This is a genomic window from Microbacterium sp. PI-1 (assembly GCF_004337555.1).
Classification (GTDB): Bacteria; Actinomycetota; Actinomycetes; order Actinomycetales; family Microbacteriaceae; genus Microbacterium; species Microbacterium aurugineum.
This window is the reverse complement of record NZ_SJYZ01000013.1, coordinates 57,672-114,220: the sequence shown is the minus strand read 5'-3', so window position 1 is coordinate 114,220 and position 56,549 is coordinate 57,672. Positions and strand designations below refer to the sequence as shown.

Annotated in this window: 54 protein-coding genes (2 of these 54 cut by a window edge); 31 read left to right on the top strand and 23 right to left on the bottom strand. The window is 68.4% G+C overall.

Annotated features, from left to right (window positions below; genetic code table 11):
* Positions 1 to 694, top strand: partial view of an NAD(P)/FAD-dependent oxidoreductase gene (locus tag E0W80_RS12455; RefSeq protein WP_276320539.1) — the end only. The gene continues 731 nt to the left of window position 1, outside the view; only the last 694 of its 1,425 coding nucleotides appear in the window; its start codon lies beyond the left edge, outside the window; it ends in the stop codon at positions 692 to 694.
* Positions 695 to 760: 66 nt separating this feature from the next.
* Here E0W80_RS12455 and E0W80_RS12450 read toward each other — a convergent pair whose 3' ends face one another.
* Both E0W80_RS12450 and E0W80_RS12445 read right to left on the bottom strand, forming a co-directional pair.
* On the bottom strand, positions 761 to 1,462 hold the full coding sequence (locus E0W80_RS12450; RefSeq protein ID WP_131492905.1) for a Pr6Pr family membrane protein: 702 nt from the start codon (positions 1,460 to 1,462) through the stop codon (positions 761 to 763).
* A gap of 48 nt (positions 1,463 to 1,510) precedes the next feature.
* Entirely contained in the window at positions 1,511 to 2,443 is a 933-nt protein-coding gene (locus E0W80_RS12445) for a DMT family transporter (RefSeq protein WP_131492904.1), read from the bottom strand.
* A gap of 226 nt (positions 2,444 to 2,669) precedes the next feature.
* Between E0W80_RS12445 and E0W80_RS12440 the strand changes: the two genes are divergently transcribed.
* The 10 genes from E0W80_RS12440 to E0W80_RS12395 all read left to right on the top strand — a co-directional run bounded on the left by E0W80_RS12440 (position 2,670) and on the right by E0W80_RS12395 (position 12,781).
* The gene (locus E0W80_RS12440; protein ID WP_047521732.1) at positions 2,670 to 3,956 is read left to right on the top strand and encodes an adenylosuccinate synthase; all 1,287 of its coding nucleotides are present in this window, start codon (positions 2,670 to 2,672) and stop codon (positions 3,954 to 3,956) included.
* A gap of 11 nt (positions 3,957 to 3,967) precedes the next feature.
* Positions 3,968 to 5,134 carry a beta-propeller fold lactonase family protein gene (locus E0W80_RS12435; RefSeq protein WP_131492902.1) on the top strand — a complete coding sequence of 389 codons (1,167 nt, stop codon included), beginning with the start codon at positions 3,968 to 3,970 and terminating at the stop codon, positions 5,132 to 5,134.
* Between the two features lie 180 nt (positions 5,135 to 5,314).
* Positions 5,315 to 6,715 carry an MFS transporter gene (locus tag E0W80_RS12430; protein WP_131492900.1) on the top strand — a complete coding sequence of 467 codons (1,401 nt, stop codon included), beginning with the start codon at positions 5,315 to 5,317 and terminating at the stop codon, positions 6,713 to 6,715.
* A gap of 164 nt (positions 6,716 to 6,879) precedes the next feature.
* Entirely contained in the window at positions 6,880 to 7,461 is a 582-nt protein-coding gene (locus E0W80_RS12425; protein WP_131492898.1) for a biotin transporter BioY, read from the top strand.
* 117 nt (positions 7,462 to 7,578) lie between these two features.
* Entirely contained in the window at positions 7,579 to 9,015 is a 1,437-nt protein-coding gene (locus E0W80_RS12420; protein ID WP_131492897.1) for an NAD(P)/FAD-dependent oxidoreductase, read from the top strand.
* A 148-nt stretch (positions 9,016 to 9,163) separates the two neighbouring features.
* Entirely contained in the window at positions 9,164 to 9,466 is a 303-nt protein-coding gene (locus tag E0W80_RS12415) for a DUF427 domain-containing protein (protein WP_046748074.1), read from the top strand.
* A gap of 60 nt (positions 9,467 to 9,526) precedes the next feature.
* Positions 9,527 to 10,399, top strand: coding sequence for an ATP-binding cassette domain-containing protein (locus tag E0W80_RS12410; protein ID WP_047521744.1), 873 nt, complete (start codon positions 9,527 to 9,529; stop codon positions 10,397 to 10,399).
* The gene (locus tag E0W80_RS12405; RefSeq protein WP_131492895.1) at positions 10,396 to 11,079 is read left to right on the top strand and encodes an ABC transporter permease subunit; all 684 of its coding nucleotides are present in this window, start codon (positions 10,396 to 10,398) and stop codon (positions 11,077 to 11,079) included. Before E0W80_RS12410 ends, E0W80_RS12405 begins: the two co-directional genes overlap by 4 nt.
* Positions 11,076 to 11,801 (top strand): ABC transporter permease, encoded by a 726-nt coding sequence (locus E0W80_RS12400; protein WP_131492893.1) that lies wholly within the window; start codon positions 11,076 to 11,078, stop codon positions 11,799 to 11,801. The genes E0W80_RS12405 and E0W80_RS12400 overlap by 4 nt, the downstream gene beginning before the upstream one ends.
* Positions 11,802 to 11,866: 65 nt before the next feature.
* Complete coding sequence (locus E0W80_RS12395; protein WP_131492892.1) at positions 11,867 to 12,781, top strand: ABC transporter substrate-binding protein; 915 nt, start codon at positions 11,867 to 11,869, stop codon at positions 12,779 to 12,781.
* A gap of 61 nt (positions 12,782 to 12,842) precedes the next feature.
* On the opposite strand, the gene E0W80_RS12390 is transcribed toward E0W80_RS12395, so the two are convergent.
* Positions 12,843 to 14,063, bottom strand: coding sequence for an AI-2E family transporter (locus E0W80_RS12390; protein ID WP_131492891.1), 1,221 nt, complete (start codon positions 14,061 to 14,063; stop codon positions 12,843 to 12,845).
* 62 nt (positions 14,064 to 14,125) lie between these two features.
* Here E0W80_RS12390 and E0W80_RS12385 point away from each other — a divergent pair, with 62 nt between their 5' ends.
* Positions 14,126 to 14,425 (top strand): chorismate mutase, encoded by a 300-nt coding sequence (locus tag E0W80_RS12385; protein ID WP_047521753.1) that lies wholly within the window; start codon positions 14,126 to 14,128, stop codon positions 14,423 to 14,425.
* 163 nt (positions 14,426 to 14,588) lie between these two features.
* Positions 14,589 to 15,755, top strand: coding sequence for an ROK family protein (locus E0W80_RS12380; RefSeq protein WP_131492889.1), 1,167 nt, complete (start codon positions 14,589 to 14,591; stop codon positions 15,753 to 15,755).
* 13 nt (positions 15,756 to 15,768) lie between these two features.
* Here the strand turns inward: E0W80_RS12380 and E0W80_RS12375 are convergent, their stop codons facing one another.
* The 5 genes from E0W80_RS12375 to E0W80_RS12355 all read right to left on the bottom strand — a co-directional run bounded on the left by E0W80_RS12375 (position 15,769) and on the right by E0W80_RS12355 (position 20,355).
* The gene (locus E0W80_RS12375; protein WP_131492888.1) at positions 15,769 to 16,203 is read right to left on the bottom strand and encodes a DUF3995 domain-containing protein; all 435 of its coding nucleotides are present in this window, start codon (positions 16,201 to 16,203) and stop codon (positions 15,769 to 15,771) included.
* Positions 16,204 to 16,237: 34 nt separating this feature from the next.
* Entirely contained in the window at positions 16,238 to 16,996 is a 759-nt protein-coding gene (locus E0W80_RS12370; protein WP_131492886.1) for a hypothetical protein, read from the bottom strand.
* Between the two features lie 188 nt (positions 16,997 to 17,184).
* Positions 17,185 to 18,105 carry a carbohydrate ABC transporter permease gene (locus E0W80_RS12365; protein ID WP_194239318.1) on the bottom strand — a complete coding sequence of 307 codons (921 nt, stop codon included), beginning with the start codon at positions 18,103 to 18,105 and terminating at the stop codon, positions 17,185 to 17,187.
* A gap of 2 nt (positions 18,106 to 18,107) precedes the next feature.
* A complete protein-coding gene (locus E0W80_RS12360) occupies positions 18,108 to 19,079 on the bottom strand; it encodes a sugar ABC transporter permease (protein WP_131492884.1) in 972 nt (323 codons plus the stop codon).
* 31 nt (positions 19,080 to 19,110) lie between these two features.
* A complete protein-coding gene (locus tag E0W80_RS12355) occupies positions 19,111 to 20,355 on the bottom strand; it encodes an extracellular solute-binding protein (protein WP_047521759.1) in 1,245 nt (414 codons plus the stop codon).
* 322 nt (positions 20,356 to 20,677) lie between these two features.
* Between E0W80_RS12355 and E0W80_RS12350 the strand changes: the two genes are divergently transcribed.
* Genes E0W80_RS12350 through E0W80_RS12330 form a run of 5 tightly spaced genes read left to right on the top strand, consistent with a single transcriptional unit; the run spans position 20,678 to position 25,156 of the window.
* Positions 20,678 to 21,574 (top strand): sugar isomerase, encoded by an 897-nt coding sequence (locus E0W80_RS12350; RefSeq protein WP_131492883.1) that lies wholly within the window; start codon positions 20,678 to 20,680, stop codon positions 21,572 to 21,574.
* A 21-nt stretch (positions 21,575 to 21,595) separates the two neighbouring features.
* Complete coding sequence (locus E0W80_RS12345) at positions 21,596 to 22,588, top strand: ROK family protein (RefSeq protein ID WP_240740521.1); 993 nt, start codon at positions 21,596 to 21,598, stop codon at positions 22,586 to 22,588.
* Positions 22,585 to 23,529, top strand: coding sequence for a 1-phosphofructokinase family hexose kinase (locus E0W80_RS12340; RefSeq protein ID WP_131492880.1), 945 nt, complete (start codon positions 22,585 to 22,587; stop codon positions 23,527 to 23,529). Before E0W80_RS12345 ends, E0W80_RS12340 begins: the two co-directional genes overlap by 4 nt.
* Complete coding sequence (locus E0W80_RS12335; protein WP_131492878.1) at positions 23,526 to 24,380, top strand: class II fructose-bisphosphate aldolase; 855 nt, start codon at positions 23,526 to 23,528, stop codon at positions 24,378 to 24,380. Before E0W80_RS12340 ends, E0W80_RS12335 begins: the two co-directional genes overlap by 4 nt.
* Positions 24,380 to 25,156, top strand: a complete 777-nt coding sequence (locus E0W80_RS12330; protein ID WP_131492876.1) for a DeoR/GlpR family DNA-binding transcription regulator — start codon at positions 24,380 to 24,382, stop codon at positions 25,154 to 25,156. Before E0W80_RS12335 ends, E0W80_RS12330 begins: the two co-directional genes overlap by 1 nt.
* Positions 25,157 to 25,405: 249 nt before the next feature.
* Here E0W80_RS12330 and E0W80_RS12325 read toward each other — a convergent pair whose 3' ends face one another.
* From E0W80_RS12325 to E0W80_RS12310, 4 genes are all read right to left on the bottom strand, one after another.
* Complete coding sequence (locus E0W80_RS12325) at positions 25,406 to 27,856, bottom strand: CHAT domain-containing protein (protein WP_131492874.1); 2,451 nt, start codon at positions 27,854 to 27,856, stop codon at positions 25,406 to 25,408.
* A 189-nt stretch (positions 27,857 to 28,045) separates the two neighbouring features.
* Entirely contained in the window at positions 28,046 to 29,614 is a 1,569-nt protein-coding gene (locus E0W80_RS12320) for a S8/S53 family peptidase (protein ID WP_131492872.1), read from the bottom strand.
* 56 nt (positions 29,615 to 29,670) lie between these two features.
* Positions 29,671 to 30,126, bottom strand: a complete 456-nt coding sequence (locus E0W80_RS12315) for a hypothetical protein (protein WP_047523872.1) — start codon at positions 30,124 to 30,126, stop codon at positions 29,671 to 29,673.
* Positions 30,123 to 30,803, bottom strand: coding sequence for a sigma-70 family RNA polymerase sigma factor (locus E0W80_RS12310; protein WP_240740520.1), 681 nt, complete (start codon positions 30,801 to 30,803; stop codon positions 30,123 to 30,125). Before E0W80_RS12310 ends, E0W80_RS12315 begins: the two co-directional genes overlap by 4 nt.
* A 67-nt stretch (positions 30,804 to 30,870) precedes the next feature.
* Between E0W80_RS12310 and E0W80_RS12305 the strand changes: the two genes are divergently transcribed.
* Positions 30,871 to 31,089 (top strand): hypothetical protein, encoded by a 219-nt coding sequence (locus E0W80_RS12305; protein WP_131492870.1) that lies wholly within the window; start codon positions 30,871 to 30,873, stop codon positions 31,087 to 31,089.
* 29 nt (positions 31,090 to 31,118) lie between these two features.
* Here the strand turns inward: E0W80_RS12305 and E0W80_RS12300 are convergent, their stop codons facing one another.
* Complete coding sequence (locus E0W80_RS12300; RefSeq protein WP_131492868.1) at positions 31,119 to 32,417, bottom strand: MFS transporter; 1,299 nt, start codon at positions 32,415 to 32,417, stop codon at positions 31,119 to 31,121.
* 74 nt (positions 32,418 to 32,491) lie between these two features.
* On the opposite strand from E0W80_RS12300, the gene E0W80_RS12295 reads away from it, so the two are divergent.
* Positions 32,492 to 33,085, top strand: coding sequence for a helix-turn-helix domain-containing protein (locus E0W80_RS12295; protein ID WP_131492866.1), 594 nt, complete (start codon positions 32,492 to 32,494; stop codon positions 33,083 to 33,085).
* 5 nt (positions 33,086 to 33,090) lie between these two features.
* Here the strand turns inward: E0W80_RS12295 and E0W80_RS12290 are convergent, their stop codons facing one another.
* From E0W80_RS12290 to E0W80_RS12275, 4 genes are all read right to left on the bottom strand, one after another.
* The gene (locus tag E0W80_RS12290; RefSeq protein WP_131492864.1) at positions 33,091 to 34,200 is read right to left on the bottom strand and encodes an aromatic acid exporter family protein; all 1,110 of its coding nucleotides are present in this window, start codon (positions 34,198 to 34,200) and stop codon (positions 33,091 to 33,093) included.
* A gap of 148 nt (positions 34,201 to 34,348) precedes the next feature.
* Complete coding sequence (locus E0W80_RS12285) at positions 34,349 to 35,035, bottom strand: hypothetical protein (protein WP_131492862.1); 687 nt, start codon at positions 35,033 to 35,035, stop codon at positions 34,349 to 34,351.
* Complete coding sequence (locus E0W80_RS12280) at positions 35,035 to 35,949, bottom strand: ABC transporter ATP-binding protein (RefSeq protein ID WP_131492860.1); 915 nt, start codon at positions 35,947 to 35,949, stop codon at positions 35,035 to 35,037. Before E0W80_RS12280 ends, E0W80_RS12285 begins: the two co-directional genes overlap by 1 nt.
* Positions 35,946 to 36,335, bottom strand: coding sequence for a GntR family transcriptional regulator (locus E0W80_RS12275; protein ID WP_131492858.1), 390 nt, complete (start codon positions 36,333 to 36,335; stop codon positions 35,946 to 35,948). Before E0W80_RS12275 ends, E0W80_RS12280 begins: the two co-directional genes overlap by 4 nt.
* 104 nt (positions 36,336 to 36,439) lie before the next feature.
* Between E0W80_RS12275 and E0W80_RS12270 the strand changes: the two genes are divergently transcribed.
* The 4 genes from E0W80_RS12270 (at position 36,440) to E0W80_RS12255 (ending at position 41,262) form a co-directional block, all read left to right on the top strand.
* The gene (locus E0W80_RS12270; protein WP_131492856.1) at positions 36,440 to 37,639 is read left to right on the top strand and encodes a methyltransferase; all 1,200 of its coding nucleotides are present in this window, start codon (positions 36,440 to 36,442) and stop codon (positions 37,637 to 37,639) included.
* A gap of 353 nt (positions 37,640 to 37,992) precedes the next feature.
* Positions 37,993 to 39,294 (top strand): glycine betaine/L-proline ABC transporter ATP-binding protein, encoded by a 1,302-nt coding sequence (locus E0W80_RS12265; RefSeq protein WP_047523880.1) that lies wholly within the window; start codon positions 37,993 to 37,995, stop codon positions 39,292 to 39,294.
* Positions 39,294 to 40,298 carry a proline/glycine betaine ABC transporter permease gene (locus E0W80_RS12260; protein WP_047523881.1) on the top strand — a complete coding sequence of 335 codons (1,005 nt, stop codon included), beginning with the start codon at positions 39,294 to 39,296 and terminating at the stop codon, positions 40,296 to 40,298. Before E0W80_RS12265 ends, E0W80_RS12260 begins: the two co-directional genes overlap by 1 nt.
* 58 nt (positions 40,299 to 40,356) lie before the next feature.
* On the top strand, positions 40,357 to 41,262 hold the full coding sequence (locus E0W80_RS12255; protein ID WP_047523882.1) for a glycine betaine ABC transporter substrate-binding protein: 906 nt from the start codon (positions 40,357 to 40,359) through the stop codon (positions 41,260 to 41,262).
* A gap of 113 nt (positions 41,263 to 41,375) precedes the next feature.
* Here E0W80_RS12255 and E0W80_RS12250 read toward each other — a convergent pair whose 3' ends face one another.
* Positions 41,376 to 42,263: a MurR/RpiR family transcriptional regulator gene (locus E0W80_RS12250; protein ID WP_131492854.1), complete on the bottom strand. Its 888-nt coding sequence runs from the start codon at positions 42,261 to 42,263 to the stop codon at positions 41,376 to 41,378.
* A 103-nt stretch (positions 42,264 to 42,366) separates the two neighbouring features.
* On the opposite strand from E0W80_RS12250, the gene E0W80_RS12245 reads away from it, so the two are divergent.
* From E0W80_RS12245 to E0W80_RS12220, 6 genes are read left to right on the top strand one after another with little or no spacing between them, the layout of a single operon-like run.
* A complete protein-coding gene (locus E0W80_RS12245) occupies positions 42,367 to 43,530 on the top strand; it encodes a C45 family peptidase (RefSeq protein WP_131492852.1) in 1,164 nt (387 codons plus the stop codon).
* 29 nt (positions 43,531 to 43,559) lie between these two features.
* A complete protein-coding gene (locus tag E0W80_RS12240) occupies positions 43,560 to 45,206 on the top strand; it encodes an ABC transporter substrate-binding protein (RefSeq protein ID WP_131492850.1) in 1,647 nt (548 codons plus the stop codon).
* A gap of 2 nt (positions 45,207 to 45,208) precedes the next feature.
* Positions 45,209 to 46,162, top strand: coding sequence for an ABC transporter permease (locus E0W80_RS12235; protein WP_131492848.1), 954 nt, complete (start codon positions 45,209 to 45,211; stop codon positions 46,160 to 46,162).
* A complete protein-coding gene (locus E0W80_RS12230) occupies positions 46,159 to 47,007 on the top strand; it encodes an ABC transporter permease (RefSeq protein ID WP_131492847.1) in 849 nt (282 codons plus the stop codon). Before E0W80_RS12235 ends, E0W80_RS12230 begins: the two co-directional genes overlap by 4 nt.
* Before the next feature lie 3 nt (positions 47,008 to 47,010).
* On the top strand, positions 47,011 to 47,805 hold the full coding sequence (locus E0W80_RS12225) for an ABC transporter ATP-binding protein (protein WP_131492845.1): 795 nt from the start codon (positions 47,011 to 47,013) through the stop codon (positions 47,803 to 47,805).
* On the top strand, positions 47,802 to 48,656 hold the full coding sequence (locus tag E0W80_RS12220) for an ATP-binding cassette domain-containing protein (protein WP_131492843.1): 855 nt from the start codon (positions 47,802 to 47,804) through the stop codon (positions 48,654 to 48,656). Before E0W80_RS12225 ends, E0W80_RS12220 begins: the two co-directional genes overlap by 4 nt.
* A gap of 146 nt (positions 48,657 to 48,802) precedes the next feature.
* Here the strand turns inward: E0W80_RS12220 and E0W80_RS12215 are convergent, their stop codons facing one another.
* The 5 genes from E0W80_RS12215 to E0W80_RS12195 form a co-directional block, all read right to left on the bottom strand.
* Positions 48,803 to 49,570: an ABC transporter permease gene (locus E0W80_RS12215; protein WP_131492841.1), complete on the bottom strand. Its 768-nt coding sequence runs from the start codon at positions 49,568 to 49,570 to the stop codon at positions 48,803 to 48,805.
* Positions 49,567 to 50,343, bottom strand: a complete 777-nt coding sequence (locus tag E0W80_RS12210; RefSeq protein WP_131492839.1) for an ATP-binding cassette domain-containing protein — start codon at positions 50,341 to 50,343, stop codon at positions 49,567 to 49,569. The genes E0W80_RS12215 and E0W80_RS12210 overlap by 4 nt, the downstream gene beginning before the upstream one ends.
* Positions 50,340 to 50,711, bottom strand: a complete 372-nt coding sequence (locus E0W80_RS12205; protein WP_131492837.1) for a DUF1048 domain-containing protein — start codon at positions 50,709 to 50,711, stop codon at positions 50,340 to 50,342. The genes E0W80_RS12210 and E0W80_RS12205 overlap by 4 nt, the downstream gene beginning before the upstream one ends.
* Before the next feature lie 2 nt (positions 50,712 to 50,713).
* Positions 50,714 to 51,049 (bottom strand): PadR family transcriptional regulator, encoded by a 336-nt coding sequence (locus E0W80_RS12200; protein ID WP_131492835.1) that lies wholly within the window; start codon positions 51,047 to 51,049, stop codon positions 50,714 to 50,716.
* Between the two features lie 171 nt (positions 51,050 to 51,220).
* Entirely contained in the window at positions 51,221 to 51,982 is a 762-nt protein-coding gene (locus E0W80_RS12195; RefSeq protein WP_131492833.1) for a LysM domain-containing protein, read from the bottom strand.
* Positions 51,983 to 52,229: 247 nt separating this feature from the next.
* Here E0W80_RS12195 and E0W80_RS12190 point away from each other — a divergent pair, with 247 nt between their 5' ends.
* Positions 52,230 to 56,549 carry the 5' portion of a DUF11 domain-containing protein gene (locus E0W80_RS12190; protein ID WP_131492831.1) on the top strand. Its footprint extends 879 nt past the window's final position, so the window shows 4,320 of its 5,199 coding nt (coding positions 1-4,320); its start codon is at positions 52,230 to 52,232; its stop codon lies beyond the right edge, outside the window.

Sequence of the window (56,549 nt, the reverse complement as noted above, 5' to 3'; positions counted from 1 at the left end):
GGAGCGGCCGGTCCTCGAACGCTTCGAGGGCAGCACCGCGTTCTTCGCCGACGGCACCTCGAAGCAGGTCGACGCGGTCATCCTCTGCACCGGCTACCTGCACAAGTACCCGTTCCTGCCGGACGACCTCGCCCTCTCCTCGCCGAACAACGTGTACCCCGATGGGCTGTACCGCGGAGTGCTCTGGCAGGGCAATCCGCGCCTGGCCTACCTCGGCGCGCAGGACCAGTGGTTCACGTTCAACATGTTCGATGCGCAGGCCTGGTACGTGCGTGACCTGATCCTCGGTCGTCTGTCCCTGCCCGACGAGCAGGAGCGGGCGGCATCGATCGCCGAGTGGCGCACGCGCTTCGGACAGATCGATTCGGCCGCGGCGGAGATCCGCTTCCAGGCGGACTACATCCGCGATCTGCTGCAGCTCACGGACTACCCGGAGTTCGACATCGACCGGGTGGTCGAGATCTTCCTCGCGTGGAAGCGCGACAAGAAGGACGACATCATGGGCTACCGCGACCGCACGTACGAGTCGGTCATGACCGGCACCCTCGCGGTCGTGCATCACACGCCGTGGCTGGAAGAGCTCGACGACTCGCTCGAGCGCTACCTCGACGTGGACCCGGATGCCACCGAGACGGCGCGGATCATCGAGGGTCAGCCTCGCGACGACGATCGTGAGGCGCTCGCCACCACCTGAGTCTCTGTTGACGCCTCTGCCCCTCCGCCCACTCCGGGTGCGAGGGGCGGAGGCGTCAGAGGCAGGTCAGGAGTCGATCGGGGTGGTGCCGCGGCGCCTGCCGATCCAGACGACGCCGGCGGCCACGGCGATGATCGCGATCGCGATGCCGACGATGTAGGCGGAGACCCCGAGGTAGCCGCCCGGGACGGTGTGCGGGTTCAGGAAGGGATACGGGTACCAGTAGGGCTGCCCGGTCGCCGGCGAGATCACCAGGTTCGCGCGGATCATCGTGTACGCGACCCACACGAGGGGGAAGACGGCGGTGGCCCCCACGGCGCTCCAGCCCAGCGCGCGGCGTCGAGGCGCGAAGAGCAGATCGAGGAGCATGATCAGCGGCACGATCACGTGCAGCACCTCGTTGGACCAGGGGACCGTCGCCCCCTGCGGCAGCTCGATCCCGCGGAGCAGTGTGTTGTAGACGATCCCTGTGACGATGGCGTAGGTGCTCGCGCAGACCAGGATCAGAGCGAGCCAGCGCGGTTCGGGGCTCGTGGTCTTCCGGTTGAGGATGCCCCAGAGGCCCCCGATGACGAGCGCGACGGCTGCGAGGACGTTGGAGAGGATCGTGAAGAAGCTGAAGAAGTTCACGATCACCGTGGGGAGGTGAGAGCCCCACTCGGTCTCCGAGAGCATGGCGATCTCGAGCGTCCGCACCAGTTGGGCGACGATGGCAGCCACCGCGAGAACAGATGCCGCGAGTCGCGCGTAGGGCCACCAGGTCGTCATTTCGCCTCCGGTCGTAACTGTAGTCACTCGCCCCGGCGGTTCTCGGCATCAGGTGCGGCGACGCCACCGCAGTCGCGTGATGAGGACGCCGAGCAGGCAGAGGGCTCCACCGAGGAACATCAGCGGCGTCGGCACCTCGCCGAGGATCGCCCACGACATCAGGATCGCGATCGCGGGCACGACGTAGGTGGTGGCGGAGGTCTGTCCCGCGGTGCTGCGCTGCAGGACGTAGGCCCAGGTGGTGAAGGCGATCGCCGTGGGGAAGATGCCGAGGTAGACGACCCACAGCGTCGCGTCCAGCGGTGCGGTCTGCAGGGAGTCGATGAGGCTGCCGACCCAGGGCAGTAGCGCGACGGTGCCGACGCCCGCACCGAGCCAGGTCAGGGTGGTCGGATCGACGCCGGAGGTGAGCAGGCGCTTCTGCACGAGCGTGCACCCGGCGTACATGACGGCTGCGAGCAGGGCGAGCAACAGACCGGTGATGTCAGGGCCGGCGCTGGTGGAGGAGTTCATGCCGATCAGCACGACCCCGAGGAACGCGATCGGGGCGCCGATGATGAGTGGCTTCGGGAAGCCTTCGCGGAGGAAGAGTCCGCTGAAGACGACGACCATGAGCGGCGCGAGGTTCACCACCATCGCGGCCGTCCCCGCATCGAGTGTCAACTCAGCGCTGTTGAGGGCCAGGTTGTAGACGCAGAACCAGCCGATGCCCCACACCGCCACGAGGAGCCAGTGGCGACGGGCGGGGATGCGGATCCCGTGCCGCACGGCGATGATCGTCAGCACCACGGTGCCGACCGCCATCCGCAGCAGCGCCAGAGCGCCCGGGTCATAGTGAGGGCCCGCACCACGGATGCCGATGAACGCCGAGGCCCACAGCACCACCGTGACCAGCGCGGCGACGAGCACGAGCGCGCCCTGACTCTTCGGCGCCTCGGCGTTCGTGCGGATACCGGGCTCGCCGGATGCTGCTCGTGACATCCTTCGATCCTGGCAGGGGCTTCCGACACCGGACGAGCCGCCGGAGCGACATGATCCGCACGTTTTCCGCCACCCCTGCAGAGTGCGATATGTCACCTTCAGACGCCTCCGGAGGTGACATATCGCACTCGGAGGGCGGGCCGAGAGGCTCCCGATAGGATGGGACGGCCCGAAGAGGGCCAGCTCATCGGCCGGTGCAAACCCGGCGAAAGCCAGGGGGTTACCCATGCCAGGAATCGTTATCGTCGGCGTGCAGTGGGGCGACGAAGGAAAGGGCAAGGCCACCGATCTGCTCGGTGAGCGCACCGACTGGGTGGTGAAGTTCAACGGCGGTAACAACGCCGGGCACACCGTCGTCGTGGGAGACGAGAAGTACGCGCTGCACCTGCTGCCCTCCGGCATCCTCTCTCCGGGCGTGACCCCGGTGATCGGCAACGGCGTCGTCGTCGACCTCGAGGTCCTGTTCTTCGAGCTGGAGGCGCTCGCCGCCCGGGGCATCGACGTCTCGCGTCTCAAGGTCAGCGCCAACGCGCACATCATCACGCAGTACCACCGCACGCTCGATAAGGTCACCGAGCGTTTCCTCGGAAAGCGGATGATCGGCACCACCGGTCGAGGCATCGGTCCGGCCTACGCCGACAAGATCAACCGCGTCGGTATCCGTGTGCAGGACATCTTCGACGAGAACATCCTGCGCCAGAAGGTCGAAGGCGCTCTGGATCAGAAGAACCACCTGCTGGTGAAGATCTTCAACCGTCGCGCGATCACCGCCGACGAGGTCGTCGATGATCTGCTGTCGTACGCGGACCGCCTGCGCCCCCTTGTCGCCGACACGGGCTACCTGATCGCGGAGGCCCTCGATCGTGGCGAAGTCGTCGTGTTCGAAGGCGGTCAGGCCACGATGCTCGACATCGACCACGGCACCTATCCGTTCGTGACCTCGTCGTCGGCGACCGCCGGCGGAGCCGCGACGGGTGCGGGCGTCGGCCCCGGTGCGCTCGACCGCATCGTCGGCATCGTCAAGGCGTACACGACCCGCGTCGGATCGGGCCCCTTCCCGACAGAACTCTTCGACGAGCAGGGCGACTGGCTGCGCAAGCAGGGCTTCGAGTTCGGCACCACCACCGGGCGTCCGCGTCGGGTCGGCTGGTACGACGCGCCCATCACCCGATACGCGACGCGCATCAACGGCATCACCGACCTCGTGCTCACCAAGCTCGACATCCTGACCGGACTCGACGAGATCCCGGTGTGCGTCGCCTACGACGTCGATGGCGAGCGTTTCGACGAGGTGCCCGTCAACCAGACCGACTTCCACCACGCGAAGCCGATCCTGGAGTACTTCCCGGGTTGGAACGAGGACATCTCCGTCGCCCGCACCTTCGAGGATCTGCCGCAGAACGCACAGGACTACGTGCTGGCGCTCGAGAAGATGAGCAACACCCGCATCTCGGTGATCGGTGTCGGCCCCGAGCGCGACCAGGTCATCGTCCGCCACGACCTGCTCGACTGATCCGGTCCGTCGTGACGCGATTCTGGCTCGGCGGCTACGGCCCCGGCATGGACGGTTCTGCCGACGGCATCGGTCTGCTCGCGGGGGATGCAGGCCGGGAGGCCACCACGCTCGCGTACCGGGGCGTGGTCGCAGAGGCCCCTTCGCCGTCGTGGCTGGCGCAGCATCCGACGCTCGACGTCGTCTACGCGGCGCTCGAGGGCGACTCCGCCGTGCAGGCGTTCGTGCGTACGGGGGACGGCGCCCTCTCCCCGATGGGTGCACCGGCGGCGGTGGGCCAGTACGTGTGTCACGTCGCGGTCGCTGCGGACGGCTCTGCTCTGGTCGCCAGTTGCTACGGCGACGGCCGCGTGGTGCGGCTCGGCCTCGATGCGGACGGGCGGATCGTCCCCGCACGGCCGGATGCGGCGGCGGAACTCCGCGCGGCACTGTTCGGCGACGACACGGATCCCGCCGACACGCCAGATGTCGGACGCCCTAGCGCCTTCCGTCCGACATCTGGCGTGTCGGCCCCCGGGGTGCCGTCCACTCCCGGTGACGGCGTCGCCGCGGTCGACCCGTACGGGGTGGGCGGTGACCGTGTCTCGCACGCGCATGCCGCCGTGTTCCTTCCCGACGGGCGCATCGCCACGACCGACCTCGGGTTCGACCTCGTGCGGTTCTGGCGACAGGTCGGCAGCGGGCTCGTACTCGACCACGAGGTCGTGCTGCCACTCGGCACCGGGCCGCGGCACATGGTGCTGCACCCCAGCGGGCACCTGCACGTGGTGACCGAGTACTCGTGCGAGGTGTTCACGCTCGCCGAGGCGTCCGACCGCACGTGGAGCGTCGTGTCGTCGACGCTGTCGAGTCCGATCGCCCAGGTGGGCACAGACTTCCCCGCCGAACTCGCCCGCAGCCGCGACGGACACTTCCTCTACACGGCCCTGCGCGGAAGCAACACGATCGCGGTCCTGCGCGTGCGCGGCGGGGGTGAGGCCCTGGAGTCCGTGGCGCTCGCCGACGCGGGGGTCGACTGGCCGCGCCACCACCTGGTGCATGAGGGCAAGTTGCTGGTCGCGGGGCAGCGCTCCGATACCATCACCCTGCTCGACCTCGATGAGCGCACGGGCGCGCCCCTCGGCATCCGCCATGAGGCGCAGGTGCCGACGCCGACGCATTTCCTTCCGGTGCGCTGAGACGTTGCCGAGCGCCGTCGACCTCCTCTTCCCGGAGCTGACGCCACCGCGTTGACCGTCATGGAGCCGAACGATGAGGGCGTGTGGCATGCCCTCCACGAGGTCCTGCTCGGCGGCTGAACCCTCGTCGGCGAACCGGCGCTTGACCTCGACCATACTTGAGGTTCTACGGTCATCATCATGACCTCGAAGACCGAGCAAGTGTCGACGCCGGGCGCGGCCGCACCTCGCATCTTGAGCCGTGACTACGTCTGGATCACGATCGGCGCCTGCGCGCTCGTGTTCCTCGGCGCGTTCGAATCCCTGGCGGTCACCACGGTGATGCCGACCGTGAGCGCCGATCTCGGCGGAGAACGGCTGTATGCGCTCGCTTTCGCCGGACCTCTCGCCACCGGGGTCATCGGCATGGTGCTCGCCGGGAATTGGGCGGATCGTCGCGGACCGGTCGTCCCGCTGTACACCTCGGTCGCCCTGTTCATAGTCGGACTGCTGATCGCCGGCCTCGCGCCGAGCATGGAGATCCTCGTCGCGGGGAGGTTCGCCCAGGGCCTCGGCAGCGGAGGGTTGATGGTGGCCCTGTACGTGGTGGTCGCCCGCGTCTACCCGCACGAGCTCCATCCGGCGATCTTCGCCGGCTTCGCCGCGGCCTGGGTCATCCCCTCACTGATCGGCCCGACGGTCGCGGGTGCCGTCACCGAACTCTGGAGCTGGCACTGGGTCTTCCTCGGCGTGGTCATCCTGGTGCTGGTGGCGCTGCTGATGGTCGTGCCCGCACTTCGCGGGCTCGCGAACCACGGCGATGCGACGACTCCCTGGGCGTTCGGGCGACTCGGATGGTCGGTGCTCGCTGCCGTTGCTGTGCTCGCGCTGAATCTGGTCGGCGACATCCCCGGATTCGGCTCCGCTCTCGCTGTCCTTGCTATCGTGGTCGCCCTCGTCGCGGTGCGGCCGCTGGTCCCGCGCGGGACGTTTCGGGCGCGCCGAGGGCTTCCGTCCGTCATCCTCGTCCGCGGGGTCGCGGCCGCCGCGTTCTTCGGTGCGCAGGTCTACCTGCCCTACCTGCTCACCGATCGGTACGAACTGTCGCCGACTCTGGCAGGACTCGCGCTGACCGGCGGTGCGCTCGCGTGGTCCCTCGCCGCGACCGTCCAGGGGCGGCTGGGCGCGCGCCTCTCGAGCGTGACGGCCGTGCGGCTCGGGACGGGCCTCGTGTTCGCCGGCATCGTGCTGACCGTCGCGACCGCGGGCTTCCGGGGAGACGCTCTGCTGATTGCGCTCGCCTGGGTCATCGCGGGTATGGGGATGGGGCTGATGAGTCCGCGCACCAGCGCCCTCACGCTCGCGATGTCCACGCCGGAGAATCAGGGCTTCAACAGCGGGGCGATGACGGTCGCCGACTCGTTCGGCAGCGCCCTGGCCCTGGCCGTCACGGGCACGCTGTTCACCGCGCTCGCGGGCGCCGACCCGTTCCTCGGCGTGTTCGTGCTGGCTGCGGTCGTGGCCTTCGCGGCGGCGGTCCTCTCCCCGAGGGTCCGTGTCGAATCCGCCGAAGACGAATCGCGGGAGCAGGGGGAGTCATGAGCCGGGACGTGACGAGTACCCGCTGGAGGATGATGCCATCGCGCAACGGCGTCAGCGAGGGAAGGTCGTGTTGGTGACTGCGGGGTGGTGATTTGCGCGGGGGTAGCTACATCCGTACGCTGATGAACGGTGTTCAGGTGAACACCGTTCAGGAAGGATGAGCGATGACCGCATCGACCCGTGACTCCAGTGCGACCCTCGGTCGGGTGGCCGTGTTCGCCGCCCTCATCATCGTGCTGGGAACGGTTGTCGTGCCGCTCCCCGGCGGCGTGCCCATCACCGGGCAGACGCTCGGCGTCATGCTCGCGGGTCTTGTGCTCGGTCCGCGCGTCGCGCCCTGGTCGATCGCCCTCGTGCTGGCGCTCGCCGCGGTCGGACTCCCCGTGCTCGCAGGCGGACGCGGGGGCCTGGGTGTCTTCGTCGGACCGACCGTGGGCTACCTGATCGGCTGGATCGCCGGCGTCGTGGTGATCGGGTTGCTCATGCGCACCGGACGGTTCACCTGGTGGCGGTGCGCGGTGGCCGCTCTGGTCGGCGGCGTGTTCGTCGTCTACGCGTTCGGCATCCCGGTCCAGGCACTCGTGACCGGAGTTCCGCTCGACCTGACTGCTCTGTCGAGCCTGGCCTTCCTCCCGGGCGACCTCATCAAGGTGACCGCGGCCACGCTGATCGTCGTCACCCTGCGCCGGGCATATCCCCGCGCTTTCGCCGACTCCCGCCGGGGTCGGGAGCTCGCGACCGCCTGAGCTGCCTGACCGCCGCACCCCGCCCGCGCCACGCCGGAGGGAACAACTCACCCGTGACTCGGCGTTGGTCTTGAGCGAGACTGGGCGACGGAACCGGCCGACGGAGAGGTGCCAGGCATGAACGCAGCGCAGAAGACCGACGAATACGACCTGATCGTGCTGGGCGGAGGTCCGGTGGGCGAGAACGTCGCCGACCGCGCCGTGCAGGGTGGACTCACCGCGATCATCGTGGAGAGCGAGCTCGTCGGAGGTGAGTGCTCCTACTGGGCGTGCATGCCGTCGAAGGCGCTGCTGCGGTCGGCGCAGGCGTTGCGGGCAGCGCAGCACGTGGCGGGCGCCTCTCAGGCGGTGACCGGGAAGCTCGATGTGCGGGCGGTCTTCGAACGACGCGACTCCTTCACCAGCAACTGGTCCGATGACGGACAGGTGAAGTGGCTCGACTCCGCCGGGATCGATCTGGCGCGCGGGCACGGCCGGCTGACGGGTGAGCGGGAGGTGACCGTGACGGATGCCGACGGCGCGACGCGAGTACTTCGCGCCCGGCATGCGGTGGCCATCAGCACCGGATCGGACGCCGTCATCCCGCCCATCGACGGGCTCCGTGAGTCCGCACCCTGGACGAGTCGAGAGGCGACCAGTGCCGAGGAGCTGCCGGAGAGCCTGGCCGTGATCGGCGGAGGCGTGGTCGCGGTCGAGATGGCCACGGCATACGCGGCACTCGGCTCGAAGGTCACCGTCATCGCCCGCAGCGGTCTGCTCGGGGGGATGGAGCCCTTCGCCGGGGAGCGGGTCGCGGCCGGTCTCAAGGAACTGGGCGTCGACGTGCGCACCGACACGGGAACGGCATCCGTGCACCGCGGCGCCGACGGCGTGACCGTGACGCTCGACGGCGGCGAGGAGATCATCGCGACCGAGGTGCTCGCCGCGACGGGTCGTTCGCCGCGCAGCGGAGACATCGGCCTCGACGTCGTGGGCCTGGAGCCCGGCCGCTGGATCGAGACGGACGACACCCTCCGGGTCCCCGGATCCGACTGGCTGTATGCGGTCGGTGACGTGAACGGGCGCGTGCTCCTCACCCACCAAGGCAAGTACCAGGCGAGGGCGGCAGGCGACGTCATCGTCGCGCGTGCCCAGGGCGACGATGTGGATGACAGCCCCTGGGGTCGTCACGTCGCGACCGCCGACCAGGCCGCCGTCCCGCAGGTCACGTTCTCGATCCCTGAGGTCGGCTCCGTCGGTCTGACCGAGGCGCAGGCGGTCGAGGCAGGAATCACCGTGAAGGCGATCGACTACGACCTGGGGTGGATCGCGGGGGCGAGCCTCTACGAAGACGGTTTCGAGGGGCAGGCGCGGCTCGTGATCGACACCGATCGCGATGTCGTGATCGGTGCGACCTTCGTCGGCCCCGAGGTGGCGGAACTCGTGCACGCCGCCACCGTGGCGATCGTCGGCGAGGTGCCGATCGCCCGTCTCTGGCATGCGGTGCCGTCGTACCCGACCGTCAGTGAGATCTGGTTGCGACTCCTGGAGGGCTACGGGCGCGATTCCGCCTGAGTCCGACCATCGTGGCGGGCAATCCGTTTTCGCGGGCAGGCCGAACAGATTCGGGATTGTTTCTCACATTGACGGCCCGCGCGCAACCCTCGAGCCCGATGTCCCCACCGTCTTATACGCTCGAACACACATCCGAGGAGGCAGGACCATGAAGGCTGTACTCGCAGGAACCGTCATCGCCGAGGCCGACGAGAGCGATCTCGCCCGCATCGAAGGGAACTGGTACTTCCCGCCCGCATCCATCACACCCGGGGTGCTCGTCGAGAGCCCCACGCCCTACACCTGTCCCTGGAAGGGCGCGGCTCAGTACTACTCCGTGCAGACCGACGGCGAGCTGCACACCGACTACGCCTGGTCGTATCCGACTCCTTATCCGTCGGCCTTCGATCGTGTCGGCAAAGACTTCTCCGGATTCGTGGCGTTCGATCCGCGCGTCGAGGTCGGCCCGTAACCACCAGAAGAGCCAAGACTCGTCCGCTCGCACATCGATCGACCGACTGGAGACCAGCCCATGATCGAGTTCCGCAACGTCACCAAACGGTTCCCCGGCGGTGCACTCGCCGTCGATGACTTCAGCCTCGTGCTGCCGTCACGCAAGACCACCGTGTTCGTCGGCTCGTCCGGCTGTGGCAAGACCACCCTGCTCCGCATGATCAACCGCATGGTCGAGCCCACCTCCGGCGACGTCGAGATCGACGGGGAGAGCGTGCTCGAAGGCGACCCGGTGGCTCTGCGCCGACGCATCGGCTACGTCATGCAGAACTCCGGGCTCATGCCGCACTTCACGGTCATCGACAACGTGGCCACGGTGCTTCGGCTGACCGGCGTGAAGCGGGCTGCTGCCCACCAGCGGGCGCGCGACCTGCTCGACACGGTCGGCCTCGACCAGGCGCTGGCCGAGCGCTACCCGAGTCAGCTCTCCGGCGGCCAGCAGCAGCGTGTGGGTGTCGCCCGCGGACTCGCCGCCGATCCGAACATCCTGCTCATGGACGAGCCCTTCGGCGCGGTCGACCCCATCGTGCGGGCCGACCTGCAACAGGAGACCCTGCGCCTGCAGAGCGAGCTGGACAAGACCGTCGTCTTCGTCACGCACGACATCGACGAGGCGTTCCTGCTCGGCGACCAGGTCGTCATCCTCGACAAGGGCGCGCGCATCGTGCAGGTCGGCAGTCCGAGCGAGATCATCGAGAACCCGGCGGACGACTTCGTCTCGGCGTTCATCGGCGCCGATCGCGGTCGCCGCGCCCTGCACCTCAAGCAGACGCCGCGGGGCACCGTGGTGGTCGACTCGGAGGGGCGCACCCAGGGCTCGATCGTCGACGTGCCCGATGCTGTCAGCGACGCGCTCCTGAGCGAGGAGAGCGTGACGAAGGGCGCTCCGTGAACTGGATCGTCGACAACATCGGCCTCATCCTCGAGCTGACCGCCATCCACCTGCAGCAGAGCGCGATCGCGATCGTGCTCGGCTTCGTGCTGTCGGTGCCGCTCGGGTGGGTCGCCTGGCGCTATCAACTGGTCAAAGGGCCGGTCATCGTCCTCACCGGTCTGCTCTACACGATCCCGTCACTCGCGCTGCTGATCCTGCTGCCGTCCGTCGCCGGGTATCCGGCCCGCAGCCCGATCAACCTCATCATCGGTCTCACCATCTACGCGGTCGCGATCCTGGTCCGTGCGGTCTCCGACGGCCTCGACTCGGTCGATCCCGCCATCCGGCAGTCGGCCACCGCGATGGGCTACGGCGGGTTCCGCCGGTTCTGGACCGTCGACTTCCCGCTCGCCGGACCCGTCGTGCTCGCCGGGCTGCGTGTGGCGGCCGTCAGCACGATCTCCCTCGCCACCGTCGGCATCCTGGTGGGTGTGACGAACCTCGGCTACCTCTTCGAGAACGGTCTGCAGCGCCGCATCCTCGCGGAGGTGTTCGCCGGCGTCATCGCGGTCGTGGTGATCGCCCTGGTGATCGACCTGCTGCTCCTGCTCCTCGGCCGCGCGCTGATGCCGTGGACGCGCGCCGCCAAGACACCGTCATCCGCACGACAGGCGGCCACGCTGAGGACCGCCGCATGAACGTGTTCACCGACGCCATCGCCTGGCTCTTCTCCCCCGACCGGTGGGAGGGGCCGTACTCGCTGCCGATCCTGTTCGGTCAGCACATGTACTACACGCTGATCTCGGTGCTGATCGCCGCCATCATCGCGGTGCCGATCGGATGGCTCATCGGACACACCGGCCGCGGCCGCGAGGTCGCTGTCGCTGTCTCCGGCGCGGCTCGCGCGATCCCGTCCTTCGGGCTCCTCGTGCTGCTCGTGCTGCTGCTCGGTGTGCTCCGCATCCCCGAAGCCGCGATCATCACGTTCGTGCTGCTGGCCATCCCCTCGCTCCTCGCTGGCGCCTACACCGGGCTCGAGGCCATCGACCGCCGTGTGCTCGACTCGGCGCGCGCGATGGGGATGACCGAGTGGCAGGTGTTCTGGAAGGTCGAGGTGCGCCTCGGGCTGCCCCTCCTGGTCGGTGGCATCCGCGCAGCCCTCCTGCAGGTGATCGCCACGGTCACGATCGCCGCCTACGTGAACCTCGGTGGTCTCGGCTGGCCGATCATCCAGGGCATCCCCCTGCGCAAGTTCGACCAGGTGCTCGGCGGTGCGATCCTCGTCGCCATCCTCGCGCTGGCGGTCGATCTGATCTTCGCCCTCCTCCAGCACGCCGCCGTCCCCGCCGGGGTGCGAGCGCCGACCACGACCCGCCGGTCGCGTACCGCTGCAGCCTCACCCGCGCCGGCCACCGCCTGACACGCTCACAACCCCTCACCGTCCCACAGCACCCATCCCGTTGTCCCAGAGAAGAGGAACTCCCCATGTTCACAGCACGTAAGTCACGACTCGCCCTCGCCGGTGGCGCCGCGCTCGCCGCGGTGCTCGTCCTCGGCGGGTGCGCCAGCAGCAACCCGCTCGACGCTCCGACTGATGACGCGGGCTCCGGCGGCGACACGATCGTCGTCGGCTCCCAGGCCTACTACTCGAACGAGATCATCGCCGAGATCTACGCGCAGGCCCTCGAAGGCGCGGGGTTCACGGTCGACAAGCAGTTCAACATCGGACAGCGCGACGCTTACATGCCCGACGTCGAGTCCGGCGCGATCGACGTGTTCCCGGAGTACACGGGCAACTTGCTCGAGTACCTCGACGACAGCGCGACCGCCACCAGCCCGGAAGACGTGTACGCCGCGCTGCAGGACGCGCTGCCCGACAGCCTGACCGCTCTGGACTACGCCGAGGCCTCGGACCAGGACACCTACACGGTGCTCAAGAGCTTCGCCGAGGAGAACGGCCTCACCTCGATCGGTGACCTCTCGAAGGTGACCACCCCGGTCACGATCGGTGCGGCACCGGAGTTCGAGCAGCGCCCGTACGGGCCCGCGGCCGCCAAGGAGGTCTACGGCGTCGACCTGGCGTTCTCGGCGACCGGCCCGACCACGCTGGAGTCGCTGCTGGCCGGCGAGATCCAGGTAGCGGACATCTACTCGGCCGATCCCGCGTTCCAGACCGAAGACATCGTCGCGCTCGAAGACCCGGAGAACATCATCTTGGCCTCGAACGTCGTGCCGATCGTCTCGAGCGACGTCGCCGACGAGGTCGCCGACGTGATCAACGCCATCAGCGCCAAGCTCACCGCCGAAGAGCTCGTCGGTCTGAACGTGCAGAGCACGGTCGACCAGAAGTCGGCGAGCGACATCGCCGAGGCCTGGCTGACCGACAACGACCTCATCTGAGTCGGATGACAGAAGCGCCCGGACCTTCAGGGGTCCGGGCGCTTCGTCGTACGGGCGAGGGTCAGATGCGGGCATCCTGTTTCGGCACCAGCACCTGCTTGATGATGATGAGGATCGAAGCGGTGACGGGCACGGCCACGAGCGCCCCGAGGAGGCCGAGCAGCGTGCCACCGGCGAGGGCGCCGATCACGACCAGCGACCCCGGGACCGCGACCGCCCGGTTCATCACTCGCGGCGTCAGCACGTAGGCCTCGATCTGCATGTAGATGAGGTAGATCGCTGCGAAAATCAGCGCCGCGATCGGGTTGGTGAAGAGCGCGAGCCCGGTGCCGATGATCCAGAACAGCACCGATCCGACCAGCGGGATCAGGGTGACACAGAAGGCGATCGCCGCCATCAGTGGCGGGAAGGGCAGACCCAGGATGGAGTAGAGGGTCAGGGCGAGGATCGCGTTGCAGAAGGCCAGCACGACCATCCCCATCACGTATCCGCCCACCGAGTCCGTGATCTGTTCGGTGATGTCGCTCGCACGAGCGCGGTCGCGGGCCGGTGCCAGACGCAGCAGACCCTGCTTCATGGCGGGCAGGGTCGCGAGGAAGTAGAGCGTGAGCACGAGCACGACGATGGCGCCCGAGATGCCGGTCGCGATCGACGCGCCGACCGCGAGAGCACCGCCGCCGATCGTCGCGAGGTTGCCGAAGTCGGTCAAGAACTTCTGGACCTCGGCGACCAGATCCTGGAACTGATCGCCGAACTGCGCGTCGAGCGTGGCGTAGATGTCGCTGCGGGTGAAGTCCTGGATCATCCCGGGAACGGAACGGACGAAGCTCGCGATCTGCTCGACGACGATCGGGATGATCATCCACAGCACGACGGCGAACACGAGGATGAGCGCGAGGATCGTGATGACGACGGAGATCGAGCGGGAGAGGCCGCGACGCTCGAGGAACCGGACGGCCGGGTCGAGTCCGAGCGCGCCGAAGAGGGCGAGTGCGATGTAGATGAGCACGGTGGACAGGCTCGTCAGGGCGAGGCCGATCACCAGCGCGCCGAGTCCGCCGAGCGTCACGAGGAAGCCGAAGACGAACGGACGGTCGATGCGCGTCCAGAACGAGCGACTCGGCGTCATCGGCTCGACGACCACGGGGCGCGCTGCGCCGGTCGCGGCGGGCTCTGCGGTGGGAGAGTCGGCGCTCGCGGCTGCGGCGTCGGTGCGCGGTGCTTTCCGGGCGGGCGCGGTGTCATCGAGGGGAGTGGGCGCCGGCGACTCTTCGTTGCTCATGTGCTCACGATAGCGGTGCCGCGGGTCGGAATCCGGGTGTTCGACGGCTCTAGAGTAGGGGCATGACCGCCGCCGAGGACCCGAAGGCCGAACTGCTCCGACTTCGCGCCACCATCGACAACATCGACGCCGCACTCATCTTCATGCTGGCCGAACGCTTCCGTGCGACCCAGCAGGTGGGGCAGCTGAAAGCGGAGCACGAGATGCCGGCGTCCGACCCGAATCGGGAGGAGCAGCAGGTCGCCCGTCTGCGCGCTCTCGCAGAGGAGGCGCATCTCGACCCCGAGTTCGCGGAGAAGTGGTTCAACTTCGTGGTGGCGGAGGTCATCCGCCACCACACGGAAGCGGCGGAGAGCCGCTGAGAGAGGTGCCGGACGGGCGACGGTGTGTGCAGCACTCGCCCGTCCGGAGCTTTTGTGAGATTCATCGACCAACTAAGTTCAATGAATAAACTTACGGAGAGACTACGGATCACGCCACGATCTGTCAACCGCTCGCCACGAGCGAGCTCCGGAACGGACGCACATGCTGAGCACGGATGAGGGCCTCGACACCCAAGCGTCGGTGCGGCGCGCGAACCTCCGGCGCGCGCTGCAACTCGTCTTCCGCAACCCGGGCACCCAGACGCGCGCGGGGATCGCGAGAGCGACGGGTCTGACCGCAGCCACGGCGTCATCCCTCGTCGCCGAGCTCATCGAGAACCGACTGATCGTCGAAGGGGAGCAGGCCGCGAGCACCGGTGGCAAGCGGGCGACCACGCTGAGCGTCGATGCGAGTCACCACCTGATCCTCGTCCTGGTGATCCAACCCCTGCACGCATACATCGCCCTCGTGGCGCTCGACGGTACCGAGGTCGACGTCCGTCGCGCGGACTACACTCCCGAGACCCGTGACCGCGCACTCGACGACGCCGTGGCTGCGGTGGCCGCCGAGTTCGGACCGCGGGTGCTCGCTGCGGGGATCCAGCTCCCCGGCACGACGGACGGGCGCTCGGTGCTCGAGAGCGTGCAGCTCAAGTGGGAGGACGTGCCCCTCGCCGAGAGGTTCGAGCGCGTGCTGGGGGCGCCCGTGCTGCTCGTCAACGACGTCGACGCCGAGGCCATCGCCGAAGCCGGGATGGAGGAATCCCCGTCCGGATACCGGCTCTTCATCCACCTCGGCGGCGGCGTGGGCGCCGCGGTGACCCTGAACGGCGAACTCGCGCCCGGTCCACGGGATCGCGCCGGCGAGATCGGGCACGTGCAAGTCGTCTTCGGTGAGGCGGCGCGTATCTGCCGGTGCGGACAGCGCGGCTGTCTCGAGTCCGCGGCAGCCTTGGGCGCGATGATCGGGGACGAGTTCACCGATGCGATGGACGCATCCGAGATCCGTGCTCTCGCCGCCCGCGCGGACGAACGCCATCTCGACGAGGGGGCCCGCGCGCTCGCGAGGGCCGTCAAGCTCATCAGCGCCCTGCTCGACCCGACCGAGGTCGTGATCGGCGGGCCGGCGACCGAGCTCGGGCCGCGCTTCCTCGACCGGGTCCGCCGCGAGACGGAGTACCCCTCCCGCGGCACGGCGCAGGTCCCGGTCCGCTACGCCGACCCTCGGGTGTCGCTCGCGGCCGGCGCCGCTCAGGCCGCGCTCACGTCGGCGCTCGGCGTGCGCTGGAACCCGGAGCAGCTGCGCGCCGCATCCGCATCGAGCCTCTGAACGCCCCTCGATGTCAGCGTCGTCGGTCTCCCCGCACCGCGAGGGCGATCGCGGCGCTGGTGATGAGGCACAGCGGACGGTAGATGCGCCGATCGAGCTCGACGAATCGGCGATGGGGACCCGGCCGCCCGAGAAGTGCGGTCACTCGAGCCCCGTCCATCGTGCCGCGGAGGAGGAACGCCAGGGCCGCCGCCACGCGTGCGGCTTTGGCGAGCGTGTGAGTTCCCCCTGCGCCGGCGATGATCGCGCTCCCGGTGAGCATTCCTCCACCGACCACGAGGCATGCGCCAGCTGAAGGCATCTCATCGCTGCCGATGACCTGTCGCGCCAGCCGCTTCCGGCTCGACGCCGGCCAGGACGCGCCGGAGGCCCACAGCAGATGGATGGCTCCGATGGCGCCGAGTGATGTGGTCGCGACGACCTGACCGATCCGTCCGAGAGGAGTCATGTCCCCATTCTCCTCTTCCGCGGGCGAGCAGCCGTCAGCCACCGAACTCCGCGCGCAGGATCATCTGACTGTGGTTCTTGTTGCAGGTGTCGGTGATCGGGTCGAGCAGGTTGGTCTCGGAAAGCCAGGCGCCGGGAGCCGACTTCTCACCCTGCATCGCGGCCAGAACCTCGGCGAACGAGTCGGCCATCCCCGTATCGGATGCCTTCACGAGCGACTCGAGTTCCACCGCGGCCGCTTCGACGCGGGTCTTCCACTCCGTCTCGTCGAACGCCTGGTAGGTCGTGTATCCGGCATCGGCGTTCCACAGCGCGCTGTAGACGTTCCCGAACGCCTCACACTCGGCTGTGATCTTCTCATCACGGACGAACTCCGCCGTGGAGAAGTGCGGTGTCGCGGTCCACTCGACACCGTCGGGGACCCAGATCGTGAAGGTCGGTCCCGTGGCCTCGGTGATCGGCCAGACCAGGGATGTGGTGCCGTCGCACGTGCCGCGGAGGGGAGCCTGTCCGAGCGCCATCGAGTCACCGAGCTCGGCGTGGAAGAGTCCGCCGCCGGCGCACTCGATGTCGATCGTCACCGAGCGCATGCCTTCCTGCAGGGGGAAGTCGATGCCGGGGTACGGGGCGGTCGGCCCGGTGCCGGTGACCGCGGGGCCGTTCATGATCAGCTCGACGGTGGTCGAACCCGAGGGTGTCGGTGTCGCTGCGGGCGCGGGCTCGATCGCGGTGCATCCGACCAGCACGATCGCGAGGGCTGCGAAGGCGGAAATCCCGCTCGTCGCTTTCTTCATCCCCGATGTCCCCCTCGCCGTGAAGGATGTCCCTCTCGCCGCGACCGATGTCCCTCTCGTTGTGAAGGAGTTCTCACGGAATGAAGGAGCGGATTCCATATGCACTCCTTCATACCGTGAGAACTCCTTCATTCCGGGAGGACCGCTCCGGGAGGACCGCTCCGGACGGGACCGCTTCGCGGGGGCTCCTACTTCACGCTGCCGGCGGTGAGGCCGCCGACGAGTCGCTTCTCGATGAGCATGAACAGGATGACCACGGGCAGGATCGCGACGATCGAGACTCCGAACACGTACTGCCAGCTGGTCTCGTACTGACCGACGAACTTGGTGAGCGCGACGGAGAGCGGCTGGTTCTTGTCGGTCGAGAGGATCACGAGCGAGGCCGCGAACTCGTTCCAGCAGGCGACGAACGTGAACACGATCGCCGTGACGATGCCCGGCCACACGAGCGGCAGGTTGATCTTGAAGAGCACGGTGAAGCGTCCGGCGCCGTCGATCTGGGCGGCTTCGTCGACCTCCTTGGGGATGCCGGCGAAGAAGGAGTGCATGATCCACACCGCGAACGACAGGTTGAACGCGGCGTTGATGAAGATCATGGCCGCCCAGGTGTCGCCGAGCCCGAGGGTCGTGAACTGCCGGAACAGGCCCGAGGTGAGCACCGCGGGCTGCAGCATCTGCGTGATGATGACCAGGAACAGGAACACCATGCGGCCGGGGAACTTGAACCGGGCGGTGTAGTACGCGGCAGGCAGGGCGACCAGCAGCACGAGCAGCGTCGCGAACACGGCAATGATGATCGTCGAGATCAGGTTGTACGGCAGCGGCGTCTCGGGGGTGGACCACATGGTGATGTAGTTCTCCCAGTGCCACTCCGTCGGCAGGTACGTGGGGTCGACGGAGCGGATCTGCGGCTTCGTCTTCACCGAGCCGAAGAACATGATCAGGTACGGCAGCACGAAGATCGCGAGCACGAGGAACCCGGCCACGGTGCGGAGGATGACACGGGGCAGCGTGACCTGGTCTTCGGTGTAGCGGCGCTTGCGGCCGGGGATGCGCGGTGCGGGCGAGGAGCCGGCGGTGGTCACGAGGGCGGTCTCGGTCACGGTCATGATCAGACCTCCTTCATGGGCTTGACGATCTTCACGTACGCCGCGACGATCACGATGACGATGAGGAAGGCGACGACGGAGAGCGCGCTGGCGACATCCACCTTCTTCTGCAGTTCGATGTACTTGAAGATCAGCGTCATGATCGTGTCGGCGCCGTAACCGGGGATCGAGCCGGTCATCACCTTCAGGATCGGCAGCGAGTTGAACACGTTGATGATGTTGATCAGGACGGCGACCGCCAGCGCGCTGCGCAGCTGCGGCAGGACGATCGACCAGTACGTGCGGGCGGGGCCGGCTCCGTCCATCTTCGCCGCCTCGATCGCGTCGGCCGGGACGGACTGCAGGCCCGCGAGGATGGTGTAGGTCGTGAAGGGCAGTGACACGAAGATCGCGATCACGATCGACCAGAGGAAGGCCGTCGTGGGGTTCTTCGTCCACCCGTATCCGACGGCATCGTCGGAGAGCCCGATGTCGTAGAGGAACTTGTTGAAGATGCCGAAGTACGGCTCGAGGCTGTAGTAGAACACCATCGTCGTCATGACGACCGACGCCGCCCACGGGACGATGACGGCCATGCGCACGAGCTGGCGTCCGGGGAAGGCCTTGTTCAGGATCTGCGCGAGTCCGAGCGAGATGACGACCGTGAACAGCACGACCGAGACGACCCAGACGATCGTGCGGAAGAAGATCGGCCAGAACTCGGCGAACGTGAAGACGGTGACGAAGTTGTCGAAGCCGACGGATCCCTTGTCGAGGCCGGACAGGGAGATGTCGCGCGTCGAGTTGAAGAACATCACCCCGGCGGGGAAGAAGACCACGCCGATGATCAGCAGCAATGCGGGGGCGATCCAGGGCAGCGCCTGGAGAAGGTCCTTTCCGCCCGGCCTGCCGCGAAGGGCATCCGGGGTCTTCCGGGTGCGGGGGCGGCCGGTGGCCGCCCCCGCGAGGTTCGAGGACTCTGTCTTCTGGCTCATTCGGGTACCCGAACCTCTCCTGTCAGCGGGCTCAGCCCGCGTCGACCTGCGCCTGGATCTCGGTCAGCACGTCCTGTGCCGGCTTCGTCTGAAGCTGGCCGAACAGCGACTTGAACGCACCGTCGGCGGCGGACCACTTCGGGTTGGTCGACGGGTAGAACTGGGCGTCGGGCAGCACGTCGAGGAACGGCTTGAGAGCCTCCTCGCCGGAGAGCTGCTCGGCACCGGACTTGGTGACGGGGAGGAAGCCCTCGGCCTGCACCCACGGCACGTACACGTCTGCCGAGTAGTAGTAGTCGAAGAACTTGGTGATCGCTTCCTTCTTGTCATCGTCGTTCTGGAACGCCATCAGCTGGTCCATGACGCCGAGCGTGAACGGCGAGCCGTCCTTCGTCGGGATCGGGACGATGGAGTAGTCCAGGTCGGGGTTGCCCTCGGCGATCTGGCCGACCGTCGGCGGGAGGCCGACCTGCATGCCGATCTTGCCCTGGATGAAGATGTCCATCAGCGGCGAACGCTGCGTCGAGCCGGGGTCGGCCTGCGTCGCGCCGGCGTCGATCATCTTCTTGATCTGCTCGGCACCCACGAGGTTCTCCGGGGTATCGATCGTGATCTCGGACGCATCTCCGAACGATCCGCCGCCGCCCCACAGCCACACGGCCGCCTCGGCCTGTGCCTCTTCGGACCCGAGCGGCATCCCGTAACCGGCGACGCCGCCGCCGAGCGCGGACACCTTGGTCGCGGCATCCAGCAGCGAGTCCCAGTCGGTCGGAGCCTCGACACCGGCCTGGTCGAGCAGGGCGTTGTTGACGAACAGGGCGCGGGCGGATGCGATCAGCGGCAGAGCGTACGCGGTGCCGTCGACCTCGGCGTTCTTCAGGAACGAGTCCTGGAAGTCGGAGTAGGTCTCCTCCGAGACGACGTCCTTCACGGGGTAGAGCAGCTCGTCGCCGACGAACCCGGCGAACGGACCGCCGTTGTAGATGTCCGGTGCCTCGCCGGCCTGGATCTTGGTGGAAACGACCTTCTCGAGGTTGTCCCACGACTGCACCTCGAGCTTGACCTTGATGTCGGGGTTGGCCTTCTCGAACCCGTCGATCACCGTCTCCCAGTTCGCCTTGGTGCCGTCGGAGTAGCTCGGGACGAGGAGGTCGAGAGTGGTCGAACCGTCTCCGCCTCCGCTGTCTCCAGACGATCCGCCGAACCCGCACGAAGCGAGCGAGAGCGTGGCGACGGCCGCAATGGCGGCGGCGCCGAACCGCAGTGACTTCTTCATGTGTATTGCATTCCTCACTGTGAGAGTCCCTCCCTGGCGGCGGGCCGCTTCGGGAGGGGGTGTGGTGCACAGTCGCAAGCACATCACGCGACAGTGCGTGGTGACCGCTTCGCCGGATGGCATCGCGATCGTTCAAGCCGGGGCTCGGGGTTCTCGGCATCGATGGGATCGACGTCGAGGCGTTGGAACTTTTCCGATTATTTGTCAAGGGAACAAACAAATCAAGCAGAACCTGGAGTTGATGTTCCTTTGCGCCATACTATGATCGGATCAAGCCTCAAACAATCACAAGTACGCAACTTCTCGCCAGAAAGGCACCCCGATGACTGCATCACTGCCCGGCGCGCACATGCGCGAAGAGCTCCACTCCCAGCCGCAGACCTGGGCCACGGCCGCAGACCTGAAGGCCGAGCAGGGCCTGCTTCCCGCCACCGGTGCGCGCGTCGCGGTCGTCGGCTGCGGCACGTCGTGGTTCATGGCGCAGTCGTACGCCGCTCTCCGCGAGACCGCCGGGCAGGGCGAGACCGACGCGTTCGCCGCCTCGGAGGCCTTCATCGACCGCGGCTACGACGCGGTCGTCGCCCTCACCCGCTCCGGCACGACCACCGAGGTGCTCGAGCTCGTCGAGCGCGTCAAGGGGCGCATCCCGACGATCGGCGTGATCGGCGACCCGACCTCCCCTCTCGTCTCCCTCGTCGACGAGGCGGTCCTGCTCCCGTTCGCGGACGAGCAGTCGGTGGTGCAGACGCGCTTCGCGACGACGGCGCTCGCGCTGTTCCGCGCCTCGCTCGGTGAAGACCTCACCGGAGCGATCGCCGACGCGACCGCCGTGCTGGCCGAGCCCGGCGACGACGAGCTGCGCGACGCGGATCAGTACACGTTCCTCGGGCGGGGATGGACGATCGGTCTCGCGCATGAGGCCGCCCTCAAGCTGCGCGAGTCGTCGCAGTCGTGGACCGAGGCGTACCCGTCGATGGACTACCGGCACGGTCCGATCGCGATCGCGGCGCCCGGACGCGTGACGTGGCAGTTCGGCACGGCCCCGGAGGGACTCTCCGCTCAGGTGGAGGCCACCGGCGCCCGGTTCGAGCAGCGGGGGATCGATCCGCTCGCCGACCTCGTGCGCCTGCACCGCACGGCTCTCGACCGTGCCGTCGCGCGGGGGCTCGACCCCGATCAGCCCCGCAACCTCACGCGATCCGTCATCCTGGATGCATGACGCACGCCGCCGGAGCCGACCATGACCCGAGCTGACGGGGCCGACGCCGTTCCCGACGTGGTGCGCGACGCCACCGGCGAGGCGCTCTCGGCCGTGCGGACGCTCGGCGCGGGGGCGCCGGTGCTGGCGTTCGACGTCGGCGGCACCGACATCAAGTCGGCGCTGTTCGATGCGAATGGCTCCGCCCTCGGACTCCGTCGTACGCCCACACCGATCGCGGACGGTGACCGCACAGAGGTGCTGCTCGAACGTCTCGAGGTGCTCGCGGACGAGCTCCGTGCCGCACATCCCGACGTGGTGCCCCAGGCGGTGGGGCTCGTCGTTCCGGGAATCGTCGATGCGGAAGCGGGGCTCGGGGTGTTCGCGAGCAACCTCGGCTGGCACGACTCCCCCTTGCGTGACCTCGCTGCCGAGCGCCTCGGTCTGCCGGTCGGGTTCGACCATGACGTGCGTGCGGCGAGCTGGGCGGAGCGTCGCCTCGGCGGAGCCCGCGACTACGCCGACGCGGTCGTGCTCGTGATCGGCACGGGGATCGCCGGGGCGCTGCTGATCGGCGGGATCCCCCACACGGCCGGCGGGTACGCGGGGGAGATCGGTCACTCGCCGATCGCCGACGGCCCGATCTGCGCCTGCGGAGCGCGGGGATGTCTGGAAGCCGTCGCCTCCGCCGGGGCGATCGCCCGACGCTACCGTGAGGCGACCGGCGTCACCCCCGACGGCGCGAAGGATGTGATCGCCCGAGCCGCGGCCGGAGACGAGGTCGCCGCGGAGATCTGGGATTCCGCCCTCGATGCGCTGACGATGTCGCTCGCACAGCTCACCGCCGTGGTCGCTCCCGAGGCCGTGGTCATCGGCGGCGGGCTCTCGCGCGCCGGCGGTGCCCTCTTCGACGAGCTGCGCACACGCCTGGCTGCACGCCTCAGCTTCCACCGCCTTCCCGTCCTCGTGCCCGCCGAGCTCTCCGGGAACGCCGGTCTGCTCGGCGCCGGCCTGCGTGCCAGGGAGCTCACGTGATCCTGACCGTCACCCCCAATCCAGCTCTCGACCTCACCTGGCGGGTCGACCGCCTCATCGAAGGCGGCACGCACCGTGCAGACGCGGGTGCGGCCCGAGCGGGAGGCAAGGGGCTCAACGTGGCACGCGTGGCCCACGCCGAGGGGGCGGACGTCCTCGCGATCACCACGACGGGCGGACGGGTCGGTCAGGAGTTCGCGGCCGAACTCGGTGCCAGCGGCGTTCCGCACGCCCTGGTGCCCGTCGTCGCCGAGACCCGACGCAGCATCGCCGTGGTCGACGAGTCGCTCGGCGACACCACGATCATCAACGAGCGCGGCAGCAACCCGACTGACCCCGAGTGGGCCGCCCTGCTCGCCGAAGTCGTCGAGCGGCTCCCCGGCACACGGGTGCTGGTCGTCTCCGGGAGTGTGCCACCCGGCGCCCCGGATTCCCTGCTCCCCATGCTCATCGCGGTGGGGAGGGACGCCGGTGTGCCGGTCATCGTCGACACGTCCGGTCCCGCGCTCCTCCGGGCGGCGGACGCCGGTGCCACCGTGCTCAAGCCCAACGCGGCAGAACTCGTCGAGGCCACCGGCATCACGGATCCGGTGGCGGGTGCGCGGTCGCTGATCGCCCGCGGCACCGAGCTCGTGCTGCTCTCGCTCGGCGCGGAGGGGATGCTCGCCGTCACGGCATCCGCGCTCGTGCACGCGCGCCTCGACGAACCCCTCGCCGGCAACCCGACCGGGGCCGGTGACGCGGGTGTCGCCGCCTGCGCCGTGCTGTACGCCGAAGGCGTGCGCGATCCCGAGCAGATCCTGCGCCGGGCCACCGCGTGGTCCGCAGCCGCGGTGCTGACGCCCCTCGCCGGGGACATCTCGCCCCGCTGGACCGAGCTCGAACAGCAGCTCTTCCTCTCGTATCCCGACCCCGCTTCGTTCCGGAAGGACCCTTCGTGACCCTCGTCTCCGCTCGCGACCTCGTCTCTGTGGCTGCTGCCGCCGGGACCGGCATCGGCGCCTTCAACGTGATCCACCTCGAGACGGCCGAGGGGTTGGTGCGCGCCGCCGCGCTCGCTCAGCTGCCCGTCATCCTGCAGATCTCGCAGAACTGCGCCGACTACCACGGCGGGCTCGAGCCCATCGCACTGGCCACGCTCGCCATAGCCCGGCGCGCCGAAACCCCCGTGGCGGTGCACCTCGACCATGCCGAGCGGCCGGAACTGGTCGACGAAGCCATCGCGCTCGGCTTCGGGTCGGTCATGTTCGACGGCGGTGCGCTGCCCTACGACGACAACGTGGCACTCACCGCCGCCGTCGCCGCTCGTGCTCATGCGGCCGGCGCGTACGTCGAAGGCGAGCTCGGCGAGGTGGGCGGCAAGGACGGTGCCCATGCGCCGGGTGTGCGCACGGACCCCGACGAGGCGCGGGCCTTCGTCGCCGCGACCGGGGTGGATGCGCTCGCGGTGGCGGTGGGATCCTCGCACGCGATGACCGATCGCACGGCCTCGCTGGACCTCGAACTGATCGGTCGCCTGCATGAGGCGCTGTCCGTTCCCCTGGTCCTGCACGGATCGTCCGGAGTCGCGGATGGCGTGATCGCCGAAGCCGTGCGTGCGGGGATGACCAAGATCAACGTCTCGACGCACCTGAACGGGTTCTTCACCCGCGCGGTGCGCGAGAAGCTCGGGGCGGATGAGCGGCTGGTCGACTCGCGCAAGTACCTCGCCCCCGCCCGCGACGCACTCGCGGAGGAGGCTGCGCGGATGCTCCGGCTGTTCGCGCTGCAACCCGCCGGCGCGGTGTCCTGATGAAACGCGCTGCCCGGCTGAACGCGATCCTCGATCTCCTCGCCGCGAGCGGAGAGGTCACGGTCGACGAGCTCGTGGAACGGTTCGGCGCGTCGTCGGCCACGACCCGGCGCGACCTCGACACGCTCGCCGAGCAGCGTCTGCTCACTCGTACGCACGGTGGTGCCGTGGCGCAGACCGTCGCCTACGAGCTGCCCATCCGGTACAAGAGCCATCTGCGCACGCACGAGAAGGCCAGCATCGCGCAGGTCGCGGCCGGTCTCGTCGCTCCAGGCATGGTGGTCGGGCTCTCGGGCGGCACGACCACGACGGCCATCGCCGCCGCGCTCGCCGCCCGCGACGACCTGTCGGGGAACGGCGGCATCACGGTCGTGACGAACGCCGTGAACATCGCCGCCCAGCTCGCCACGCGGCCCGATATCAAGGTGGTCGTGACCGGCGGGGTCATCCATTCGCGCAGCTACGAACTCGTCGGGCCGTTCGTCGAGCAGCTCCTCCGGGGGGTGCGCCTCGACATCGCGTTCATCGGCGTGAACGGGATGGACGCGGTCGCCGGTGCGACCACGCAGGACGAGCGCGAGGCCGCGGTGAACCGGATGATGGCCGAGCGTGCTCGCCGCGCGGTCGTGGTGACCGACGCCAGCAAGCTCGGTGTGGAGGCCTTCTCGAGCGTCGGCGGCGTCGACCTCTTCCCGACCGTCATCACGGACGCGGGGGCCGATGCCGAGGTGCTCGCCGGCCTGCGCGCCGCCGGGTACGCGGTGCTGGTCGCCTGAACCCCGGACACCCTGAGGGCCCCGACGTCCCCAGATCGTCGAGGCCCCTTGAGGGTGTCGCGGCGGTGTGTGCCGCGTCATCCTCGAGCAGATGGTGTCCGTGTCGTGTTTCACGCTCCCCAGCGCGCATGATTCCCCAGATCCGACTGCGCCTCCCTCGCGCCTCTCCCTTCGAGGCCCTTCGCATGGCACCTTCCGAAGAACAGGAGCACGCGGCGTCCGTTCTGATACACCGATTGGAGAAAAAGGTCAGAATCCATCGCCGTGGCACTGGAACGGCGCGGTGTGGCCGGTGTCGAGGGCGGCCCGCGTGAGCGCATCGGCGGGAGCCGCGCCGGCGGAGAGACCGGTGTGCACGGCGCTCAGCAGTTCTCCGGCGACGTCATCCGGGACCGCGACGGGCGCGGCGATGACGCAGTCGGCACCCGCGTGGAGCCAGACGCGGGTCATGCCCAACGCCTCCTCGCCCCAGCGCACCGAGGAGCGGCCGAGTTCGCACGCCGACAGGATCACCGTCGCGGGGACGCGTGGGATCAGGTCGACGTCGTAGCCGAAGAGGGTGCCGTCGACGAGCTCGAAGCCCGAGAACAGGGGGTTGTCCACCGCGTGCCGGCCGTGCGCCGCGATGTGCAGCACGTCGGTGCGCGCCGCGAGTTCGGTCACAGCCGCGACGGTCGCCTCCGTGCCTTCCAGGATGTCCGGCGTCCGGTCTGCGCCGCGCCAGGCTGCCGCTGCCCGCGACACCTCATCTCCTGCCCGAGCGACCCGCGGCCCGGCGGCGAAACCGATCGACCGCGGAGGAGAGTCGCCACGTGCGGGTCCGCCCAGCAGGCGCGACACCGACGTGGCGAGCGTGAACGGTACGCCGATCATGCCGGGCAGCATCGCCCACGGCACCCCGGCGAGGGCGCCCGGAACGGTGATCGCCAGCCGATCCGCGGGAGGCGCTGCCCGAAGCAGGGGAGTGAGCACCTCCGCATCGAGGAGTGCCAGGCGGGAGGCGAGCGCCCGCTCCGTCACCGCCCCCATCAGCCCGCCACGAGTGAGCGCGGCCATGTCGAGGTCGGCGCGGAGACCGTCGAGTGCCGCCTCCACGCGCGCCCAGGACAGGTCGACGACCGTGGCTCCCGAAGACGCCACGACGATGCCGTGCAGGGTGGAACCCGTGAACACGTAGGAGAGCACCGTGGTGCCGGGAGCGAGTCGCGCTGTCGCCTCCGTGAGGTCGAGTCGTTCGCGGGTGCCGCCGGACCCGGTCATGGTCCACTGGCGTTCTCGCACCCGGTCGCGCAGGGCCCGCACCCTGGCATCCCTGGTCCAGTCGGCGCCGGCGAGCTCGGCGCGCAGCATCCGCAGTTCCGCCAGATCGACGGCGAGGGATTCGTCATGCGGAGGCCGGACCGGTGCGACCTGCTGGCTGAGGTGTCGTGCGCGTTCCGACCACTCGAACAGGGTCTCCGGTTCTTTCAGTCTCGCCGCGGCGGAGAGCCCCGCGAACATCAGGTCACTGCCGTGCATGGCCACCGACGCCTGCAGGTCGAGCGCACCGAAAGACTGCTGCCAGGTGGTGAGGAGGTCGAGTCCGGCCGCGGCAGCACGCAGCGCCTCCCGGTCGCGTCCGGCCGAGGTGGCTCGCGCAGCCCGCACTTCCTGGGCGCGAAGGCGGAGCGGGGTCGGAGCGTTCTCGTCGAGCCGGGGCAGGCGCCCGCGGCCGTCTCGGCGGGCACTCAGCCGCAGACCGGTCGCCTCGGTGCGGAATCCTGCACGGTCGAGAGCCTTCGCGACGCGGTCGAACTCGTCCGCATCGATCGCGCGTTGCGGGTGGGCGCGCTGCCCTGCTTCCAACCGCACGGCGTCGGCGCGGGCCGCCCATCCGTGGTTCGCGAGCGCGGTGAAGCGCCGCGCCGCAGTCCGGGCCGCCCGCTCCGCGGCGGCGGGGTCGTGGCGAAGGAGCGAGCGGGCGAGATGGAACTCGGCTTCGCCTCTGGCCTGCCTCATCCGCTGCGCCCCGAACTCGGCGGCGACCTGGGCGAGCAGCGCCTCCGCCTCGGTGGTGAGCCCCGCATCGCGGAGCACCTCGGCACGATCCAGGTCGCTGATCGCCGCAGCGAGGTCGCTGATCGCCGCGAGTTTCGGGCGCGAACGGGTCATCTGCGTGAGGGCGGTGACGAGGTCGCCTCCGAGGAGCGCCGCATAGCCGAGGTTGTGCCGCGCTTCGGCGAGCGGGCCCTCGTCGTCGTTCGCCTCGTACACCGCGACGGCGCGACGCAGGTCCTCGACGCACGTCTCCAGCTCGCGCTGCTGCATCCGCACGACGGAGCGGTTCAGCAGGCAGTTCGCGAGCTCGGTCGTCTCGTCGCCGATCGCCGTCAACGTGTCGATCGCGCGGGTGAGCATGGCCTCCGCCTCCGCGAGTCGGCCGCCGTGCATGAGGAGCGTGCCGAGTTGACCGCTGAGCACCGCGATCGTCTCGGGGCGCAGCCCGGAGCGCCCGAGGGCGTTCCGGCACAGCTGCTCGGCCGCCGCGGGCTGCCCCTTCTGGGCGAGGACGTACGCCACCGTGCCGTCGATCCGTGCGCGCAGGTCGGGGTCGTCGGTGCGCGCCGAGGCGGTGTCGAGCGCGCGCCGCGCCTGTGTGAACCTCCTCGCGTTCGCCGCCTCGACGCCACGTCGGTGCAGCTCGATCGCGGACAGGGGCATCGCTCCAGAATGCCCTGCCGTAGGGCCGTCCCGCTACGGATGTCGGGAGAACCGGCCGCACATCAGTGACGGATGTCGGGAGAACGGACGGATGTCGGACGTGCGACGGCGTGTCGCCCTGCCATCCGTGAATCGCCCCGACATCCGTACCGCGAGGCGGTGCGGGCGGCGCGGGCGGCGCGGGGCACGTCAGTGCGGGTCGACGGGAGTCGGGAGGGACTTCAGGACGGCGGCGACCGCCTTCGCGGCGACGCCCGGCGTGACGCCCCCGATCGGTACGGTGCCCAGCTGTGCGGCGATGCGCCCCGCGACGTACGGCGCCGAGAACGACGTTCCGCTCCACACCGCGAACCCGCCCCGGTAGTCGTCCGGGTCGATCGTCTCCCGGCGAAGGCCGTCGACATCCGCGCGGGAGGCCGCCTGGGTGCCGCCGACGAACGCGGGTGAGGTGCTGACCACGGCGGCACCGGGCGCATAGGCCTGCACCCACGGCCCGATGTTCGAGAACAGCGCCACCGATTGCGCGGACGGATTCAGCGCCCCGACCGACACGAGCGGTGCATTCTGGTCCGAGGGGATGCCGTTGTCCGCGCCCGGCCAGGGCCAGAGCGACGCGGGGAAGGAGGGGCGGTCGATCGCGTCGTTGCCCGCGGAGCAGACGACCACGCAGCCGAGTTCCCGGGCTTTGGCGAGCAGCTGGAACAGGGTGAGGCTGAACAGGCCGTCGGTCGGTGTCTCGTGGTAGTAGCTGAGCGAGAGGTTGAGGACGTCGATCGGGAAGCCGGTCTTCGGGTCGGCGCGATGGCGGCTGAGGAGCGTGACGACCTGCGCGATCGTCTCCAGCAGGGTGCTCTCGTCGATCACGCCGAGAGCACCGGCCACGCGGATCGACAGGATGTCGGCGTCCGGCGCGGTCTGTCGCACGAGTCCCGCGATGAAGGTGCCATGCCCTGCGACCGCGTCGATCTCGCCGTCGAGCTGCCCGTAGAGGTCGGGGTAGCGTTCCGGGTCGGCATCGTCCGTGAGTCCCACCGGCACCCCGTCGAGGTCGATCGTGCGGGTGACGATGTCGGCGGGAAGCCAGGCATGCTCTCCGCATCCGGTGTCGAGCACCGCGACCACGGGTCGACGCCCGCGTTTCGGGGCGGCACCGCGCACGGGCGCCGGGCCGAGCCAGGTCACCGGCTGTCGTGCCCCTCGTCCCGGCTCGAGGTAGTCATCGCTGCCTCCGGCCGCGCCCGCGCCCCGGATCGGGTTGGTGCGAGTGAACGGATTCGTCCGCGTGAAGGGGTTGGTACGGGTGAACGGATTGAGCCCGACCGGGTCGATCGACAGCACGTGATCGAGGCTGGTGCGCGGCATCGTCGAGCGGGACATGCGGCGGGCGCGCTGGAGCACCCGCCAGGCGTCGGGTGCCACGGGCGATTCGCCGCGGACCGGTTCGTCGGGAGTCCGCAGTCGTGCGCGCAGGAAGCCGGGAACGCCCGGAACCAGTTCGCCGTCGACCGCCGAGCGGCTGCCGTCCTCGATCTCGAGCTGCCAGCCGAAGGTGTCCGCCGCGTCACGCAGCGTGCGCACCTCGCGGTCGTAGGCCTCATCGTCGCCGAGCGCGCGGGTGATCAGCAGTCGCTCGGGCAGGTAGGCCGTCGGATAGGCGCGGATCCCGTCCACCGGCTCCGTGCTCGGATCGAGTGCCGTGCCCCGGCGGATCGATCCCTCTGCGCGGTCCTGCCAGGTCCATCCCTTGGGCTGCTCCATCGTCATCCTCTCGGTGCGGGTCTCCCCGCGGCATCATCGACGGGCGGTGCCCGCGGTCACAGCTCGAACTGCGGGGTCGCGAGCGTACGCGTCTCGTCCCCGATCTGGGTCGTCAGCCGCACGCGCGTGAGCCCGGGCGGCACCTCGTCGAATACGAAGCGCCCCGTCTCCTCGGGCGCGGTCGATCGGATCCGTTCACCCTGGGTCAGCACGATCTCCGCCGCCGCGGTGTCGACCCACCCGTCGACGCGGCGCCGACCGGACGCCGTCCGTGTGACGTGCAGCAGGATGCTCGTCGAGCCGTCGCTGAACTGCAGGGTCAGCGCATCGGCCTCGCCGCGCACCGCGCCGAGCTCCCCTTCGACCAGGGTGAGCAGCGCGTATTCGCGGTTCAGACCGTCGGCGGCGACCGCCGCGACCATGCGGTCGATCAGGCCCGCCGGCATCGGATCGACCTCGCTCCACAGCGTGCGGAGTCGGGCGAACATCTGGGCGTCCTCGTGCTCGGTCATGCGAGTCCCCCTGTCTGCGCCGCCGGTGGCGCGTCCAGCAGGTCGCGCAGCTTGGCCAGGCACCGGTTCCGTGTGGGGCCGATGCTGCCGATGGGCATGGCGAGGTCGCCGGCGATCCGGGCGTAGTCGGGTCGGTCTTCGAAGGCGATCACGCGCAGCAGCTTCTGACAGCGCTCGTTGAGTCGGCGCACGGCCGACCAGAGCCGACGGTTCTCATCGCCGCGCGCCGCGTGCTCTTCGGCAGACGCCTGCTCGGGAAGAAGGGTGTCGAGGTCGTCGGTGTCGGTGGTGTCGACGCGTCCGTGCGCTTTCGCGACCTTCCAGGCTTCGCGCCGGGCGGTGGTGGTCAGCCAGGCGGAGACGGCGCGGGGGTCGCTGATCGATTCATGCCCGCGCACCAGCTGCAGCCAGGTCGTCTGCACGACGTCTTCCGCGAGCGTGCGTTCGAGCCCGTACGCCCGCACCACGTGCCACAGCACGGGTGTCATGAGATGTACGAGCTCGTCCATGGCGCGACTGCTGCCCTCGCGCCATGCATCGAACAGGTTCGCGGCGCGCTCCCATCGGGAGAGCCCGTCGTCCGAGGCAGGATCGAGCGCAGCGCCGGGTGCACCGTCGATCATGAAGCCCATTGTGATCACACCTACCAGGAGCACGGCAAGGGCTTTCTGATACATGTCCGAGTCCAAAAACCCTCGCTCCGCCCCGGTCGGCGGCCGCGGCGGAGGCGGATAGCGTTGAGGGGTGACTCTCCTCGCCGTTCTGCTCTTCCTCAACGCCGCCTTCAACGCCGTCGTCTGGCCGCAGTTCTACAAGCGGGTCGCCAAGGATCCGCGGGCGCGGGACGAGAACGGCAAGGCCACGCCGTTCCTCACGGTGCACGTCGTCCTCATCGCGATCGCCCTCGCGCTCGCCCTCGCCTCGGTGATCGCCGGCATCGCGGCTCTCGCCGGCGCGCTCTAGACGCTCCGGCGCCCCGATCCGCGAAGGAGTCAGGCGGATTCGAACTGCTCGGCGTGCGTCGCCCAGCCCGACTCGACGGGCAGGGCCCGCAGTGCGCGGTTGCCGACCGCGAGGATCACGGACACCAGGCACAGCGCGGCGCAGATCAGCAGCGTCCCCTCACGTCCGATCCAGGCGAGTCCGAATCCCGCGACCAGAGGGGCGAGCGGCATGGCGCCCATCGCGAGCACGCCGGCGGCGCTGTTGGCGCGACCGAGGAGTGCGCTCGGGGTCGCGACCATGAAGTAGCCCAGCATCGCGGCGTTGAGGGAGGGGAGCAGCAGGACGGATGCGCCCAGCACGAGCGCGATGGCCCACGGCTCGGCGACCGTCGACAGTGCGACCGCACCTCCCGCGACCACGGCGAGTCCCGCGATCGTGAGCACTCCGGCCCGGATGCGCGGCACGAGCATCGGTGCGCAGGCGGCGCCGACGAGCATCACCGCGCCGATCGACGCGGAGAGGGTGCCGATCACGAACTCCGGGTAGCCCTCCTGCTGGAGTGCGTAGATGACGGTCGTGATCGCGGCGTTGAAGCCGAGGTTGATGATCGTGGTGATCAACAGCACCCCGCGGAGGTCGGGGCGGGAGAACAGCCACCGGAACCCCTCGCGCAGCTCGGCCCACGCGTTCGGCTTCCTCGCGGCGGGGGCGGCGGAGTCGTCTTGCGCGGCACCCTCGTCGACCACCCCGGCGCGGCGGGCCTGGCGTCCGAGCACCCAGGCGGTCAGAGCGGCGATCGCGTGGCACAGGGTCATCGCCACGCCGACGAGCCATCCGCCGACGCCCAGGAGCAGACCGCCGAGGGGGCCGCCCGCGAGCTGGAGGGCCGCATCCCGTCCCTGGTTCGCGGCCTGGGCGCGCCCCATCGCCTCGTCGGGCACGATCTCCTTGATCGCGCTCTCGCCGGCGACGTCGAACAGACCGCTGCGTGCGGCCAGCAGGACGTCGATCACGAGGAGCGAGCCGAAGGTCAGGGCGTCTCCGAGGGCGAGGAGGGTGAAGCCGCCCGCGAGCACGATGCCGATCACGGAGCCGAGGAGCATCAGGGCGATGCGCCGGTGTCGATCGGCGAGCACGCCGCCGGCGAGCGTCATCAGCAGACGCGCGATCATGCCCGCGCCACCGATGATGCCTGCCTGGGCGGGGTCGTTCGTGACGATCAGGGCCAGCAGCGGGATCGCGAAGCCGAAGAGTGCGGCGGCGAGGCCCTTGCTCGTGTCGCTCACGAGCCAGGTGAGATACCGCGTGTTCTGCCAGAGGCGGTGCGGCGCGGTCCGGGTGGTCATGCGTCGAGATTAGATGCGCAAGAACAATTGCGCAAGCATCATTGCGCAATTTACCGCGCGGGTAGGATCGGCACATGACGGAGGACGGCGCGAAGAAGGGCACGAGCGAAGATCCGGTCTGGATGACGACGGCCATGCTCAAGGCCTACTCGCATCCGCTTCGGCGCCAGATGATCCGCCTCTTCTCGCGGCGCGACTTCCTCCGTGCCGCCGACATCGCCGCCGAACTCGGAGTGCCCGCCAACAGCGCCAGCTTCCACCTGCGCGCGCTCTTCGAGGCCGGTCTGATCGAGGAGGCGCCCGACAAGGCCCGCGATCGGCGGGATCGGGTGTGGACGGGGCGCAACGGCGCGCTCAATGTCGGCGGCCCGGAGAGCCCGGTCGCCGACGACGAGCTTCGGCTCGCGGTCGTCGCCGCCCTGGTCGAAGACCACCAGGATCTGGTGCGACGCGTCATGGCGTGGACGCCCGAGTACGTCGCCGGACGCACCACCGAAGTGCACGCCTCCTTCACGCAGCGCACCATCCGCTTGACCCAGGCCGAGTTCGAGGAAGCCATGGCGAGCTTCGGCAAGGTGCTGGATGCGGCGGGCGAGGCGCACGACAGCAGTGATCCGGATGGCCGCTACTGGCAGCTGGATCTGATCGCCGCCGACGACTCCATCTGACGCGGCTACGCCGGCTCCGTGCGGGGAGTGCCGCTCAGGATCAGGATGCGACGCAGGTGCATCGTGGTGAGCACCCCCGGCCCCATCGTGCGACGCACATCGACCGTGCGTTCGTCGATGACCTCCAGGAGGATCCGGATCGCCCGTGCCGCGTCCTCACGTGCGCGGTGATCCTCACTCGATGACGCATCGCCCCGTGCGATCACGTCCGCCACCGCATGGCAGGCGGCGGAGAGGGGCTCGGGCAGCGCGGCGTCGAGGGTGATGCCCGCGGGTCGGTCCCAGATGGTGTCGGCGATCCCGTCGGCGATGTCGCGGATCAGGTGGGCGATGCGATCGAGCGCGGCGAGCTCCGCATAGCTCGCCTGAACGCGGGTGCGATGCCCGCGCGCGCGAGGGTTGCCCCGCCGGCTCTCCTCGGCCTCCGCCAGCGCCGCCCGGAGCTCGGCCGAGGTGTCGGCGAGCGACTCCGCGTCCTCCGCCCACTGCTCGTTCTCGGGAGGCCACGACGTGGAGACCGCCGAGCCGATGTCGTGCAGGTGCGTCGCCAGCTGCTCCCGGAACGCCGCCAGCTGCCCCGCCGCGGCCACGGTGAGAGGCGCCGGGGCGATCGCCACGTTCACGACCAGCCCGATCACCACTCCGACCGCGGTCTGCGTCAGGTACCCGAGCGAGTAGTCGTCGGCGTTCTGCCCGCCGATGATCAGCACGAAGAGCGCCGCCATCGGCACGTACTCGCGTCCGGCCCCGAACCAGCCCGTGCCCGAGAGCAGCACCCCGATCGCGACGACGAGGGGGATCGTCCACCAGTTGGGTCCGACGGTCAGCACGACCACGGTGGCGAGTCCGATCCCGGTGGCGAGTCCCAGGAGCGTCTGCAGGCTCGACCTCGCGGATCCCATCAGGGTGGGGTACATGCTCACGAGCGCGCCGAGGGGTGCGTAGTACGGATACTCCTGCGTGACTCCCGGCATGTGCGGAGCGATCAGCCACGCGAGTGCCACTGCGAGGGCGGTCTTGGCCACCAACAGCAGCCGCGCCGGACGGACCGCGTCGTGCAGGGCACGGGCGATTCCGACGCGTCGCGCGGGGAGTCGGGGTCGGCTCGGGGTCACGGCATCTTCTCCTCGGACGGCGGACACCGCGACAGTATGCGGTCGACGTCGTGCCCGCGACAGGCTTGCGTCGACGGGCACGCGCCGGTAGCGCGCGAAGACGCCGACCGCCCGAGGAGGGCGATCGGCGTCGACGGCGGGTGGATCGCTAGGGGATCGCCCTCCGGAAGGCGAGGAACGAGACGCCCATCAGAACTGCGGTGGCCACGAGGCCCCAGAGCGCGAGGCCGACGGCTCCGAGGTCGCCGATGCCAGCCCCGACCTGGCCCCACAGCTCGAGCCGGGTCACGAGGTAGACCAGGCCGACGAGTACGAGCGCCAGCGTGATCCACACGATCGTCAGTACCATCAGGCCCCAGCTCTTGTAGATCGTGGCTCCCGTGAACCCGACCACGAAGAAGAACAGTGCGAGGGCGAAGTAGACGACGAACGCGCCGAGCGGGCCGGCCTCCCACAGCCACGGGAGGTAGAACAGCCAACCGTTCACGCCGTAGCCGTTCGTGGCGACCTCGATGCCCCCGCCGATCAGGAACAGGACGCCCATGAACGTGCTGGCGAGGACCGCCGTGAGCATCGTGCCGAAGAAGAACTCACGACGCGTGATGCTCATCGCCTGGGAGAACGGGAAGGTGAGCGTCATGGCCGAGAGGCCGATGGCGAAGAAGTACCAGAGGGGTGCCTGACCGCCGCCGCCGTACTTGGGGGAATCGCCCGGGATCATCGCATAGATCAGCACCGAGATCAGGGTTGCTCCGGCGAGGACGATCAGCGGGACCCAGATGAAGGTCTGTCGATTGATCATCTGCAGGCGGATGACGTTGAGCGTGCGTCGCATCAGCGCACCTCCTCTTTCGTGGTGGCCGATCTCGGGGAGCCGGCCTCGGCCTTCTGGGTGAGACGCACGATCAGCTGCTGCAGTGAGACCGGGGCGAGGTCGAGTCCGGAGGCCGTGATCTCCGCGCGCTCCTCGGCCGACACTGTGCCGAGGACGGTGACGGAGGCCACGCGGCCCAGCGCCTCGCGGTGCAGCACTTCGCGGTCGCCGACCCAGGCGTCGACCTTCGCGGCGTCGCCCACGACGGTCACGGCGCGGTCGCGCACGGCATCCGTGTCTTCGTGGAGGAGGATCTGACCGTTGTCGATCACGATCACCTTCTCGATCAGGTTGGACACCTCATCGATCAAGTGGGACGAGAGGATGACGGTGCGCGGGTGCTCGGCGTAGTCCTCGACCAGACGGTCGTAGAAGATCTGCCGGGCGACGGCGTCGAGGCCGAGGTAGGGCTCGTCGAAGAAGGTGATCTCGGCGCGCGAGGCGAGTCCGATGATGACCCCGACGGCCGAGAGCTGACCGCGGGAGAGCTTCTTGATCGTCTGCTTCATCGGGAGTTGGAACTCGTGGATGAGCTCATCGGCGAGCGCCTGGTCCCAGTTCGGGAAGAACAGGCTCGCGGCCTTGAAAGCGTGCTTCGGATAGGCGTCGTCCGGGTACTTCTGGCTTTCGCGCACGAAGCAGATGCGGCTGAGCACGTGCGCGTTCTCGTAGGGGTGCTCGCCGAACACCGTGACGGTGCCGGAGGACTCGAAGTTCTGCGCCGTGAGGATCGACATGAGGGTCGTCTTGCCGGCGCCGTTGCGGCCGAGCAGGCCGTAGATCGCGCCTCCCTCGATCGCGAGCGACACATTGTCGAGTGCTCGCTTCTCCTTGTAGCGCTTGCTGAGGTTCTGCACCTCGATGACGGTGGTCATGCGGGGGTCTTCCCTTCTGCGTCGGTGGTGTGTGCGGCGCGCTGCCGGAGCAGGTCCGCGAGGTCTTCGGCGCCGAGCCCGAGCGTGCGGGCTTCGGCGAGGAGCGGGTCGATGTAGCGGTGGGCGAAGGCGGCGCGGCGCTCGCCGAGGAGCAGGTCCCTGGCGCCTTCGGCGACGAACATGCCGATGCCTCGGCGCTTGTAGAGCACTCCCTTGTCGGTGAGCATGGCGACTCCCTTGGCTGCGGTGGCGGGGTTGATCCGGTAGAACGCGGCCAGCTCGTTCGTGGAAGGGGCCTGCGCCTCTTCGGCGAGCGAGCCGTCGACGATCGAGTCCTCGATCTGCTCGGCGATCTGGAGGAAGAGCGGCTTGCCTTCTTCGATCACGAGTCCTCCGCGTGGTTAGTGGGTTACTTACTCGACTAAGTAACCATAGAACCTCGATCGATGTCAACCCCTTCGCCGACCTCGTCCGCGCGTACAGTGGGCTGGTGTCGGAGTTCCCTTACAGCCGCCTGCGCCGCTGGCCCGATGTCGAGGCGGACAACCTCCAGGCGCACGATGCCACGGATGAGCTGCTCGTCGACCGGGCGCGCGCCTTCGGTGCTCCGGGGTCCGAGACCGTGGTCATCGGTGACGGCTTCGGTGCGATCACCCTGGCGCTCACGGACGCCGGGCTCGACGGTGTCCGGGTCCACCAGGACCTCGCGACGGGGCGCCGCGCACTGCAGCGGAACGCCGAAGAGCTCGGGATCACGGGGTTCGTCTCGCACGAACTCGAGCCCGCGCTGCTCGAAGGCGCGCGTCTCGTGGTGCTGCAGCTCCCGAAATCACTGGCGGAGCTCGAGGAGATCGCGGATGCCGTCGCACGCTGGGCCGCGCCCGACGTGGTCCTCGTGGCCGGCGGCCGGGTGAAGCACATGACGCTCACCCAGAACGAGGTGCTGGGGCGGAGTTTCGCGCACGTGCAGGCGCAGCGCGCCGAGCGGAAGTCCCGGCTGATCGACGCGTCGGGACCCCTTCCCGTCCCCGCGGATCCGCCGTTCCCCGTGACGGCGCAGCACGATGGGCTGACCCTGGTCGCCCACGGTGGCGCGTTCGCGGGCGCTCGTCTCGACATCGGCACGCGGGTGCTGTGCGAAGTGCTCGGTCTGGGTGGTTCACAACTCCTCAAAGATGGCGGGAATCAGACCCGAAACGGCCCGATCGGTGCGGGCGGCGAGGATTCTTCCGGAGTTGTGAACGCGACGGAGGGGCCACGCGTGCTCGATCTCGGTTGCGGTACCGGCGCGCTCGGCGTCTCGTTCGCCCTCGCACATCCGGAGGCGCGGGTGACCGCGACCGACCGCTCGGCCGCAGCCGTGGCATCTGCGCGAGCGACGGCGTCCGCGAACGGGGTGGCCGACCGCGTCACGGTCATGCATGACGACGCAGGGTCCGAGCTGCCGGACGGCTCGTTCGACATCGTCCTGCTGAACCCGCCCTTCCACCTCGGCACGAGCATCCACACGGGCGCCGCCACCCGCCTCTTCGACGCCGCGGCCCGCGTGCTCCGACCGGGTGGCGAGCTCTTCACGGTCTACAACTCCTCCCTCGGATACCGCGCCGAATTGACTCGTCTGATCGGCGCCACCGAACAGCTCCGACGCACCCCGAAGTTCACTGTGACCCGCAGCGTCCGGGGCCGCTGAGCGCGCGTTTCGACCCTCGATGAATGCCCGTTATGCGATCGTTGGATACCTGTGCAATCCCCCGGTCAGCGGAAGAAAAAGAACGTGGTCACACCGCCGGGATTTGCCCCTGATCGGCCATTTCGTTACGTTGGAACGTGGGCCTGACGGCCCGAAGACCAGTCCGCGATCACGTCCTTCTTTCGATGAGCTGTGCTGCGAAGAGGCGTGGGCGTACGGTCGATGCTCTATCGCGGTGGATCCGAAATCCACCGTCTGTGCCGCCACAGCAGACATGTCGAACGGCCTCGAGAGCATCACCCGGACGTAACCGAAGCAGGCTCAGCCACCCGAAGGCGAGCCGCAGGGGAAACGTGTCCGAAATCGCTCTCGAAGCGCGCAATCTATACAAGGTTTTCGGTAAGAATCCGAACACCGCCGTCCGTCGCCTGAAGGCTGGTGAGAGCCGAGCCGCCGTGACCGACGCCGGCACCGCAGCGGTCATCGACGCCAGCTTCACCGTCAACCGCGGGGAGATCTTCGTCATCATGGGCCTGTCCGGATCGGGCAAGTCCACCATCATCCGCATGCTCAACGGCCTGCATGATGTGACCGACGGCTCCGTCACGGTGAACGGCGACCCGATCACCGGAATCCCGGCCTCGAAGCTTCGCGAGATCCGTCGCGACCGCATCTCGATGGTCTTCCAGCACTTCGCCCTGCTGCCGCACCGCACGGTCGCGGCGAACGTCGCCTACCCTCTCGAGCTCAAGGGCACGCCCAAGGCCGAGCGCTTGGCCAAGGCGGAGGAGATCCTCGCCCTGGTGGGTCTCGAGGGCCAGGGCGACAAGCTTCCCTCCGAGCTGTCCGGTGGAATGCAGCAGCGCGTCGGCATCGCCCGCGCGCTCTCCGCCGACAGCGACATCCTGTTGATGGATGAGGCGTTCAGCGCGCTCGACCCGCTGATCCGCCGCGAGATGCAGGAGCAGCTGCTCGAACTGCAGCAGAAGCTCCAGAAGACGATCGTGTTCATCACGCACGACCTGAACGAGGCCATGTTCCTCGGTGACCGGATCGCCGTGATGCGCGACGGTCGCATCGTGCAGATCGGTACGCCCGAGGACATCCTGATGGACCCGGCGAACGACTACGTCGAGCAGTTCGTGCAGGATGTGGACCGTGCCCGCGTTCTCACCGCGGCCAACGTGATGGAGCGTCCGCGCCCCGTCGTGCCGCACACCGCGGGCCCCCGCACGGCCCTGCGCCAGATGCGCGATGCCTACATGTCGGCGACCTACGTGGTGGGTCGCGACCGGCAGCTGGTCGGCGTCGTGACCGACCGTGACGCGGTCAAGCTCGTCCGCCAGGGCGCGACCACCCTCGACTCCGTCGTCAAGCCGGTGCCGCAGAGCGTGCGTGAAGATGACGTGCTGATGAACCTGTTCGTGCCCGCCGTCGAGTCGCCGCTGCCGCTCGCGGTGACGGATACCGAAGGTCGACTCGTCGGTGTGATCCCCCGCGTGACCCTGCTCGCGGCGCTGGGCCCCGGCCCGGGCGCGACCGAGGAGATCACCCTCCCGATGATGCCCATGCCGCAGGCCGAGATCGATGCGGTGCTCGATGACGGGTGGACCGCTGAACCGGCGGATGCCCCGACGACGGAGGAGGTGCGCTGATGGACGGATTCCGCATTCCCATCGGGACCTGGATCGAATCGGTCGTCGACTGGATCAAGGACAACCTCGACGGACTGCTCGACGCGATCTCGTTCGTGATGAGGTTCCTCGTCGACGGGTTGACGACCATCCTCCTCACACCGAGCTTCCCGGTCATCATCGTGATCGCCGCGCTCATCGCGTGGATCGTGCGGTCCTGGCAGCTCGCGCTCGGCACGATCGTGTCGTTCGGACTGATCGTCGGGATGGACCTCTGGGTTCCCGCGATGCAGACCCTCGCGCTCGTGCTCGTCGCGGCCGTGATCGCCGTGCTGATCGCCGTGCCGCTGGGCATCTGGTCGGCGCGCAACGCCACCGTGCGTGCGGTGCTCAAGCCCGTGCTCGACTTCATGCAGACCATGCCGGCGTTCGTGTACCTGATCCCCGCGATCGTGTTCTTCGGCATCGGCGTGGTGCCCGGCCTCGTGGCCACCGTGATCTTCGCGCTGCCCCCGGGCGTGCGTCTGACCGAGCTCGGCATCCGCGGAGTCGACTCCGAGACCGTCGAGGCCGGACAGGCGTTCGGTGCGAAGCCGGGGCAGATCCTGCGCGGCATCCAGCTCCCGCTCGCGATGCCGACCATCATGGCCGGCGTCAACCAGGTCATCATGCTCGCCCTGTCGATGGCGGTCATCGCCGGAATGGCGGGCGCGGACGGACTCGGGAAGATGGTGGTCGAGGCGATCTCGACGATCAACATCCCGAAGGGCGTCGAGGCCGGTCTCGGCGTCGTGCTGATCGCGGTCTTCCTCGATCGCGTCACGGCGGCGCTGGGGGCACCCGGCGAGAACCGCTCCTCGCTGCTCAGCATGATCGAGCGACTCCGCACGCCGAACGGCGGAGGGAGCGGAACAGCATCCGCCCCCGCCTCCGAGAAGGATGCCGACCGGAAGGATGCCGCGGATCAGGCGGAGCGCGAGACGGTCGCTCCTCGACGCAGCGCTGTCGGCGGCGGCCCCCTCTGAGCACTATCCATAACTCCTACGGAACAACACCCATACGGAACTGAGAGAGAGAAATCACATGAAGAAGAAGATCCTTGCACTCACCGCAGTCGGCATCGCCGCATCGCTCACCCTCGCGGGGTGCAGCGGCGACGGTGCAGGCGGCACGGGCGGCGACAGCAACGCCGACGACAAGGGCACCATCACGCTGGGCTTCCTGCCCTCGTGGACCGACGGCCTCAGCACCGCGTACCTGCTGCAGGACCAGCTTGAGAAGATCGGCTACACGGTCGAGATGAAGACGCTGACCGAGGCGGGGCCGCTCTACACCGGCCTTGCGCAGGGTGACGTCGACATGTACCCCTCGGCCTGGCCCGAGCTGACGCACGCCTCTTACATGGAGGAGTACGGCGACGACATCGAGGACATCGGCACGTACTACGACAACGCCAAGCTCACGATCGCGGTGCCGGAGTACTCCGAGCTGAACTCGATCGAGGACCTCAAGGGCAAGGGTGCCGAGTTCGACGGCAAGATCATCGGCATCGAGCCGGGTGCGGGCCTCACCGCTCAGACCGAGAAGATGATCCCCGAGTACGGCCTCGACGGCGAGTACCAGCTCGTCACCTCGTCGACCGCCGCGATGCTCACCGAGCTGAAGACCGCGACCGACAAGCAGGAGGACCTCGTCGTCACGCTGTGGCGTCCGTTCTGGGCCAACGACGCCTTCGGCATGAAGGACCTCGAAGACCCGATGGGTGCCATGGGCGAGGCCGAGGGCCTGCACTTCCTGGGTACCAAGGGCTTCGCCGAGGAGTTCCCCGAGGCTGCGGAGCTGATCGGGAAGATCAAGCTCGACGACGCCCAGTACGGCGCACTCGAAGACCTCGTGGTCAACGAGTACGGCGAGGGCAAGGAAGCCGACGCGGTCGACGCGTGGCTGAAGGAGTACGGCGACGAGTTCGACTGGACCGTCACCAGCTGACCTGATCCAGGTCGCACTTCCCCGTCAAGGGTTCGCTCCCGTCGCACTCTCTGTCGTCCCGGTCCGCCGGGCGGCAGGAGTGCGACGGGAGCTTCTGGGTTCGGGGGCGGGAGTCAGTAGCCCAAGCGGGCTCGAACATCGTTGAGCAGCTGCGAGGAGCGCAATGCCGCGTCTGGCGCGACGGCAGAGATGCCCTGCACCAGCACGTCCGAGATCAGAATGGCCGAAAGGCTCTCAGACGTCAGTCCCGTCGGGGTGTGCGGTGCGGTCAGGATCGTATCGACGCGTGACGAGAGCCGGTCATGGAGTTCGTCGGTCACGAGGATGACGCCGGCGCCCATCAACTGCGCGTGATCCAGGAGCACGTCGATGTCACGGGTCACCCGCCCGGGCGCGAAGATGACGAGGATGTCCTTCGCCCCGAGGTTCATGACCTCATCGGCGAGGCGGAAGCCGTCCGTGCTGAGCCGCCGCGTGGTGAGGCCCGTACGCCGCAGGCGCAGTGCGAGATTCTCGGCGGCGATGCCGGAGGCGCCGAGGCCGTAGCAGTAGATGCTCTCGGCGCGCATGAGCAGCGTGATCGCCGCGGAGTACGCGTCGTCGTCGTTCGATGTGCGGGCGAGTTCGATGAGTGACGCGGCCTCGTCCCAGGTTTCCTTCTGGATCCGGGCGAGATCCTGTCCGATGTGCTCGATACGCGTCTTGAGCCGCACCTCAGGCGAGACGCTGCTCGAGAAGGGGGCCGCGACCTCCTGTTTCAAGTGCGAGAGTCCCGAGTACCCGAGCTTCTGCAGGGTGCGGACGACCGAGGCGTTCGAGGTGCCGCTCTGGGTGCCGAGCTCGGCGGCGCTCGCGTAGAGGATGTGCTCGGCGGAGGTCGATGACAGGACGCGGCAGACGGCTCGTTCGGACTTCGAGAGGTCGTTCCATGTCCTGGCGATGCGCGCTCGGAGACCGGAGAGCGCGGGATTATCTGTATCACTTGTTACAAACGGTTCCATTGCTGTATCATTCTGTTCGAGAGGCGCATCATCCGTAACGGATGTTTCAATCATCCTGGGTGCATCGACTTTCCGCAACAGACTCAGCAGACAGGGAGGTCCCATGCCGGCTACCACGCCGATCCGCATGATCGAGATAAGTGGAGCGCCGCGCGAACGTGGGCGCCTCTACGGGGACGCCGCGGCTGACCTCATCGCAGGATCGCTGGAGTACTACAAGGAAGCGTTGACCCAGCAGACGGGCATGAGCTGGGCCGAGATCACGGCCTCCGTCTCGCAGTGGCTTCCGATCAGCGAGCAGATCGCCCCGCATCTGATCGAGGAGATGCGCGGGATCGCCGAGGGAGCGGGCGTCTCCTTCGCCGAGATCCTCACATTGAACGTGCGCGGGGAGTTCGTCTACGACCACCAGAGCCCTGCGAAAGGTGTGATCGCGGCGGCACGGGTCGACGATGACGAACGTGATGCGGTCGACGGGTGCACATCCTTCTTCCTGACCGGGGAGGGCAGCGGCACGGGGCACACCCTCGTCGGACAGAACTGGGATTGGCGCACGCGTACAGCGGGTACGACCCTCATCGTCCGCGTCGTGCAGGATCCGCTTCCCACGGTGATCATGCAGGTCGAGGCCGGTCAGGTGGGCCGCCACGGAGCCAACTCCGCGGGGATCTCGCTCAATGCCAATGGTCTCGGTGGAAGTTTCGGCAATGCGGTCGGAGTGCCGCAGACCTTGATCCGTCGACTCGTCCTCGACCAGGGCGATATCGCGAGTGCGCTCAGGACGCTCGTCAAGACGCGGCCCCATATCGCGAGCAACGCCCTGCTCGCCGACCGCAGCGGATTCGGCATCGATCTCGAGACCACGCCGAGCGGTGTGGATTGGATCTATCCCGAACGCGGTGTGATCGCCCACACCAACCACTTCCAAGCATCCGTGCCCCCGCAGCTCGCCGGGTCCTACCTCCCGGTATCCGCGGACTCGCTGCTCCGTCTGCCGCGTGTCGAGGCAGGACTCGCCAGGGTGGCGATGGCGGAGTCACCCGAGGAGAGTTACGCATTCGTCCGCGAGGCGATGTCGGATCACATCGGTTTCCCCGAAGGGGTCTGTACACATCCGCACCCTGACAGTCCTCCGGTGAAGCAGTGGTCGACGCTCCTCTCGAGCTGTGTCGATCTGACGACCGGTGAGTACCGCGTCGCGAACGGGTTCCCGTGCGAGACCGACTACGAGGTGCTGCCTTGGAATCTCTACGACCCCACCCACTGACAGACTGAAACACGAGGAGATAGCGTTCAATGAAGAAGCAGCATCACCCCATCACGCTGATGATCGGCGCGATCACAGCGTCGGCGTTCGTCCTGGTCGGTTGCAGCTCGAGCTCGGACGACGACGGTGGCGGCGACACCGCCTTCGACGTCCCGTTCGGCGCGACGACACCTGCCGCTGCCGGCTCACTCGATACCGTGACCTGGATGCTCGGAGGAGAGCCGACGACGCTCGACGCCGACATCGACGCCACCACCGCCGACGACACGGTCCTCGCGAATGTCTGCGATCGGCTCATGCAGGTGCAACCTGACCTCACCCTCGGGCAGGGGCTGGCATCAGACGCGCAGTGGACCGATGACACCCATCTCGTCTTCACCATCAGGCAGGACGCGCTGTTCCATGACGGAAGCCCCGTGAGCACCGCCGACGTCTTGTGGAGCATGCAGCGACATTCCGCTGAGGGCGCTGCCGAATCCGACGAGTACCGGAATGTGGTCGCGATCGAACAGACCGGTGATGACCAGATCACCGTCACGACGTCGCAGCCGGACGCCATCCTCCTCCAGGCGATGGCGGGCGACGGTGGCATCGTCTGGAACCCGCGTGTGATCGAAGCCGAAGGGGAGGACTTCGGCAGCCCCGGTTCCGCTTCCGCCTGCAGCGGACCGTACGAGGTGACCTCGTGGGATGCGGGGTCGCAGCTCACCATCACCAAGTTCGCCGACTACTGGAACTCAGACGTCGACGCTCTCACGAACGAGATCGTCTTCCGCTGGGCCGATGAGACTGCGATCGCAAACTCGGTCACGACGGGCGAAGCCCAGGGGTCCTTCCTGGAGAACGCAGGTGCCGCGAGGAGCTTCATCGAGAGCGCAGACGTCTCCGTCTATCAAGGTCCCTCAACGAACGCCTGGGTGCTCGAGACGACAGATCGTGGCGCGCTGACGGATGAGCGCGTCCGTCAGGCGCTCTCGCTCGCTCTCGATCGCACCGGGGTGGCCGCTGCCGCTTTCGGCGGTCTCGCCCAGCCGTGGAAGACGCCGGTCGGATCGGGGGCCTGGGGATACCAGGTCGATACCTTCGAGCAGGCGTACGACGCACTCGAAGGAGCGCCCGCGAAGCCGAGCGATGCCGACCTCGCCGCCGCCGAAGACCTGATCTCCGAGGCAGGCGTCCCGTCCGCTCCGATCGTCGTCGCGTCCAACGGGTCGTCGACGCACAACGTCATCGCGAACGCGCTCGTGTCCGCCGCGCAGTCCATCGGGCTGGAGGCGGAGATCACGGTGATCCCCCAGGTGCAGTACGGCGACTTCTACTCCGACCCCGAATTGCGGGGTCAGGCGGACTTGTGGCCCGATGAGTACTACATCTCGAAGAACGACCCGCTCGGCTTCTACAAGAACGGCGCATCCGATGCGAGCGTGAACTTCGGCGTCTTCGCCGACCCGGAATACGATGCGCTGGTCGATGAAGGCTACGCGGCGACGGACGACGTCGAGCGCGCCGCGATCACGATCGAGTTGCAGAAGCGCTGGGTGGAGCACGCCGTGTGGATCCCGGTCGTGGCGACGCCGTCGACGCTCATCATGTCGAACGACGTCACCGGCGTACCGGCCTCTGCGGCCTTCATCTACTACCCGTGGGCCGTCGACCTCGGCAGCACGAAGGGGTAGTCGTGGTGGCGCTCGCGTTCCGCAAGCTCGCCGGCATGGTCTTCACGCTGGTGATCGCCTCCTTCATCATCTTCGCTGCGATGTACGCCGCGCCGGGTGATCCGGTCACGTTCCTCATCGGCAACCCCGAGAACCTGACCCCGGAGCGGATCGCGAGCGTCCGGGCCCAGTACCACCTCGACGAGCCGATGCTCGTTCAGTACGGGCACTGGGCCTCGGGAGTCCTCACCGGCGACTTCGGCCAGTCTTTCCAGTACCACCAGCCGGTGAGTGCGCTCCTTGCCGCGAGGGTGCCCATCACCCTGTCGCTCGTCGCGTACGCAGCCATCCTGCTCACAGTGATCGGCATCGGTCTCGGTGTCATGGCCGCCGTGCGCCGGGGGAAGGCGGTCGACACCGCTATCACCGGAGCAACGACCCTCGCCGCGAGCATCCCCTCCTTCGTGTTGGGCATTGCCTTCGTCGCGCTCTTCGCCGTGGAGCTGCGGTGGTTCCCGGTCGCCGGCGCAGGCACGGCGGGATTCGATCGCGTGTACGCGCTCACTCTTCCTGCGCTTACCCTCGCCGTCACCGCGCTCGCGATCGTGAGTCGTGTCACGCGCCAATCGATGATCGAGCAGTTCTCTTCCGAGCATGTCGAGGCTGCCCGCGCTTCGGGGCTGCGCGAACGGTATGTCGTGCGTGATCACGTCTTGCGCGCAGCCTGGGGGCCGATCATCACCATGATCGCGCTCGTCATCGCGAGCATGATCGCCGGAACGGTCGCAGTCGAGACGGTGTTCGGGATATCCGGCGTCGGCTCGCTCCTCGTCGATGCGATCAACACGCATGACTTCCCGGTGGTGCAAGCGGTGCTCCTCTTCATGGTCGTCGCCTACATGATCGTCACGACGATCGTCGACCTGCTCCTGCCCGTGCTCGACCCCCGAATCGGACGAAGGGCGGTGTCCGCATGACCTCGATCCTGCTCCCGCGGGTTCGCAGACGCCGGCGGTCCGGATCCGACCTCGGGTTCTGGATCTCCTGCGGCTTCCTCGCCCTCATCGCCGTCGCGGCCGCCTTCGCCCCACTCCTCGCCCCCTACGAGGCCGACAGTGTCGACTTCGCGGCGATTTGGGAAGGTCCGAGCGCACAGCACCTGCTCGGCACGGACCAACTCGGACGCGACCTCTTCTCCCGGTTGCTCATCGGGGCAGGCGAGACGCTGGTGGGCCCGGTGGTGCTGCTCGTGCTCGCCACCATCCTCGGTGTGGCGATCGGCGTATTGGCGGCATGGCGAGGGGGGTGGATCGATACCGTCCTGGCCCGCGTGACCGACGTGATGTTCGCGTTCCCCGGCCTGCTCTTCGTCGTGCTCGTCATCGCCGTGTTCGGCAAGGGTCCCGCAACAGCGATCGTTGCACTCGCGCTCGCCTATGCACCGGTGATCGCGAAGTACACGCGAAGCCTTGCGTTGAGCGAGATGACGCGTCCCTACATCGACGCCTACCGGGTTCAGGGGCTCGGCGGCTTGACGATCTGCCTGCGCGGAGTCATCCCGAACCTGCTGCCTCCGCTCGTCGGATACCTGGTCGTGCTCTTCGGGGAAGCTCTCATGAGCCTTGCGACGTTGAGTTTCCTCGGGTTCGGCGCGCAGCCTCCGAGTTCCGAATGGGGCCTGATGGTGCAGGAGGGGCAACCCGGCATCATCCAGGGAGAGTTCCTCCCGACGCTGGTGCCCGGTGCTGCCATCGCCATCGTCGTCATCGCGGTGAACGTCGCCGGGGTGCGTGTGGCCGACCGACTTCTTGCGAAGGGATGAGTGATGCTCCTCGAAATTCAGGACCTTGATCTCGCCTTCGGGCACGGTGAAGACGCGGTGAAGATCCTCACCGGCATCACCCTGAGTGTGGACCGCGGCGAACTCGTCGGGCTCGTGGGCGAGTCGGGCTCGGGAAAGTCGACGACGGTGCGCGCGGCCCTCGCCCTCTATGGCGAGGAAGCGACGATCGCGGGGAGTATCCGGATCGATGGAACACAGATGGTGGCCGCCGACGAAAGGACCCGACGACGGGTGCGCTCCGCATCCGTCTCGCTTGTGCAGCAGGACCCGCGTTCCGCACTCAACCCCGTGCGGCGCATCGGGGATTCGCTCTCCGAACGACTCGTCCGTGTCCACGGGTGGCAGCGAAGCCGTGCGGAGGCGCACATCATCCAGCTCTTGGCCGCGGTGGGGCTGACTCACCCGGAGCGGCGCATGCGGCAGTTTCCGCACGAGCTCTCGGGCGGCATGCTTCAGCGCGTCGTCATCGCATCGGCGCTGAGCGCCGACCCTGCGCTCCTTCTCGCCGACGAGGCGACGAGCGCGCTCGACGTGACGACGCAAGCCGAGATCGTCGCCATCTTCCAGCGGCAGATCCGTGAACGTGGTCTCGGGATGCTCTTCATCACCCACGACCTGGCACTCGCGGGCGCGATCTGCGATCGGATCCATGTCCTTCGGCAGGGTGAGATCGTGGAGACGCTGACGAAACCCGGGCTCTTCGCGGATGCGGTCCACCCGTACACACTCTCGCTGATCGAAGCTGCCCCCGTGCTCGACACGAAGGAGCCGTCATGAGTCTGGTGGAAGTCTCCGATCTGTACCGGGCGTTTCGGATGGGTCCGGGAACAGAGCGCGTCGTCGCTGTCAACAACGTGAGTTTCGCCATCGACGCAGGTGAGGCGCTCGGTCTCGTCGGTGAATCGGGCTCGGGCAAGTCGACGATCGCCCGGATTCTCGTCGGTCTGGAGCGCGCCGACGCGGGGTCGGCGGTGATCGACGGTGTCGATCGCCTCCGCAGGCCGCGCGGCAGGGCTGAGCGCCTGGCGAGAGCTCGCGCGGTGCAGATGGTGTTCCAGGACCCGAACGGGTCGCTGGATCGCCGACTGACCGTGCGGCAGACGCTGCGGCGGACTCTGAGGCTGCGAGAGGAGGCAGCGGGTCCTCATGCCGACCGTACGATCGCGGAGCTGCTGGATCGGGTGCGACTCACCGAACGGCATGCCGACGCGAAGCCCCACGAGCTTTCGGGCGGTCAGCGACAGCGCGTTGCGATCGCACGGGCACTCGCGGTCTCTCCTCGTCTCGTCGTCCTCGACGAGGCCGTATCCGCACTCGATGTCTCCGTGCAGGCTCAGGTACTCGAACTCCTCGCCGAGATCCAGCGCGAGTCGAGGGTGAGCTACCTGTTCGTCAGTCACGATCTCGCTGTCGTCCGCGAACTCTGCTCCCGGGTTCTCGTGCTCTTCCGTGGCGCAGTCGTCGAACAGGGGGATACCGAGCGGGTTCTGACCCATCCCGAGCACCCCTATTCGCAACTCCTCATCGCTTCGACGCCCGGCCCGGGGTGGGATCCGGAGCGGGTCGTCCGCGACCGGATGACGTTCACGCAGCGCATGGAGGTCGTGGGCGGGGGCGAATCGGGCTAGTCGCCCTCATCGCGTCGAGGTCACGCCCTGCCCGACGCCCACACGCAGATGAAGGAGATCTCTTGATCTGAAGGACTCAGGGTTCTGAGGGGCCTTCGAATCAAGAGATCTCCTTCATCTGGTGCGGGGCCAGATCGGGGAGAAGATCAGCTGACCTTCTTCCGGTAGGAGATGATCGCGAACACGTAGGCGACCACGAGGATGCCGACGCACCAGGCGAGGGCGACCCAGATGTCGTTGCCGACGGGCTGCTCGGCGAACAGCGCCTGGATGGTGTTGACGATCGAGGTGACCGGCTGGTTCTCGGCGAACCACTGCACCGGTGCCGGCATGGTGTCGGTCGGGACGAAGGCCGAGCTGATGAACGGGAGGAAGATCAGCGGGTACGAGAACGCGCTCGCCCCGTCGACCGTCTTGGCGTTCAGGCCCGCGATGATGGCGAGCCAGGTGAGCGCCAGGGTGAACAGCATCAGGATGCCGATGACGGCGAGCCAGGCCCAGAAGCTCGCCCCGGTGCGGAAGCCCATCACGAATCCGACGCCGAAGATGATCGCCAGGGTGATCGCATTCGCGGTCAGTGAGGTGAGCACGTGCGCCCACAGCACACTCGACCGGGCGATCGGCATGGAGTGGAAGCGCTCGAAGATCCCGCTCTGCATGTCGGTGAAGAGCCGGAATGCGGTGTAAGCGATCCCCGAGGCGATCGCGATGAGCAGGATGCCGGGGAGCAGGTAGTTCACGTAGTTCTCGGCGCCGGTGCTCTGCTGGAGCGCGCCGCCGAAGACGTACACGAACAGCAGCATCAGGGCGATCGGGGTGACCGCCGTGGTGATGATGGTGTCGGGACTGCGGAAGATGTGCCGCATGGAGCGGCCGGTGAGCGTCGCCGTGTCGGCCGTGAAGTGCATGGTCATGCTGCGTCCTCCTTCTGCGTGGACGAGGGGCCGATGAGGGTGAGGAAGATCTCCTCGAGGGTGGGCTGCTTCTCGACGTACTCGACCTTCGCGGCCGGCAGCAGGCGCTTCAGCCCGGCGAGGGTGTCGTTCGCGATGATGCGGCCCTCGTGCAGGATCGCGATGCGGTCGGCCAGTTGCTCCGCCTCATCGAGGTACTGCGTGGTGAGCAGCACGGTGGTTCCGGTGTTCGCGAGCTCCTTGATCACGTCCCACACCTCGATGCGGGCTTCGGGGTCGAGGCCGGTCGTCGGCTCGTCGAGGTAGATGACCTCGGGGTGCCCGACCAGGCTCATCGCGATGTCGAGCCGGCGACGCATGCCGCCCGAGTAGGTGCCGACCTTGCGGTTGCCGGCATCCGTCAGGCGGAAGGTCGCCAGCAGATCGTCGGCGACCTTCCCGGGGTCGGGCAGATGCCGCAGCTTCGCGACCAGCACCAGGTTCTCGCGTCCGGTGAGGATCTCGTCGACGGCGGCGAACTGTCCGGTCAGGCTGATGCGCTCCCGGACGCCGACCGGGTTCGCCGCCACGTCGATACCCTGCACGGTCGCCGTTCCGGCATCCGCCTTCAGCAGGGTGGAGAGGACACGCACCATCGTGGTCTTGCCGGCGCCGTTCGAGCCGAGGAGGGCGAAGATGCTGCCCTTCTCGACCTCGAAGTCGACCCCGCGCAGGACATGCAGATCCTTGTAGGACTTCTCGATACCGCGTACCGAGATGGCGGCGTTCGTCATGACTCGTTCTCCTTCTTCCTCGCGTCGTCGAACGCCTTGATGAGGCGCGCGCGCTCCTTGTCGATCCACTGGGTGCCGCCGTAGGCGCGGGCATACTCCTCGGCGTACTCGACGGGGTCGTCGCCCACGATCGCGCTGACGGGGGTGCCGTCGATGGCAGCGCGCTCCCACAGGTCCGCGAGGTCGAGGAACATGGTGACGATGGTGTCGCCGTCGGTGATGCCGCCGTAGTACAGGTAGTACCGGTACTGGGCGTTCGCCACCTCGCGGTACGGCGAGGGGAGGACGTCGATGCGGGCCTTGGCCTGCTTGTACTGCTTCTTCTGCTCGAGCGATCCGGTGAGCGCTTCGATCCACTTCGCGGCCATGATCAGTTCTCCTCGTTCGTGTTGTTCAGTCGTTCGATGTGCGTGCGGAGGAAGTCCCAGGTCTTCCAGAACTCCCCGAGCTCCTGGCGGCCCTGCGCGTTCAGGGTGTACACCTTGCGGGGCGGCCCCTTCTCGCTCGGGACCTTCTCGACGTCGACGAGCTTCTTCTGCTCGATGCGCACCAGGAGTGCGTAGATCGTGCCCTCGGCGATGTCGGTGAACCCGTGGTCGCGGATGCGGGTCGTGATCTCGTATCCGTAGGCCGGCTGCTCGGCGAGGAGCGCCAGAACTATGCCCTCCAGAGTGCCCTTGAGCATCTCGGTCATCTGCTTGCCCATCAGGTCCTCCCTTCCTCTCTCGGTACTCAGTGTTGCTGGGTACCGGTACAAAGTAACACTGAGTACCGGTACTTAGCAACACCGAATACCGGGATCTTCCGAGAAGTTTCCTGAGGGTTTCCTGGCGCGCGAAAACGAGGGCTCGCCGAACGGCGGCGCGGAGTCCCGCTGCTACGGGAACAGGCGGCGGAGCAGCGGAAGATCGTCGTCGCTCAACGCCTGGGTGATCACGGCTGCGGTCTCCGGGTGCATGTCCTTCTCGAGGCGCTTCCAGAGCCACCGGGCGGCACCCAGATCTGCCGTGGCGACAGCGGTCGAGAACGCCGCCACGCCGTCGTAGTAGGGGATGGTGGAGGAGCCGGGCTCGGCGTTGTACGGCCCGTAGATGTCGACGAACGGAAGCGTCGGATCCGGGCGCAGGTAGAGGGTGTCGCCCGGGCTGATCGGCTCGTTGGCGCGCACGTGGTTGAAGCTGGAGACCGTGACGTAGTCGACGCAGAATCGCTCGCCGATCGCGATGAGGCTGTCGCCGGCCCGCACCTCGTAGGAGAAGATCTCGCCGGCCGCATCCAGCGTGACGGGTCCGCTCGCCAGCTCCGACGCGCCCATCTCGACGAGCTCGCCCAGGAGCTTGGCGTGCATCGGAGAGCCGTCGTCCCGGTAGATGTTGATGAGCGCGTTGGTGGTGCAGTCACCGGGACCACCGGCGGGAACGCTGATGCCGTCGCCCAGGTCGACGAGTCCGCCCTGCTCGGTCTTCTCCGCGCGACTCGTCGGGGCCGTGGAGGGCTCGGCGGCGAAGCGCTCCGACACCCACGAGCCCGCGTCGACGACAGCCGGCGCGGCGCCGATCACGGCGGGAGCCGCTACGGCGACCAACCCCGCGATGGCGACGACGACGACCGCGGTCGTGATCTTGGTGGTGCGCTGCATCCCGACAGCATGGCATCCCTCCCCGCCGGGACGCGAGAGCCCGTGCGGAGGGAGCATGCCGTACGCGGGGTGAAAAGGCGGGGTGAATTCTCCGGGATCGGCCGGAGCGGTCGTCGGGGGGCGGGCAGTCTGGCGGATGGCCCGAGCCGAGTTCGCCATGTCTGGATGGTGCTCGGCGGTCGCCTGAGGGGGCGGGGGTTTCCGTGTGCGAACGCGCACCGGGGAAGCGATGAATGGGGAGTCTGTCATGGGGTTTCGTGTTGCCCGCAAGGACCACACAGCCAATGGCCTTCCGTCCGAGCGGCACAGCCGCTGGCGGGGCCGCGCGAAGAAGCTGATCGGAGGCGCCCTGAGCACGGCGCTGGTCGCCTCGTCGATGGTGTTCATCGGAGGCACGCTCACGGCGGCTCCCGCGATCGCGGCTGACCCGTTCCTCTGCACGCCGGGCGCCGTGTACGTGCAGAGCACGACCGAGGTGCGCGAGTTCATCGTGGACGAGCAGGGCGGCACACCGGGAAACGGCGGCACGCTCGGTTCCACCACCCTCGGCGTCGACCACTCCAACAATGCCCTCGGCATCTCCTCCAGCGGCCGCTACGCCTACACGGTCACCAATGCGGCCGGATCCAAGGTGCTGGCCAAGCATGACCGCGTGACCGACTCCACGAGCCGCACCACGTTCACGCTCAACTCCTCCGTGCTCCGAGGTGCCGTCCACCCGGTGACCGGCGTCTACTACTTCGCCAGCGGTACCGTCAGCGGCGCCATCAACCTCTACGCCTGGAACGAGAGCGTCACTCCGCAGGCCTACGTGCAGGTCGGCACGCTCCGCCCCACCGCCGGCAGCAGCGCGTTCGGCGCCAACGGCGACATGGCCTTCAGCGCCTCGGGCCAGCTCGTGCTCGTGGCCGACAATGTCATCTACTCGTCCGACCTTCCCACCTCGCTCGCGCCGAGCACCGCCACGATCGACGCCAAGCAGGTCCACAACATGGGCGACGGCGTGCAGGGCAACGGCATCGCGTTCGGAAACCTCGGCCACATCTTCGTGTCGGTCTCCGGAGGCGGAAACCGCATCATCGAGGTCGACCTCCCCCGCGGCGTGACCGTCAACACCACCTCGATCGGAACCTTCGGGCCGACCGACATGGCCAGCTGCACCTTCCCGAACACCCTCACGCTGAAGAAGGACCTCCCCGAGGGGCGTCACGCCGCCACCGACCAGTTCGCCCTGCGTGTGCAGTCGCCGGCCGGCTATCAGGTCGCGCAGACGGACGCCACCACCCGCGGAGAGGCCACGGGGCTGCAGCCGGACTACGCCGGACCGGTGTTCACCAACCAGGGCGACACCTTCCGCCTCTCCGAGTCCGCATCCGGAACCACGGACAGCACCCGGTACGCCGAATCGCTCGACTGCGTGCAGGTCGAATCCGACGGCTCCACGTCTCCGGTCGCCGTGACCGCAGACGGCAGCGTCGTCCAGCCCGCCGGTGCGCTCGGCACCGACGTCACGTGCACGTTCACGAACGTACGTCTCGCACCCGACCTGGCGCTGCGCAAGACCTCCGACCCGGCCGACGGCGTCGCCGTGCAGGCGGGTCAGCGCATCACGTACACCGTCGAGGCGGAGAACACGGGCAACACGATCCTCGACCCCGTCCGCGTGAGCGACGACCTGTCCGGCGTGCTCGCGTTCGCCGAGTACCAGGGAGACGTCGCCACGGAGCTCGATGGCTCCCCCGTCGCGTCCGGCGCCGCAACCATCACCGGTGACGACCTCGCCTGGACCGGCGCGCTCGAGCCCGGTCAGGTGCTCACCATCACGTATTCGGTGATCGTCGACGCCGATGTCGAAGGAGAGCGGATCGCCAACAGCGTCACCGCCTCCGGCACCCCTCCCGGCGGCTTGCCCCCGGTCGATCCTCCCGCGGTCACGACCGAGCACCCGGTAGCGGGCTACACCGTCGCCAAGAGCTCCAGCCCCGCTGCCGGCACCGTCGTGGAGCCGGGGCAGACCATCGAGTACACGGTGACCGGCACCAACACCGGTGCCACGGTGCTGAATCCGGCCTCCCTCTCCGACGACCTGTCGGCCGTGTTCGCACACGCCGCCTACAACTCCGACGTCGCCACCGAGATCGACGGCGCACCCGTCGCCGCGGGCGCAGCGACCATCACGGGCGACGACCTCGCCTGGACCGGCACGCTCCAGCCCGGACAGAGCGTGACGATCACGTACTCCGTGACCGTGGAGGCCGACACCTCGGGTGAGATCCTGAAGAACACCGTCAGCGGCACCGCGACGCCCACGACTCCGGACCCGAGTGACCCCGACGGGCCGCAGGTGCCGGGCGAACCCATCGTCCCGCCCACGGTCACCACCGAGCACCCGGTGATCGGTTCGGGATTCACGATCAGCAAGTCCGCCGACCCCGCCTCGGGCACCGCCGTCTCGGCCGGCGACACCGTGACCTACACGATCACCGGAACCAACACGGGTGACACCGACCTCGATCCGGCCCGGATCGTCGACGACCTGTCGGGTGTGCTCGATGACGCCGGCTACAACGACGACGTGACCGCCGACCGCGGCTCCGTCACCGTCAGCGGCGACACGCTCACCTGGACGGGCGATGTGCCCCGCGGCGAGTCCGTCACCATCCGCTACTCGGTGACCGTCGATGCCGGAGTCCAGAAGGCGCTGCTGAACAACGTCGCCCGTGGCACGGCCACACCGCGGATCCCGGTCGACCCGGCCGACCCCGACGGTCCCACGACCCTGGGGACCCCGATCGTCCCGCCGCCCGCGGAGACGAACCACCCGGTCGTCGAGACCGGCCTCGAGGTGACGAAGTCCGCGGACCCCGTCTCCGGCACCGCCGTGCGCGCGGGCGACACGATCACGTACACGATCTCCGGTGTCAACACGGGTAACACGACGCTCGACCCCGCGTCCATCGTCGACGACCTGTCCGCCGTGCTCGCCCACGCTCAGTACGGCGGCGACGCGAGCGCATCGACCGGAGCCGTCGAGCTCGACGGCACGACGCTCACCTGGACCGGGGCGCTCGCTCCCGGCGCCAGGGTCGACATCACCTACACGGTGACGGTCGACGCCGACGCGACCGGCGTGCTGCTGCGCAACACCGTCACGGGTGAGGGGACCCCGCTCATCCCGGTGGACCCGACCGACCCCGACAGCCCCACCACGCCCGGTACCCCGGTCACGACGCCGCCGTCGACGACGGAGCACCCGGTCGCCACCCCCGGCTTCACGGTCGCGAAGTCCGCCGACCCCGCATCGGGGACGCGTGTCGATCCCGGCAGCGTGATCACCTACACCGTCACGGGCACGAACACGGGTGACACCGTGCTCGACCCTGCATCGATCGCCGATGATCTGCGCGGCGCGCTTGCTCATGCCTCGTACAACGACGACGTGACCGCCACCCGCGGCGACGTCAGCGTGGTGGACGCCGCCCTCGACTGGAGCGGTGTGCTGCTCCCGGGCCAGGACGTCGTCATCACCTATTCCGTGACGGTCGACCCGACCGCCGGGGGTGAGACGATCGCGAACACGGCCACGGGCACGGCGACGCCACTCATCCCGACGGACCCGAGCGACCCGGACAGCCCCACCACGCCGGGCACGCCGATCACGCCGCCGCCGGCGACGACGGAGCACCCGGTCAACGAGCCCGGCTTCACCTTCGCCAAGACCGCCGAACCGGCTGCGGGCACAGCCGTGGATCCCGGTGATGTGCTGACCTACACGCTGACGGCCGTCAACACCGGTCAGACGGTGCTCGACCCGGTCGAGATCACGGATGACCTCTCGAAGGTGCTGCCGTACGCCTCGTACAACGACGACGCCGTGGCCGTGATCGGCGGGCTGCCCTCCGGTGCGGTGGCGGTCGACGGCGCGGAGCTCGACTGGTCCGGTGCGCTCGCCGTCGGTCAGACCGTGGTCATCACGTACTCGGTGACGGTCGGAGCCGACGGAGTGGGATCCGTGCTCGAGAACAGTGCGAGCGCGACGGCGACCCCGCCCGGAGGGTCCGTCATCACCCCGCCGCCCGGCACCACGACGAACGCCGTGAACGTCCCCGGATTCTCGGTGTCGAAGAGCGCCGACCCGGTGGCGGGCACGGCGGTCGACCCCGGCAGCGTCATCACCTACACGGTGACCGGGGTGAACACCGGTGAGACGGTCCTCGATCCGGTCGCGATCGTGGATGACCTCTCCGGCGTCCTCGCCCACGCCGACTACAACGACGACGCGGCCGCCCTGATCGGCACGACCGCCTCGACCGCCCCGGTGGTCTCCGGCGACAGCCTGTCGTGGACGGGAGCCCTCCAGGTCGGCGAGACCGTCACGATCACGTACTCCGTGACCGTGCAGGCGGATGCCGGGGGAGCGATCCTCGAGAACTCGGCTTCGGGATCGGCGACCCCGCCCGGCGGTGTGCCGCCGATCGAGACGCCGCCGGCCACGACGGAGCACCCGGTCAACGAGCCCGGCTTCGAGCTCCGCAAGTCGGCCGACCCCGCGTCGGGAACCCGCGTC

Bases quoted from the DNA above. Each gene is read 5' to 3' on its own strand.
- E0W80_RS12450 (WP_131492905.1), bottom strand. From the start codon at position 1,462: ATGACGACCTGGTGGCCCTACGCGCGACTCGCGGCATCTGTTCTCGCG.
- E0W80_RS12445 (WP_131492904.1), bottom strand. From the start codon at position 2,443: ATGTCACGAGCAGCATCCGGCGAGCCCGGTATCCGCACGAACGCCGAG.
- E0W80_RS12440 (WP_047521732.1), top strand. From the start codon at position 2,670: ATGCCAGGAATCGTTATCGTCGGCGTGCAGTGGGGCGACGAAGGAAAG.
- E0W80_RS12430 (WP_131492900.1), top strand. From the start codon at position 5,315: ATGACCTCGAAGACCGAGCAAGTGTCGACGCCGGGCGCGGCCGCACCT.
- E0W80_RS12425 (WP_131492898.1), top strand. From the start codon at position 6,880: ATGACCGCATCGACCCGTGACTCCAGTGCGACCCTCGGTCGGGTGGCC.
- E0W80_RS12420 (WP_131492897.1), top strand. From the start codon at position 7,579: ATGAACGCAGCGCAGAAGACCGACGAATACGACCTGATCGTGCTGGGC.
- E0W80_RS12415 (WP_046748074.1), top strand. From the start codon at position 9,164: ATGAAGGCTGTACTCGCAGGAACCGTCATCGCCGAGGCCGACGAGAGC.
- E0W80_RS12410 (WP_047521744.1), top strand. From the start codon at position 9,527: ATGATCGAGTTCCGCAACGTCACCAAACGGTTCCCCGGCGGTGCACTC.
- E0W80_RS12400 (WP_131492893.1), top strand. From the start codon at position 11,076: ATGAACGTGTTCACCGACGCCATCGCCTGGCTCTTCTCCCCCGACCGG.
- E0W80_RS12395 (WP_131492892.1), top strand. From the start codon at position 11,867: ATGTTCACAGCACGTAAGTCACGACTCGCCCTCGCCGGTGGCGCCGCG.
- E0W80_RS12390 (WP_131492891.1), bottom strand. From the start codon at position 14,063: ATGAGCAACGAAGAGTCGCCGGCGCCCACTCCCCTCGATGACACCGCG.
- E0W80_RS12385 (WP_047521753.1), top strand. From the start codon at position 14,126: ATGACCGCCGCCGAGGACCCGAAGGCCGAACTGCTCCGACTTCGCGCC.
- E0W80_RS12380 (WP_131492889.1), top strand. From the start codon at position 14,589: ATGCTGAGCACGGATGAGGGCCTCGACACCCAAGCGTCGGTGCGGCGC.
- E0W80_RS12375 (WP_131492888.1), bottom strand. From the start codon at position 16,203: ATGACTCCTCTCGGACGGATCGGTCAGGTCGTCGCGACCACATCACTC.
- E0W80_RS12370 (WP_131492886.1), bottom strand. From the start codon at position 16,996: ATGAAGAAAGCGACGAGCGGGATTTCCGCCTTCGCAGCCCTCGCGATC.
- E0W80_RS12365 (WP_194239318.1), bottom strand. From the start codon at position 18,105: ATGACCGTGACCGAGACCGCCCTCGTGACCACCGCCGGCTCCTCGCCC.
- E0W80_RS12360 (WP_131492884.1), bottom strand. From the start codon at position 19,079: ATGAGCCAGAAGACAGAGTCCTCGAACCTCGCGGGGGCGGCCACCGGC.
- E0W80_RS12355 (WP_047521759.1), bottom strand. From the start codon at position 20,355: ATGAAGAAGTCACTGCGGTTCGGCGCCGCCGCCATTGCGGCCGTCGCC.
- E0W80_RS12350 (WP_131492883.1), top strand. From the start codon at position 20,678: ATGACTGCATCACTGCCCGGCGCGCACATGCGCGAAGAGCTCCACTCC.
- E0W80_RS12345 (WP_240740521.1), top strand. From the start codon at position 21,596: ATGACCCGAGCTGACGGGGCCGACGCCGTTCCCGACGTGGTGCGCGAC.
- E0W80_RS12330 (WP_131492876.1), top strand. From the start codon at position 24,380: ATGAAACGCGCTGCCCGGCTGAACGCGATCCTCGATCTCCTCGCCGCG.
- E0W80_RS12325 (WP_131492874.1), bottom strand. From the start codon at position 27,856: ATGCCCCTGTCCGCGATCGAGCTGCACCGACGTGGCGTCGAGGCGGCG.
- E0W80_RS12320 (WP_131492872.1), bottom strand. From the start codon at position 29,614: ATGGAGCAGCCCAAGGGATGGACCTGGCAGGACCGCGCAGAGGGATCG.
- E0W80_RS12315 (WP_047523872.1), bottom strand. From the start codon at position 30,126: ATGACCGAGCACGAGGACGCCCAGATGTTCGCCCGACTCCGCACGCTG.
- E0W80_RS12310 (WP_240740520.1), bottom strand. From the start codon at position 30,803: ATGTATCAGAAAGCCCTTGCCGTGCTCCTGGTAGGTGTGATCACAATG.
- E0W80_RS12300 (WP_131492868.1), bottom strand. From the start codon at position 32,417: ATGACCACCCGGACCGCGCCGCACCGCCTCTGGCAGAACACGCGGTAT.
- E0W80_RS12295 (WP_131492866.1), top strand. From the start codon at position 32,492: ATGACGGAGGACGGCGCGAAGAAGGGCACGAGCGAAGATCCGGTCTGG.
- E0W80_RS12285 (WP_131492862.1), bottom strand. From the start codon at position 35,035: ATGCGACGCACGCTCAACGTCATCCGCCTGCAGATGATCAATCGACAG.
- E0W80_RS12280 (WP_131492860.1), bottom strand. From the start codon at position 35,949: ATGACCACCGTCATCGAGGTGCAGAACCTCAGCAAGCGCTACAAGGAG.
- E0W80_RS12260 (WP_047523881.1), top strand. From the start codon at position 39,294: ATGGACGGATTCCGCATTCCCATCGGGACCTGGATCGAATCGGTCGTC.
- E0W80_RS12255 (WP_047523882.1), top strand. From the start codon at position 40,357: ATGAAGAAGAAGATCCTTGCACTCACCGCAGTCGGCATCGCCGCATCG.
- E0W80_RS12250 (WP_131492854.1), bottom strand. From the start codon at position 42,263: ATGGAACCGTTTGTAACAAGTGATACAGATAATCCCGCGCTCTCCGGT.
- E0W80_RS12245 (WP_131492852.1), top strand. From the start codon at position 42,367: ATGCCGGCTACCACGCCGATCCGCATGATCGAGATAAGTGGAGCGCCG.
- E0W80_RS12240 (WP_131492850.1), top strand. From the start codon at position 43,560: ATGAAGAAGCAGCATCACCCCATCACGCTGATGATCGGCGCGATCACA.
- E0W80_RS12230 (WP_131492847.1), top strand. From the start codon at position 46,159: ATGACCTCGATCCTGCTCCCGCGGGTTCGCAGACGCCGGCGGTCCGGA.
- E0W80_RS12225 (WP_131492845.1), top strand. From the start codon at position 47,011: ATGCTCCTCGAAATTCAGGACCTTGATCTCGCCTTCGGGCACGGTGAA.
- E0W80_RS12220 (WP_131492843.1), top strand. From the start codon at position 47,802: ATGAGTCTGGTGGAAGTCTCCGATCTGTACCGGGCGTTTCGGATGGGT.
- E0W80_RS12215 (WP_131492841.1), bottom strand. From the start codon at position 49,570: ATGACCATGCACTTCACGGCCGACACGGCGACGCTCACCGGCCGCTCC.
- E0W80_RS12210 (WP_131492839.1), bottom strand. From the start codon at position 50,343: ATGACGAACGCCGCCATCTCGGTACGCGGTATCGAGAAGTCCTACAAG.
- E0W80_RS12205 (WP_131492837.1), bottom strand. From the start codon at position 50,711: ATGGCCGCGAAGTGGATCGAAGCGCTCACCGGATCGCTCGAGCAGAAG.
- E0W80_RS12200 (WP_131492835.1), bottom strand. From the start codon at position 51,049: ATGGGCAAGCAGATGACCGAGATGCTCAAGGGCACTCTGGAGGGCATA.
- E0W80_RS12195 (WP_131492833.1), bottom strand. From the start codon at position 51,982: ATGCAGCGCACCACCAAGATCACGACCGCGGTCGTCGTCGTCGCCATC.